The sequence below is a fragment of the Candidatus Accumulibacter propinquus genome (assembly GCF_056856495.1).
On the sequence record NZ_JBSEHC010000001.1, the window covers coordinates 516,892 to 570,619 of the forward strand.

General features: G+C 64.0%; 39 protein-coding genes and 1 pseudogene (1 of these 40 cut by a window edge). 23 read left to right on the forward strand and 17 right to left on the reverse strand.

Annotation, left to right across the window (positions count from 1 at the left end):
* Both AC15MQ_RS02320 and AC15MQ_RS02325 read left to right on the forward strand, forming a co-directional pair.
* A protein-coding gene (locus AC15MQ_RS02320) for an amino acid ABC transporter permease (protein ID WP_483079193.1) crosses the window boundary here: on the forward strand, positions 1–829 show its 3' portion. 143 nt of this gene lie to the left of the window's left edge; 829 of the gene's 972 nt are visible here — the last part of the coding sequence; its start codon lies beyond the left edge, outside the window; its stop codon occupies positions 827–829.
* Positions 829–1,905 carry an amino acid ABC transporter permease gene (locus tag AC15MQ_RS02325; protein ID WP_483079194.1) on the forward strand — a complete coding sequence of 359 codons (1,077 nt, stop codon included), beginning with the start codon at positions 829–831 and terminating at the stop codon, positions 1,903–1,905. The genes AC15MQ_RS02320 and AC15MQ_RS02325 overlap by 1 nt, the downstream gene beginning before the upstream one ends.
* A 555-nt stretch (positions 1,906–2,460) precedes the next feature.
* On the opposite strand, the gene AC15MQ_RS02330 is transcribed toward AC15MQ_RS02325, so the two are convergent.
* Entirely contained in the window at positions 2,461–2,808 is a 348-nt protein-coding gene (locus tag AC15MQ_RS02330; protein ID WP_483079195.1) for a YlcI/YnfO family protein, read from the reverse strand.
* Positions 2,809–3,504: 696 nt separating this feature from the next.
* Here AC15MQ_RS02330 and AC15MQ_RS02335 point away from each other — a divergent pair.
* The 4 genes and pseudogenes from AC15MQ_RS02335 to AC15MQ_RS02350 all read left to right on the forward strand — a co-directional run bounded on the left by AC15MQ_RS02335 (position 3,505) and on the right by AC15MQ_RS02350 (position 9,602).
* On the forward strand, positions 3,505–5,427 hold the full coding sequence (locus AC15MQ_RS02335) for a PrkA family serine protein kinase (protein WP_287655427.1): 1,923 nt from the start codon (positions 3,505–3,507) through the stop codon (positions 5,425–5,427).
* Positions 5,428–5,459: 32 nt separating this feature from the next.
* Positions 5,460–6,735: pseudogene (locus AC15MQ_RS02340) on the forward strand (YeaH/YhbH family protein).
* Positions 6,736–6,761: 26 nt separating this feature from the next.
* On the forward strand, positions 6,762–8,294 hold the full coding sequence (locus AC15MQ_RS02345; RefSeq protein WP_287655432.1) for a SpoVR family protein: 1,533 nt from the start codon (positions 6,762–6,764) through the stop codon (positions 8,292–8,294).
* Positions 8,295–8,528: 234 nt separating this feature from the next.
* The gene (locus AC15MQ_RS02350) at positions 8,529–9,602 is read left to right on the forward strand and encodes a protein-glutamate methylesterase/protein-glutamine glutaminase (protein WP_483079196.1); all 1,074 of its coding nucleotides are present in this window, start codon (positions 8,529–8,531) and stop codon (positions 9,600–9,602) included.
* A 117-nt stretch (positions 9,603–9,719) separates the two neighbouring features.
* Here AC15MQ_RS02350 and AC15MQ_RS02355 read toward each other — a convergent pair whose 3' ends face one another.
* The 3 genes from AC15MQ_RS02355 to AC15MQ_RS02365 form a co-directional block, all read right to left on the reverse strand.
* Positions 9,720–10,088, reverse strand: a complete 369-nt coding sequence (locus AC15MQ_RS02355; protein ID WP_287655186.1) for a VOC family protein — start codon at positions 10,086–10,088, stop codon at positions 9,720–9,722.
* 223 nt (positions 10,089–10,311) lie between these two features.
* A complete protein-coding gene (locus AC15MQ_RS02360) occupies positions 10,312–14,688 on the reverse strand; it encodes a PAS domain S-box protein (RefSeq protein WP_483079197.1) in 4,377 nt (1,458 codons plus the stop codon).
* A 56-nt stretch (positions 14,689–14,744) separates the two neighbouring features.
* On the reverse strand, positions 14,745–15,233 hold the full coding sequence (locus tag AC15MQ_RS02365; RefSeq protein ID WP_483079198.1) for a DUF1499 domain-containing protein: 489 nt from the start codon (positions 15,231–15,233) through the stop codon (positions 14,745–14,747).
* A gap of 287 nt (positions 15,234–15,520) precedes the next feature.
* On the opposite strand from AC15MQ_RS02365, the gene AC15MQ_RS02370 reads away from it, so the two are divergent.
* The 5 genes from AC15MQ_RS02370 to AC15MQ_RS02390 all read left to right on the forward strand — a co-directional run bounded on the left by AC15MQ_RS02370 (position 15,521) and on the right by AC15MQ_RS02390 (position 23,128).
* The gene (locus AC15MQ_RS02370; protein ID WP_287655181.1) at positions 15,521–16,303 is read left to right on the forward strand and encodes a DeoR/GlpR family DNA-binding transcription regulator; all 783 of its coding nucleotides are present in this window, start codon (positions 15,521–15,523) and stop codon (positions 16,301–16,303) included.
* Between the two features lie 91 nt (positions 16,304–16,394).
* Positions 16,395–18,857, forward strand: coding sequence for a phosphoenolpyruvate--protein phosphotransferase (gene ptsP, locus AC15MQ_RS02375; RefSeq protein WP_483079199.1), 2,463 nt, complete (start codon positions 16,395–16,397; stop codon positions 18,855–18,857).
* 14 nt (positions 18,858–18,871) lie between these two features.
* Positions 18,872–19,867 (forward strand): 1-phosphofructokinase, encoded by a 996-nt coding sequence (gene pfkB / locus AC15MQ_RS02380; protein WP_483079200.1) that lies wholly within the window; start codon positions 18,872–18,874, stop codon positions 19,865–19,867.
* 2 nt (positions 19,868–19,869) lie between these two features.
* Complete coding sequence (locus tag AC15MQ_RS02385) at positions 19,870–21,666, forward strand: PTS fructose-like transporter subunit IIB (RefSeq protein WP_483079201.1); 1,797 nt, start codon at positions 19,870–19,872, stop codon at positions 21,664–21,666.
* 124 nt (positions 21,667–21,790) lie between these two features.
* Positions 21,791–23,128: a carbohydrate porin gene (locus tag AC15MQ_RS02390; protein ID WP_483079202.1), complete on the forward strand. Its 1,338-nt coding sequence runs from the start codon at positions 21,791–21,793 to the stop codon at positions 23,126–23,128.
* Positions 23,129–23,190: 62 nt separating this feature from the next.
* On the opposite strand, the gene AC15MQ_RS02395 is transcribed toward AC15MQ_RS02390, so the two are convergent.
* A complete protein-coding gene (locus AC15MQ_RS02395) occupies positions 23,191–24,105 on the reverse strand; it encodes a DMT family transporter (RefSeq protein WP_483079203.1) in 915 nt (304 codons plus the stop codon).
* A gap of 326 nt (positions 24,106–24,431) precedes the next feature.
* Between AC15MQ_RS02395 and AC15MQ_RS02400 the strand changes: the two genes are divergently transcribed.
* Complete coding sequence (locus AC15MQ_RS02400; protein ID WP_350495778.1) at positions 24,432–26,069, forward strand: methyl-accepting chemotaxis protein; 1,638 nt, start codon at positions 24,432–24,434, stop codon at positions 26,067–26,069.
* A 14-nt stretch (positions 26,070–26,083) separates the two neighbouring features.
* Positions 26,084–27,316 (forward strand): hypothetical protein, encoded by a 1,233-nt coding sequence (locus AC15MQ_RS02405; RefSeq protein WP_483079204.1) that lies wholly within the window; start codon positions 26,084–26,086, stop codon positions 27,314–27,316.
* 266 nt (positions 27,317–27,582) lie between these two features.
* Here AC15MQ_RS02405 and AC15MQ_RS02410 read toward each other — a convergent pair whose 3' ends face one another.
* From AC15MQ_RS02410 to AC15MQ_RS02425, 4 genes are all read right to left on the reverse strand, one after another.
* Positions 27,583–28,176: a peroxiredoxin gene (locus AC15MQ_RS02410; protein ID WP_483079205.1), complete on the reverse strand. Its 594-nt coding sequence runs from the start codon at positions 28,174–28,176 to the stop codon at positions 27,583–27,585.
* 4 nt (positions 28,177–28,180) lie between these two features.
* The gene (locus tag AC15MQ_RS02415; RefSeq protein ID WP_483079206.1) at positions 28,181–28,402 is read right to left on the reverse strand and encodes a hypothetical protein; all 222 of its coding nucleotides are present in this window, start codon (positions 28,400–28,402) and stop codon (positions 28,181–28,183) included.
* Complete coding sequence (locus tag AC15MQ_RS02420) at positions 28,399–28,578, reverse strand: BrnT family toxin (RefSeq protein ID WP_483079207.1); 180 nt, start codon at positions 28,576–28,578, stop codon at positions 28,399–28,401. Before AC15MQ_RS02420 ends, AC15MQ_RS02415 begins: the two co-directional genes overlap by 4 nt.
* 160 nt (positions 28,579–28,738) lie before the next feature.
* Positions 28,739–29,092, reverse strand: a complete 354-nt coding sequence (locus AC15MQ_RS02425; protein WP_287655170.1) for a hypothetical protein — start codon at positions 29,090–29,092, stop codon at positions 28,739–28,741.
* 258 nt (positions 29,093–29,350) lie between these two features.
* On the opposite strand from AC15MQ_RS02425, the gene yqhD reads away from it, so the two are divergent.
* A complete protein-coding gene (gene yqhD / locus AC15MQ_RS02430; protein WP_287670831.1) occupies positions 29,351–30,505 on the forward strand; it encodes an alcohol dehydrogenase in 1,155 nt (384 codons plus the stop codon).
* Between the two features lie 48 nt (positions 30,506–30,553).
* On the opposite strand, the gene AC15MQ_RS02435 is transcribed toward yqhD, so the two are convergent.
* Both AC15MQ_RS02435 and AC15MQ_RS02440 read right to left on the reverse strand, forming a co-directional pair.
* Complete coding sequence (locus tag AC15MQ_RS02435) at positions 30,554–31,198, reverse strand: ankyrin repeat domain-containing protein (protein ID WP_483079208.1); 645 nt, start codon at positions 31,196–31,198, stop codon at positions 30,554–30,556.
* Positions 31,199–31,750: 552 nt separating this feature from the next.
* Positions 31,751–32,218, reverse strand: coding sequence for a hypothetical protein (locus AC15MQ_RS02440; protein ID WP_287655165.1), 468 nt, complete (start codon positions 32,216–32,218; stop codon positions 31,751–31,753).
* A gap of 401 nt (positions 32,219–32,619) precedes the next feature.
* Here AC15MQ_RS02440 and AC15MQ_RS02445 point away from each other — a divergent pair, with 401 nt between their 5' ends.
* Genes AC15MQ_RS02445 through AC15MQ_RS02455 form a run of 3 tightly spaced genes read left to right on the forward strand, consistent with a single transcriptional unit; the run spans position 32,620 to position 37,923 of the window.
* Complete coding sequence (locus AC15MQ_RS02445; protein WP_483079209.1) at positions 32,620–34,662, forward strand: hypothetical protein; 2,043 nt, start codon at positions 32,620–32,622, stop codon at positions 34,660–34,662.
* Between the two features lie 46 nt (positions 34,663–34,708).
* A complete protein-coding gene (locus AC15MQ_RS02450) occupies positions 34,709–36,160 on the forward strand; it encodes a transglycosylase SLT domain-containing protein (RefSeq protein ID WP_483079210.1) in 1,452 nt (483 codons plus the stop codon).
* A 2-nt stretch (positions 36,161–36,162) separates the two neighbouring features.
* Positions 36,163–37,923 (forward strand): hypothetical protein, encoded by a 1,761-nt coding sequence (locus tag AC15MQ_RS02455; RefSeq protein ID WP_483079211.1) that lies wholly within the window; start codon positions 36,163–36,165, stop codon positions 37,921–37,923.
* Positions 37,924–37,938: 15 nt separating this feature from the next.
* On the opposite strand, the gene AC15MQ_RS02460 is transcribed toward AC15MQ_RS02455, so the two are convergent.
* The 4 genes from AC15MQ_RS02460 to AC15MQ_RS02475 are packed head-to-tail and all read right to left on the reverse strand — an operon-like array spanning position 37,939 to position 44,691.
* Positions 37,939–38,520, reverse strand: coding sequence for a plasmid pRiA4b ORF-3 family protein (locus tag AC15MQ_RS02460; RefSeq protein ID WP_332336238.1), 582 nt, complete (start codon positions 38,518–38,520; stop codon positions 37,939–37,941).
* Entirely contained in the window at positions 38,517–41,117 is a 2,601-nt protein-coding gene (locus AC15MQ_RS02465; RefSeq protein WP_483079212.1) for a site-specific DNA-methyltransferase, read from the reverse strand. The genes AC15MQ_RS02460 and AC15MQ_RS02465 overlap by 4 nt, the downstream gene beginning before the upstream one ends.
* Positions 41,114–41,524: a type II toxin-antitoxin system VapC family toxin gene (locus tag AC15MQ_RS02470; RefSeq protein ID WP_483079213.1), complete on the reverse strand. Its 411-nt coding sequence runs from the start codon at positions 41,522–41,524 to the stop codon at positions 41,114–41,116. The genes AC15MQ_RS02465 and AC15MQ_RS02470 overlap by 4 nt, the downstream gene beginning before the upstream one ends.
* Positions 41,521–44,691 (reverse strand): BPTD_3080 family restriction endonuclease, encoded by a 3,171-nt coding sequence (locus tag AC15MQ_RS02475; RefSeq protein ID WP_483079214.1) that lies wholly within the window; start codon positions 44,689–44,691, stop codon positions 41,521–41,523. Before AC15MQ_RS02475 ends, AC15MQ_RS02470 begins: the two co-directional genes overlap by 4 nt.
* 280 nt (positions 44,692–44,971) lie before the next feature.
* Between AC15MQ_RS02475 and AC15MQ_RS02480 the strand changes: the two genes are divergently transcribed.
* Both AC15MQ_RS02480 and fumC read left to right on the forward strand, forming a co-directional pair.
* Positions 44,972–46,582 carry a methyl-accepting chemotaxis protein gene (locus tag AC15MQ_RS02480; RefSeq protein WP_483079215.1) on the forward strand — a complete coding sequence of 537 codons (1,611 nt, stop codon included), beginning with the start codon at positions 44,972–44,974 and terminating at the stop codon, positions 46,580–46,582.
* Between the two features lie 63 nt (positions 46,583–46,645).
* The gene (gene fumC, locus AC15MQ_RS02485; RefSeq protein WP_483079216.1) at positions 46,646–48,049 is read left to right on the forward strand and encodes a class II fumarate hydratase; all 1,404 of its coding nucleotides are present in this window, start codon (positions 46,646–46,648) and stop codon (positions 48,047–48,049) included.
* Between the two features lie 20 nt (positions 48,050–48,069).
* On the opposite strand, the gene AC15MQ_RS02490 is transcribed toward fumC, so the two are convergent.
* Both AC15MQ_RS02490 and AC15MQ_RS02495 read right to left on the reverse strand, forming a co-directional pair.
* Positions 48,070–49,905, reverse strand: a complete 1,836-nt coding sequence (locus tag AC15MQ_RS02490; protein ID WP_483079217.1) for a cadherin-like domain-containing protein — start codon at positions 49,903–49,905, stop codon at positions 48,070–48,072.
* A complete protein-coding gene (locus AC15MQ_RS02495) occupies positions 49,902–50,204 on the reverse strand; it encodes a cadherin-like domain-containing protein (RefSeq protein WP_483079230.1) in 303 nt (100 codons plus the stop codon). The genes AC15MQ_RS02490 and AC15MQ_RS02495 overlap by 4 nt, the downstream gene beginning before the upstream one ends.
* On the opposite strand from AC15MQ_RS02495, the gene AC15MQ_RS02500 reads away from it, so the two are divergent.
* The 4 genes from AC15MQ_RS02500 to AC15MQ_RS02515 all read left to right on the forward strand — a co-directional run bounded on the left by AC15MQ_RS02500 (position 50,203) and on the right by AC15MQ_RS02515 (position 53,538).
* On the forward strand, positions 50,203–50,988 hold the full coding sequence (locus tag AC15MQ_RS02500; RefSeq protein WP_483079231.1) for an LPD38 domain-containing protein: 786 nt from the start codon (positions 50,203–50,205) through the stop codon (positions 50,986–50,988). The two genes, AC15MQ_RS02495 and AC15MQ_RS02500, sit on opposite strands and share 2 nt — an antisense overlap.
* A gap of 30 nt (positions 50,989–51,018) precedes the next feature.
* Positions 51,019–51,393 carry a hypothetical protein gene (locus tag AC15MQ_RS02505; RefSeq protein WP_483079218.1) on the forward strand — a complete coding sequence of 125 codons (375 nt, stop codon included), beginning with the start codon at positions 51,019–51,021 and terminating at the stop codon, positions 51,391–51,393.
* The gene (locus AC15MQ_RS02510) at positions 51,390–51,674 is read left to right on the forward strand and encodes a hypothetical protein (protein ID WP_483079219.1); all 285 of its coding nucleotides are present in this window, start codon (positions 51,390–51,392) and stop codon (positions 51,672–51,674) included. Before AC15MQ_RS02505 ends, AC15MQ_RS02510 begins: the two co-directional genes overlap by 4 nt.
* Before the next feature lie 586 nt (positions 51,675–52,260).
* On the forward strand, positions 52,261–53,538 hold the full coding sequence (locus AC15MQ_RS02515; RefSeq protein ID WP_483079220.1) for an IS701 family transposase: 1,278 nt from the start codon (positions 52,261–52,263) through the stop codon (positions 53,536–53,538).
* Positions 53,539–53,728 lie beyond the last annotated feature (190 nt).

Below are 53,728 nucleotides of genomic sequence, written 5' to 3' on the forward strand. Positions count from 1 at the left end.
CAGCGGTTTTGCCTTTCTCTTCGAGCCGGCCGGCTTCTCGATCGGCGAGAGCGTGCTCGACTTCGACGCCGCGCAACCGTATTGGCGTGCCTTTCTCGTCGGCGTACTCAACACCCTGCGGGTGGCGCTGGCGGCCATCGTCCTGGCGACCGTCCTGGGCCTGTGCCTCGGCGCCTGCAGCCTGACGAGGAATGTCCTGCTGCGAGGACTGTGCCGAGCCTACGTCGAAGTCTTCCGCAACATCCCCTTGCTGTTGCAACTGCTCACCTGGTATTTCCTGCTGGCCGAGAAACTGCCGTCGGCGGACGCTGCGCTGAACCCGCTGCCGGGGGTTTTCCTGAGCAAGAGCGGGCTCGCCTTTCCCTGGGGTGGGGAAGTGCCGGCCGCGGGCGATTTCGGCATCGCCGGCGGTGGCGCCGTGACGCCGGAGTTTCTCGCCCTGCTGCTCGGACTGAGTGGCTATGGCGCGGCCTACCTGGCTGAGATCGTCCGCGCCGGCATCCTTTCGGTGCCGCGCGGCCAGGTCGATGCGGCCGCGGCACTCGGCATGACGCCGCTGCAGGGCCTGCGCGCGGTGGTCCTGCCGCAGGCCCTGCGTCTGATGATTCCACCGGCGACCAACCAGTTTCTCAACCTGACCAAGAACTCCTCGCTCGCCGTTGCCGTGGGTTATCCGGACCTGGTGTCGATTGCCAACACCAGCCTCAACCAGACCGGGCAGGCCGCCGAGTGCATCAGCATCCTGATGGCGGTCTATCTCGCATTGTCGCTGCTGACCGCCGCGGCGACCGGCTGGTATAACCGGCGGCAGTTGCGCAGGGGACACTGATGGCCAGCCGGCGATCAGCGCTCACGGCGATCGGCCGCCAGTTCCGACCACTCCTGGATGGCTGGGGAAACGCGCTGGCGACGCTGGTCATTCTCGTTACCGCCTGCGTGCTGCTCCCGGACGTCTTCGAGTGGAGCATCCTGCGTGCCGACTGGCAGCCGGATGCGGAGCGCTGCCGTGCACTGCTGGGAACCGGCGCCTGCTGGGGGGTGATCGTCGAGAAGTATCCGCTGATCCTCTTCGGGCGCTATCCCTTCGACCAGCACTGGCGGCCGGCGCTGGCCTGCGGACTCTTGCTCGCTGCGCTGTGGCTGGCCGGCAGCGGTCGGCTGCGGGTCCGCCCGGCGCTGGCCTTGCTGAGCGGAGCGCTGCTCGGTTTTCTTGCCCTGCTGCACGGCGGCGGCCTCGGTTTGCCGATCGTCGACAGCCAGCTCTGGGGCGGCCTGCCGCTGACCTTGTTGCTGGCAACGGGCGGCATGGCCGGCGCCCTGCCTCTGGGGATCCTGCTGGCCCTCGGCCGGCGCTCAAGGTTGCCGCTGCTGCGGAGCTGCTGTGCCTTCTATATCGAACTGGTCCGCGGCGTGCCGATGATTTCGGTACTGTTCGTGGCGGCCTTCCTGTTCCCGCTGTTCCTGCCCGACAGGGCCGGCGGCAGCGCCTTGTGGCGGGTGTTGCCGGCGATCGTCGGCTTTGCCGCCGCCTACCTCGCCGAAGTGGTGCGCGGCGGACTGCAGTCGGTTCCGGCGGGGCAGGGCGATGCCGCGGCAGCCCTGGGCCTGAGCCGCTGGCAGTGTCTGCGCCATGTCATCCTGCCGCAAGCCTTGCGGGCGGCCCTGCCGGCGCTGGTGAACACCTTTATCGGCCTGTTCAAGGACGTCTCGCTGGTGACGGTGGTCAGCCTCTACGAACTGACTGGCGCGCTGACCCTCGCGCTATCCGGGGATGCCCAGTGGCGGGCGTTTTACCTGGAGGGCTACCTGTTCATCGGCCTGATCTACTGGCTCGGCTGTCTCGCCCTGTCGAACTTCGGACGGCGCCTCGAAAGGCGCCTTCAATATTCATCCGGGGACTGCTGAGCAACGACGGATCCGCTGTTCTGCCCATGTGCTGTCTTGCTCGAATCGGCCTTGAAACGCAGAAAACGAAGCCTGCCCTCGCACGCACCGCGCCTGATCCGGGCGATTCGCGGTTAGTTGCGGTTGCCAGTGAATTCATCTGGATGACTTCCGACTTTGTCCGGGTCACTCCTGGCTGACGACGGTCGAGATCAAGTTCACTTCCGGCGATTGCCAGCGTCAAGGCAGCGCTTCCCCGCCTCTGTCCGCCAATGCAAGGCGTTGCGCGCGCATCGAGGCCCGATCCGCAACCGTGGAAGCTTCATGCCGGGCACTCGATGCCCGTTGGCGGTGCGCGGAAGCTCCTTATGGGTCATTCGCAACATCGAATCGCTTTCCGAAATTTGATTCTGGTGATTGCAGGCATCATCCGGCAAGCAAGCGGGCGGGCGGGAATCCGGGCGTCGATCATCAGCGTTCCCGGTAATCTCAAGACCAGCCTTTCGGGTAGCGATATGTCCCCTGAGCAGGTCAGCTTCCGCATCCTGGGTGAAGCGAACCCGATACGCCACCTTGTTATCCGCTTGTCTTCGACGACGCCTTTGCCTGGGCCAGCATTTTTTCAAGTCGTCCGACAACGGCATCGGATGAAACGTATTTTCCCGATTGCTTTGCCTTGTCACGTGACGCCAGACCGCGAGCGATGAATTCGCGTTGGGCCAGACGACGCTCGATGCTTTCGCGAATCGATTGCTCGACAAAATTCGACAGGCTCTCGCTTTCGCCCAGCACTTCTTCGGCCGCCTGGCGCAGGGCGGGGGCAACCCGCAGGGAAGGAATCGAAGCTGTTTTCATGGGGCACCCTTGTTTTTCGACTGCGTTGCAATTGCGATGCATTCTGGCGCAAGCCTTGTTGTCTTGCAAGAACGCCGCCCAAGGACAGATGGAGTTCGCCTGGCGGCTGGAGGAGAGTCCGCTGGTAGTGGGCTTCCGGCAACCCACCGGATCGGAGCGATTGCCAGGCGGTCCTGATCGAATCGAATGGTCGAGTGCATTCTGCCGGTCTGCATCGGCCCCTATCGACATGTTTCCATTAGCCAACAGGCAATAGTTCCTTCTGCCGGCCTGCCAGCGACGACTAGACTGAGCCGCAGGCGAACTGGCGGAGGGTACTACCGGTGGTGCCGGCAGGTCGGCCGGAGCCTGCGGTTTCTCCGGCGCGGAGGCAAAGTGCGTGCAATTCGACGGCCCATTCGGCGCTCGTTTTCCGGCGTTGCACCCGAGGCTCCGTAATGCGGCACGGTGAGTCCTGGTATGCACCTGATTGGTGCACCAATCCCGGGAAAGCCACTTGTCCGGGAGGTTTCCAACCGGCCGCATGGAGCCGAAAGTTCCGTTGCCGGGCCTCGGTACCTTTCGCCGGGTTGGGGCGAACAAGCCGTCAGGCAGAACCGAGTGCTTGCGCAGCGGATGCTGGAGCAAGGTGGCAATTGTGGCTCGCTATTTGCTTTGCCCTGATGGAGACACGCTTTGCTGGCGTGGCAGTTTCGGAGTGGTGGCGGAACGGTATCGCCCGCCGATTGTCAGGATTGGGAAGTCAACGGATTCTTGGAGAACAGTATGGACATCGTCAGTCATTTTGCCGCCCGCTTTGACCGCACCCGCGAAGAGGAACTCTCGCTGGAGGATTACCTGGCGCAGTGCAAGCGGGACCCGTTGAGCTACGCCAGCGCCGCCGAGCGCATGTTGCGCGCGATCGGCGAGCCGCAGACGGTGGACACCCGCAACGACCCGCGGCTGTCGCGCCTGTTCGCCAACAAGGTGATCAAGATCTACCCGGCTTTTGCCGAGTTCTACGGCCTCGAAGACGCCATCGAGCAAGTGGTGAGCTACTTCCGCCACGCGGCGCAGGGGCTGGAGGAAAAGAAGCAGATCCTCTACCTGCTCGGTCCGGTCGGCGGCGGCAAGAGTTCGATCGCCGAGCGTTTGAAGTCGCTGATGCAGGAGGTGCCTTTCTACGCGATCAAGGGTTCTCCGGTGAATGAATCGCCGCTGGGCCTGTTCGATCCGGACGAGGATGGCGCCATCCTCGACAAGGAATACGGCATCCCACGCCGCTACCTCAATCGCATCCTCTCGCCGTGGGCAGTCAAGCGGCTGGAAGAGTTCGGCGGTGACATTCGCCGCTTCCGGGTCGTCCGGCGCTACCCGAGCGTGCTCAAACAGATCGGCATCGCCAAGACCGAGCCCGGCGACGAAAACAACCAGGACATTTCCAGCCTGGTCGGCAAGGTCGACATCCGCAAGCTCGAGACTTATGCCCAGGACGACCCCGATGCCTACAGCTTCTCCGGCGGTCTTTGCCTCGCCAACCAGGGGCTGCTCGAATTCGTCGAGATGTTCAAGGCGCCGATCAAGGTGCTGCACCCGCTGCTGACCGCGACGCAGGAAGGCAATTTCAAGGGCACCGAAGGCTTCGGCGCGATCCCCTTCGACGGCGTCGTGCTCGCGCACTCGAACGAGAGCGAATGGAAGGCTTTCCGGAACAACAAGAACAACGAGGCTTTCCTCGACCGGATCTACATCGTCAAGGTGCCTTATTGCCTGCGGGTTTCCGAGGAAGTGAAGATCTACGAAAAACTGCTGCGCGGTTCTTCGCTGGCCGAAGCGACTTGCGCGCCCGGTACCCTGCGGATCATGGCGCAGTTCGCGGCGCTGACGCGCCTGAAGGAGCCGGAAAACTCCAGCCTGTATTCCAAGATGCTGGTCTACGATGGCGAAAACCTGAAGGACACCGATCCACGCGCCAAGAGCTATCAGGAATACCGCGACTACGCGGGCGTCGACGAAGGCATGAGCGGCATCTCGACGCGCTTTGCGTTCAAGATCCTCAGCAAGGTGTTCAACTTCGACTCGACCGAGGTCGCCGCCAACCCTGTGCACCTGATGTATGTGCTCGAACAGCAGATCGAGCGCGAACAGTTCCCGGCCGAAACCGAGTCGAAGTATCTGTCGTTCATCAAGGAACACCTGTCGGTGCGCTACGCCGAATTCATCGGCAAGGAAATTCAGACCGCCTACCTGGAAAGCTACAGTGAATACGGCCAGAACATCTTCGACCGCTACGTCACCTACGCCGACTACTGGATTCAGGATCAGGAGTACCGCGATACCGACACCGGTGAAGTGTTCGACCGCAGCTCGCTGAACGCCGAACTCGAGAAGATCGAAAAGCCGGCAGGCATTGCCAACCCGAAGGATTTCCGCAACGAGATCGTCAATTTCGTGCTGCGCGCGCGGGCCAACAATCAGGGCAAGAATCCGTTGTGGACCAGCTACGAGAAGCTGCGCACGGTGATCGAGAAGAAGATGTTCTCGAACACCGAGGAACTGCTGCCGGTGATCAGCTTCAACGCCAAGGCCAGCGCCGACGATGTCAAGAAGCATGAGGATTTCGTCAACCGGATGGTCAACAAGGGCTACACGGCGAAGCAGGTGCGGCTGTTGTGCGAGTGGTATCTGCGCGTTCGCAAGAATTCGTGACCCGGCAACGATAACGGCTCGGAGGACTTCCCTTGCAACAGATCATCGATCGCAGGCTGGCCGGCAAGAACAAGTCGATCGGCAACCGTGAGCGCTTCCTGCGCCGCCACAAGGCGCAGATCCAGGAAGCGGTGAAGCGCGCGGTCGCCGGGCGCGGCATCCGCGACATTGCCCAGGGCGAGGACATCCACATCCCGCGCCGCGACATCAGCGAGCCGGTGTTCGGCCACGGGCCGGGCGGCCGACGCGAAATGGTGCATCCGGGCAATCGGGATTTCGTCCGCGGCGATCGCATCGACCGCCCGCAGGGCGGTGGAGGAGGGCGGGGTGCCGGGCAGGCCGGCGACGCCGGCGAAGGGGAGGATGATTTCGTCTTCCACCTGAGCAAGGAAGAGTTCATGCAGGTCTTCTTCGACGACCTGGCGCTGCCCAATCTGATCCGCACCACGCTTGCCGATGCGCCCGAGTACAAGACGCACCGCGCCGGATTTTCGAGCGACGGGACGCCGAACAACCTGCATATCGTGCGTTCGATGCGCGGCGCCATCGGCCGGCGCATCGCGCTGGGCAGCGAATCGCGGCGCGAACTGACGCGTCTCGAAGGATTGCTCGTAGTGCTGCGTGCACAGGCCGCGACGCCGTCGCGCCGGCATGAGATCGAAGCCCTGGAGCGTGATATCGAAGCGCTGCGCGCGCACCTGCTGCGCATTCCCTACCTCGACCCGATCGACCTGCGCTATCGCAGCCGCGTGCGCACGCCGGTGCCTACGGCGAGGGCGGTGATGTTCTGTCTGATGGATGTCTCGGGTTCGATGGACGAGGCACGCAAGGACCTGGCGAAGCGCTTCTTCATCCTGCTCTATCTTTTCCTGACCCGGCATTACGAAAGGATCGACCTGGTCTTCATCCGCCATCACACGCAGGCACAGGAGGTGAACGAGCATGATTTCTTCCATGCCACGGAAACCGGCGGTACCGTGGTGTCGAGCGCGCTGGTGCTGATGGAAGAAATCATCCGTGCCCGCTACCCGAGCGGGGAATGGAACATCTACGGCGCACACGCCAGTGACGGCGACAACTGGCATAACGACAGCACGCTTTGCCGCAAACTGCTGGCGGAGAGACTGCTGCCCCTTTGCCGTTACTTCGCCTACATTCAGGTCGTCGAGCAGGAGCAGAATCTGTGGCAGGAGTATGTGCTGCTGGCGGAGTCGTCCGCAAGCCTTCGCGATGCGCAAGGCGAGCACCGCCGACCAGATCTACCCGGTGTTTCGCGACTTGTTCAGCAAGGAAGGGGCGAGCAAATGAGCGACTCCTTGAACCCCAGGCGTGGCATGCAGGGGGCAGCGTCGCTGCCGCAGCGGGCGGCGTCGCCCCTGCCGGCGCCGAGCGACTGGACCTTCGAACTGCTCGACGAGTACCACGCGGTGATCCGCAGCACCGCCAGACGCTTCGCACTCGACACCTATCCGAACCAGCTCGAAATCATCACCGCCGAACAGATGATGGACGCCTATGCGTCGGTCGGCATGCCGGTCAACTACCGCCACTGGAGCTACGGCAAGGAATTCATTGCCACCGAAAAGAACTATCGCCGCGGCCAGATGGGCCTGGCTTACGAAATCGTCATCAACGCCAATCCCTGCATCAGCTACCTGATGGAGGAAAACACGATGGCCATGCAGGCGCTGGTGATCGCGCACGCGGCCTACGGTCACAACAGCTTCTTCAAGGGCAACTACCTGTTCCGGATGTGGACCGACGCGGCGTCGATCATCGACTATCTGGTTTACGCGAAGGACTACGTGGCCACCTGTGAAGAGCGGCATGGCGTCGACGCGGTCGAGCTGTTGCTCGACAGTTGCCACGCCTTGATGAACTACGGCGTTGACCGTTATCGTCGTCCAAACCGGCTGAGCCTGGCCGAGGAGATGGCGCGCGCAGAGGAGCGCGAAGCGCACGCGCAGCAGCAGGTGAATGATATCTGGCGGACGCTGCCGAAGCGGCGGGGCAAAGAGGCGGCGGAAAAGGAAGCGGCCCGTTTCCCGGCCGAACCACAGGAAAACCTGCTCTACTTCATCGAGAAGAACGCGCCCTTGCTCGAACCGTGGCAACGCGAAATCGTCCGCATCGTGCGCAAGGTGGCGCAGTACTTCTACCCGCAGCGGCAGACGCAGGTGATGAACGAAGGCTGGGCGACCTTCTGGCACCACCATCTGCTGAACACCATGTACGACGACGGCCACCTCGCCGACGGCCTGATGATCGAGTGGCTCAAGGCGCACACCAATGTGGTTTTCCAGCCACCGGTGGGCCATCCGGGCTACAACGGCATGAATCCCTATGCCCTGGGTTTCGCCATGTACTCCGATATCAAGCGCATCTGCGAAGCCCCGACCGACGAAGACCGCGACTGGTTTCCGGACATCGCCGGCAGCGACTGGCTGGCCACGCTGGATCATGCGATGCGCAACTTCAAGGACGAGAGCTTCATCGGGCAATTCCTGTCGCCGCGGGTGATGCGCGCCTTCCGTCTGTTTGCCGTCGTCGACGACGAGAAGGCGCCCACGCTCGAGGTCGCGGCGATCCACGACGAGGCCGGCTATCGGGGCCTGCGCGAGGCGATGTCGCGTCAGTACGACCTGGGGTCGCGCGAACCCAACATCCAGGTCTGGAGCGTCAACCTGCGCGGCGACCGCTCGCTTTGCCTGCGCCACACGCAGCACAACGATCGCCCGCTGCACGACGGCGCTGACGAAGTGCTCAAGCACGTCGCACGCTTGTGGGGCTTCCCGGTGCAACTCGAAAGCGTCGGCAGCAACGGCGAGATCTCCAGTAGTCGGGTAGTCGCGCCCGCGAATGGCTGACGCGGCAGGGGCAGGAGTACCTCCGCCACTTGCTGAGGCGCCCCGTGGCCGGCTGCCGGCCATGTGGTGAGCGAGGCCCTCGTGCTTGACGCGACAGCCGGCATGCGCCAGACTGCCCCGGCAAGAAAAACGATGCTGAGGCACGACCCAGATCCTGGGATGGATGGCCGATGGCGTCACACGGCGGTGTCGGCCGAAGCATGACGGCCCGCGGGCCTGGAGGGTAAGTCAGCGATGGGACGAGAAATCAAGGTCATGATCGTTGACGACTCGGCGGTGGTGCGCAAGGTGATGAGCGCCATTCTCGACCGCGATCCCGGGATCCGGGTCATCGGCACCGCCCACGATCCGATCTTCGCGATCGAGAAGATGCGCCGCGAATGGCCGGACGTGTTGACGCTGGATATCGAGATGCCGCGCATGGACGGCATCACGTTTCTTGGTCAGTTGATGCAGGAACGCCCGACGCCGGTGGTCATCTGCTCGTCACTGACCACCGCGGGGGCGGAAACGACGCTGCAGGCCCTGGCCGCCGGCGCGGTGTCGATCATCACCAAGCCCGGCCTCGGCGTCGGGAACTTTCTGCAGGATTCGAGCGATAACCTGGTTGCCGCCGTCAAGGCGGCGGCGCGGGCCAATATGGGTGCCGTGCAACGCGGCGCGCGCGCGCCGACGCTGGCGACTGCGCCACCGGCGCCACGTCTGGCGATGGCGCAGACCACCGAGCGCCTGGTGGCGATCGGCACTTCGACCGGCGGCACGGTGGCCCTCGAAGCCTTGCTGACCGTATTGCCGCGGGTCTCGCCGGGAATCGTCATCGTCCAGCACATGCCGGAGATGTTTACCGCCGCCTTTGCCGCGCGTCTCGATGGTCTCTGCGAGATCTCGGTGCAGGAAGCGAAGCACGGGCAACGCGTGCTACCCGGTCTGGCGCTGATTGCCCCCGGAGGCAAGCACATGCAACTGGCGCGCAGCGGTGCGCAGTATGTCGTCGAGGTGAAGGAGGGCCCGCCGGTCAATCGCCATCGCCCGTCGGTCGATGTGCTGTTTCGATCGGTAGCGAAGTATGCCGGCAAGAATGCGATGGGGGTGATCATGACCGGCATGGGCGACGATGGCGCGCGCGGCCTGAAGGAGATGCACGACGCCGGGGCTTACACCCTGGCCCAGGACGAGGCGACCTGCGTCGTCTACGGCATGCCCAAGGAAGCTGTCAAACTCGGCGCCGTCGACCGCAGCCTGCCGCTGCAGGCTCTCGCCGCAGCCATCCTGAATGGCGCCGGAAATTCTCGACCACGTCAGGAATAGCCACGGGCGAGCCACGCTCAAGCTGCCGGAAACCCCGCGCTGGTCGTCGTGGCGCCGGCTCTCGGCGGCGCAGCGTTCGCGGTGAGGGAGGAGGGGAACGCCATCGCCGCGCGCACGCTAGCCATGGCAGAAGACGTTCAGCTTGTTGCCATCCAGGTCGCGAAAGTAACCGGCGTAGAAACCTTCGCCGCGTGCGCCGACCGGGCCTTCATCCTTGCCGCCGAGTTCGAGCGCCCTGGCATGAACGCGATCGACCTTCTCGTGCGAGTCGACCACCAGGGCCACCATCACGCCGTTGCCCACCGTGGCGGCGTTGCCGTCGAAAGGCGTCATGACGGCAAGACTCGGTTTGTCCGGAGCCACTCCCCAGGCGACGCCGCGCGGAAATTCCCACACGCGTCTGGCTCCTGTTTCCGCCAGCAAGGCGTCATAGAAGGCGGTGGCAGCGGAGAGGTCGTTGGTTCCAAGCGTGACGTAGCCGATCATCTGATTCTCCTTTGGTGGTCAAGAGCTGCCAGTTTAAGTCACTTGTCGTCGCTGCGGTATCGTCTCCCGGCGTGAATCGTCGCTGGCCGTGGCTTGCACGATCCGGTGTGTGCGCCGCGGCGCTAGACCACCCCGTCCTGGCCTTTCAAGGCATGTCGGCCGGGCATCGACGCCATGCCGGGCGCAGATCTTCTGCGCCGAGGTTCATCACGGGACTGGTGGCTTACGGCGGCGGCAAGGCGCCGGCCAGGCTGTCGATCGCCTGTTTGATGGCCGTCATTGCCGGCAGGATTTGCTCGTCGGCAATGGACACTTCCGGGTTTGTCCGCAGGATCTCCTCCAGGTGGGCAGCCATCACGGCCAGGTGATCGGCCCCCAGTGTGGCCGACGCACCCTTGAGGGTGTGCAGCAGGCGCTCCGCCGCTGCGTGGTCGTCCTCGGCGAGGTTCGCCGCCAGGCGTGTCATGTCGTCGGCGTGCAATCCGACAAACCGGCGGAGTACGCCAAGGTACCTGTCGGCCTTGCCATTCAACGCTGCGAGTCCGCGTACCACGTCCATCCCCGGCAGGGTGGCCAGGCGCGTCAATGCCGCTTCGTCTGGCGTAGCCGCCTGTGCCGGCGAGGGCGGCGCAATCGACTTCGGGTCGGGCGCGCGACTGCGCAAGTCGCTGACTGCCTCGGTCGGCAGCCATTTCAGCAGGGTTGCGGCGAGCAGGTCGGGTTGCACGGGCTTGGCGACAAAGTCATTCATGCCGGCCTCCCGGCAGGCACGCCGATCTTCATCGAAGGCGTTGGCGGTCATGGCCACGATCGGAGTGTTCTCCCGGTGCGGCAGCGCCCGAATGGCGCGGGTGGCGTCGAGTCCGTCCATGATCGGCATCTGCATGTCCATCAGGATCAGGTCGTAGGCCGTGCGGCGTGCCATGTCCACTGCCACACGACCATCGCAGGCCGCGTCTACGGCCAGACCGAAGCCATGCAGCAGTTCCAGCGCGACTTCCCGGTTGATGGCATTGTCTTCTACCAGCAGCAGTCGCGCGTTAGCGTGGCAGCGGCGCAACTGGGCCTCGACATCGATCTGCTCCGTGGTCCTCGCCATGGTCGGCATCACACCCTGTCCACGTTGCAGGCGGGCGGTGAACCAGAAGGTACTACCCACTCCGGGCGTGCTGTCGGCGCCGACTTCGCCGCCCATCAGTTGTCCTATACGCTGGGTGATGGCGAGCCCGAGACCGGTGCCGCCGTACCTGCGGGTGATCGAGGTATCCGCCTGTTCGAAAGCAAGGAACAGCCGGGACATCTGCTCGGGCGTGATGCCACAACCACTGTCGGCAACCTCGAAGCGCACCAGCAGTTCACTGGGGCGCTCGTCCAGAAGTCTGGCGCGCAGGGCGATGCTGCCGCGGTCGGCGAACTTGACGGCGTTGCCGGCATAGTTGAGCAGGGCCTGTCGCAATCGCGTCGGGTCGCCTCGCAGCCACATCGGAACGGCATCGTAGTCGAGTTCGATCTGCAGCCCCTTGGCCTGTGCCGCGTCGCCGATGATCGAAGCGACATTGTCGAGGATGGCGGAGAGATGGAAGTCGGTGCTTTCGAGTTGTACCCGGCCGGCCTCGATCTTGGACAGATCGAGAATGTCGTTGATCAGTGACAGCAGATGCCGTCCAGCGGCGTCGATGTTGTCCAGGCGAACCGACTGCTCAGTAGTGACTCCGCCGCGCCGCAAGAGGTGGGTCAGGCCGATGATGGCGTTCAATGGGGTGCGGATCTCGTGGCTCATGTTCGCCAGGAACGCTGTCTTGGCCTGATTGGCTGTTTCGGCCTGCTGCCGCGCAGCAACGAGTTCGGTCGTTCGCTGTTCCACCAGGTCTTCGAGATGCAGTCGGTGGCGCTCGAGTTCTTCGGCGAGTCGCTTTCTTTCGCTGATGTCTTCCTTGACCGCGACGTAGTGGCTGATGGCTCCGTCGGGCTGCCGCAGTGGCGAGATGATCGCAAACTCGATGAATTCTCGACCATCCTTGCGTTGATTGCAGAACTCGCCTTTCCACACCCGACCGTGCGTCAGCGCGTCCCACATGGCCTCAGAGGTCTGCCGCGGGGCCTTGCTGGCGCCCAGCATGCGTGGATTTCTGCCCATCAGTTCGTCGCGAGTGTAGCCGGTGCTGCGCAGGCAGCTCTCGTTGACGTACTCGATCCGGGCATCGAGATCGGTGATCAGAATGCTCTCCGGGCTTTGCTCCACCGCCAGGGACAGCTTGCGCAACTGCAGTTCGGCCTGCTTGCGCTCGGTGATGTCCTGCACGATTCCGGCCATACGCCGCGCGCTGCCGTGCGCGTCATGCTGGTGCTTGCCCGCCGCCCAGATCCAGCGCAACGCTCCGTCGGTGCGCCGTATGCGGCACTCGAAGTCCCAGTCGGACTGCGTCGAAAGCGCTTCCCGGAACAGCCGGTCGACCTCCGGGCGGTCCTCGGGCAGCACGTGTTCAAGGAAGGTTTCGTAGCTCCACTCGGGCGGTGGCGAGGCGTAGCCGAAGATACGATCATGTTCCGGCGTGCGATAGGCGGTGTGATCGACCAGGTCGAGATCCCATCCGCCCGTATGGCTGGCCTGCAACGCGAAGCGCAACCTTTCTTCGCTTTCGCGCAGGGCCGCGTTGGCGGCCTGGCGAGCCGCCTCGCGGGCAAAGCCATCCAGCGCGAAGCTGACATCCCTCGCCATTTCCAGCAGCAGTTGGCGAGTGTCTTCGTCGAACGCGTTCACTGTCGGGGCGTAGAGGGTCAAGGCGCCAGTTACCACGCCATTGCGCTGCAGCGGCAGCGAGGCGGAGGCGGCCCAGCCAAAGCGGGTGGCGCGTGCATGCCAGGGGGCGGTGTGTGGGTCGGCGAGAAAGTCCTGACACCACACCGCCGTAGTCTCGCGTATTGCGGTGCCGGTTGGCCCCATGCCCAGTGGGTCGTCGGCGGCGATGGAAATCTGGATGTCGTCGAGGTACTCCTGGCCATCGCCATACGCGTAGGCCGGGATGACTCGTCGGCTCGCCGGATCGAGCACCGCCACCCAGGCCATTTTCATGCCCCCGAAGGTCACCGCGTTGCGGCAGATTTGCGGCAACAATTCTTCCTCGCTCGCGGAATGAACGATGGCCTGGTTGCACTGGCTGAGGGCAGCATAAAGCTGAGCGAGGCGATGAATCTCGCCTTCGGCGCGCTTGCGCTCGGTAATGTCCTGAACGGTGCCGATAGTGCGCAAAGGCTGGCCGTCCGGCCGGTCTTCCAGACCACCGAAGACCAGCAGCCAACGAATGTCCCCGCGCTGCGGGCAGGTTCTCATTTCCAGGCCGGGCATGCGATCGCCCGCCAGGCAGGCGGCAAACCAGTCCTGCATGGGCCGTCGGTCATCAGGGTGCAAGGCCTCGAGCCATTGCTCGAACGGCCAGGGGTCACTGCTTGCGGGCGGCAAGCCATGCAGGCGGCTGGCTTCCTCGCTCCATGTCACCTTGCCGGCATCGACCTGCCAACTACCGATATGCGCCATCGCCTGCGAATCGGCAAACAAGCGCGCCTGCTCCCGGAGCGTCTGTTCCGCACGCTTGCGCTCGGCCTCGCGACTCGCTACCAGACGCTCGTAAGCGCCACGGCGTTGCTGCTGGAAATACAGCCCGAGTGCGGCGACCAGGGACAACAGGCAGAAAAGTCCGATCTGTGCGAGCGCATCGCTGCGCCAGGCTGCGAACAGCGCCGGCACTTCGCGGCTGACAGCGATCACCAATGATTTGTCCATCGTCACGTCAACCGGCCGGATGGTGCGCAGAACCGTCAGACGGTCCTCGCCGGTCGCGGCGGTGATCCCCGCATACACGTTGACCGGTTGGCCGCTCCTGATGTGCTCGTTGAAGATCGCGCTTGACTTGGCCACGAGGTCGATGCCGACGATGCCCTGCGGGTCGGGAACCCTGAACACCACTTTGCCATCGCTATGGATCAGCGACGAGCGCATGTCATCCGCGTAGAGAATCGAACTCAGGAGGGTTCTGAAATAGTCCGGGTCGAGGATGGCCAGGATGACTCCGGCGAACCCGCCGTGATCATCGCTGAGCATCTTCGCCGCGCTGACGGCGTAGACCCCGAGGGGCGTCCTGAAGGGTGGTGAGACGTACAGCATGGCCGGGTTCCCGTCCCGGCGGACGACCTGAAAGCGCTCGCCGTCGCTGAAGTCGCGCCCGACCAGCTCTGCACGGTTGCTGGCCACCGCGGTGCCGTCGGCGTGCATGATCACGATCGTGCGTACCCCCGGCATGGCGTTGCTCATTGCCTGCAGGCGCCGAGCGAGCATTGCCCCGCGGTCGTCCGGCTTCGTCAGGTCGGGTAGATCAAGGCGAATCGAATCGAGCACGCGACTGGTCACCAGGAGTTGCGAAGCCAGATTCTCCTCGACGACGATGGCTTGCGTGCCCAGTCGCTCGCGCTCGCGGGCGTCGATGGACTGGCGTTGCGAGTAGAGACTGCTGCCGATGACCGTGCCAAGCAGCAGCAGGGCTGTGGCAAGGAGCAGCCATTGCGCGAAAGGTGAGCCGTCTCGTAGCCGTCGCCACACGATCATGTCAGGTCTCCTGTCGGCCATTCCGTCCCTTGTCGTCGATCACGATGACGCCTCGATCACGAGGTTGCGAGTTTGTCGCGCAATTGTTCGATGCGGCGGCGATTGACCCCGAAATCGTTGCGCCCGACGCGCGACGCCGAGCGTACCTGTACCACACCCTGCACGGGGTCGAACCAGAACTCGACATCGTCGACGAACTTCATGAGTCGGGTCGTGTATTGCACGCGCAGATAGTCGACGCGGCTGTCCACAATGGTCGCGCCCGGTTCGGCCTGCAGCAGTGCGTTCAGCCTCGCCATCGTGGTGGGCCCATCGCCCCGCAGCGCCAGCGGTGCGATCTGTGCAGCTTCGCGCTGGCGATGGCCAGGCCACAACAGCGCCTGGCTGCTCACACTGTTGTCTGTATCCGACGGTCGCTTCAGTTTGCCTGCGTGCACGCCAAGGTCGCCGGGAGGCTGGCCGGCGAACAGGCCCAGCTGCCCGGCCAGCAATGCCAGTGTGGCGGTCGCCACGATAGCCGTGGCGACCCACTTGATGATCTGCATGCCAACGCCTCCCCGGGTCTCTGCGTCACGCGTCGAATATGGGGCCAATGATATCCCCACCACGGGAGGACTCGCGATCTGTGGAATCGTTCGCTTGCTTCGCGCGACTTCCAAGCAGGGCAAGAAAGTGCTTGCAAATGTTAGATATTGTGCGATACTGATTACTAACCAAACACAAACACACATTTATAACCGTAACCGAACACCATCAGAAAGGGCCGCCATGTCTCTCAGACTCGATTTTCCTGCCAGCGTAACGAACGACTCTCACCGGAGGCGACCCGCGCATGGCTGAGCATCTCGCCGACCATCGGCTGGAATTGATCATGTCCGAACTGTCGGCGCGCGGTGAGTGCCGCACGCGGCAACTGGCGCAACAGTTCGCCTTGTCCGAGATGACGGTGCGCCGCGATCTGGCTGAACTCGAGGCGCGCGGCCTCCTGCGCCGGGTCCATGGTGGAGCGGTCCTGCTCAATCGCGACGTCGAATACACGCAACGCCTGGAACTGGCGTCGCTGCAGAAGCAACAGGTCGGCCACACCGCGACAAGACTGCTGAAAAGCGGCCAAACGGTGTACCTGGATGCAGGCACGACGGCCTTCGAAATGGCACGGGCGATCGGCCAGGGCCTGCCGCAAGTCACCCATCTCCATATCGTCAGCCACGGCATCAGCATCATCAGCGAACTCGCCGGGCGTACGCCCTATCACCTGCAGTTGATCGGCGGCGAGGTCTATCAGAATGCGCTCAGCACCGTCGGTCCGATCGCCCTGGCACAGATCGCCAACCTTGATATCGATCTCTTCTTCATGGGTGCCGGCGGCGTTACCGGCGCACAGGGCTGGACCAATTCCAACCACGTCGAGGCGGTGATCAAGCGCGCGGTCATCACCCGCAGCAAGAGCGTTTGCGCGATTTGCGACAGCGCCAAGTGGGGCCAGCAGTCCTTCGCGCCCATCGTGCCCTTCGCCGCCCTCAGCCGCTGGATCGTCGATCGCGGCCTGGCCGGCGAGGGGCTCGCCGCCGCCCGCACCGCCGGCATCAGCATCACTTACGCGGAGCCGTCGTGAACGACCGCGATGGCGCCAGATGCGCTTCCGACCACCACCCCAGCCCGCATCCCCGGGATCTCCGGAGCAGGGCGACACAAGGAATGCAATGATGATCAAGTTGACCCAGGGGAACATTCTCCTGAACGCCCGGGCACAAGACAAGACCGAGGCGATCCGCATCGCCGGCAACCTCCTGGTCGATGCCGGCAACATGCAGCCGGGTTACATCGACAGCATGCTGTTGCGCGAAAAGGTGGCCAACACCTATCTGGGCAACGGGATTGCCATCCCGCACGGACTGCCCAGGGATCGCGACCTGATCCTGCGGACCGGTATCTCGGTCAGCCAGTTTCCCGACGGCGTGCAGTGGCATCAGGGCGAAACGGTGCATCTGGTGGTGGCCATCGCCGCCCGCTCTGACGAACACATCGAACTGCTCGCCAACCTCACCGATGTGCTCGATGACCCACAGACCGTGCACCGCCTGGCCACCACCAGTGATCCGCTGGACATCATCGCGCGCCTGACCCAGCCACGCGACGGCGGATCGGTTGCCGTCGCGCCGGTCGAGGCCGACGACGGTTTCGCCAAATGGGTCGATGTCGAGCTGTCCGGCCCCGCCGGGCTGCATGCCCGGCCGGCAGCGGCGTTTGTCGACATCGCCAGGCAGTTCGAGTCGGAGGTGCGTGTGCGCCACATCGGCAAGGTGGCCAACGGCAAGAGCCTGCTCTCGCTGCTGAAGCTCGGCGCCGGCACGCGGGCCGGCATCCGCATCATGGCGCGTGGCAGCGATGCCGACGCCGCGCTCGAGGCGCTGGCGGCGGCGGTCAGGCACGGCCTGGAGGACGCCGCGGAAGCGAGCCCCTCGTCAGACCTTGTCGCCCCGTCCCTGAGCCTGCAGGCGCGCGCGATCGCCGGCATCGCCGCCTCGCCGGGCGTGGCGATCGGGCCGCTGCGGCATTTTCGACGCGAGAGGATCGTCGTCGCGGCGACCGCCGACGACGCGGTGCATGAGGAGACGCGCCTGCGTCAGGCGATCGCCGCGGCCCGGCTGCAATTACGCGAACTGCACGACGAGGTCAAGGCGCGCAGCGGCGCCGCGCGTGCCGCCATCTTCCGCGCCCATCAGGAGTTCCTCGACGACCCCGATCTGGTCGAGGCGACGCAACGGCTGATCGAGGCCGGGCACAGCGCCGGCTGGGCCTGGCGTCAGAGCATCGACGAGCGGGCGCAGGAGGTGGCGTCGCTCGACGACGCGCTGCTCAAGGAGCGCGCCGTCGATCTCCAGGATGTCGGGCGCCGGGTGCTGCGCCTGCTCGCCGACACGCTGGAAGAAGAGCCTGGCACCTTCACCATGCCGGTGATCCTGGTCGCCGAGGACTTGTCGCCGTCGGACACCGCTCGCCTTGACCCGGCGATGATTCTCGGCATCTGCACCGCCGGCGGCGGCCCGACCTCGCATACCGCGATCATCGCCCGCTCGCTCGACATCCCGGCCATCGTCGGCGCCGGCCCCGCAGTGCTGCATCAGCCCGAGGACAGCCTGTGCATACTCGATGGCGACGCCGGTAATCTCTATCTGGAACCGGGCGACGGCGATCTGCACCTGGCCCACCAGGTGCAGCAGCAGTGGCAGGCGCTGCGCGAAGCCGAGCGGCTGGCCTGCTATCAACCGGCGATCACCACCGACGGCCAGCGCATCGAGGTGGTCGCCAACATCGGCGGCGCCAGCGAAGCCGAACAGGCGGTGGCCGCCGGCGCCGAAGGAATTGGTCTGCTGCGCAGCGAATTCCTCTTCCTGCAGCGCGCCGAGCCGCCGAGCGAAGACGAGCAGTTCATCGCCTACAGCGCGATGACCCGTGCCCTCAACGGCTTGCCGCTGATCATCCGCACGCTCGACATCGGCGGCGACAAGGAAGTGCCGTACCTGTCGCTGCCCGCCGAAGACAACCCTTTTCTCGGCGTGCGCGGCATCCGACTGTGTCTCGCCCGCTCCGACCTTTTTCGGCCGCAGTTGCGTGCCATCTACCGCGCCGCCGCGACCGGCCCGGTAAAGATCATGTTCCCGATGATCGCCACCGTCGAAGAGTTGCTTGCCGCGCGCGCCATTGCCGAAGACGTTCGCCGCGAACTCGGCGCCGCCGCGGTGGACATCGGCATCATGATCGAGGTGCCTTCGGCGGTACTGATGGCGCCGGAACTCGCCGCACACGCCGACTTCTTCTCGGTCGGCACCAACGACCTGACACAGTACGTGCTGGCCATGGACCGCGGGCATCCGAGCCTGGCGCGCCAGGCCGACGCCCTGCACCCGGCGGTGCTGCGCATGATCGACATGACCGTCAGGGCGGCCAGCGCCGCCGGAAAATGGGTCGGGGTATGCGGCGGCGTGGCCGGTGATCCGAAGGGCGCGATGATCCTTGCCGGCCTCGGCGTTTCTGAACTGAGCATGAGCATTCCCAGCGTCGCGGCGATCAAGGCCCGCCTGCGCACCCAATCCCTGACCGACCTGCGAGCGCTCGCGCAGCGCGCGCTCGCCTGCCGGACCGCCGCTGAAGTGCGCGCCCTGTGAAGGAGAACACGACCATGAATCCAATGCCCGGCATTGCCACCATCACCCTCAACCCGGCCATCGACCAGAGCGTCGCCATTCCCGGCTTCGCCGCCGGGAGCGTCAACCGCGTGGCCTGGGAACAGTCCGATCCCGGCGGCAAGGGAGTGAACGTCGCTTCCTTTCTCGCCGACCTGGGTTGCCGTGTCGCCGTCACCGGTCTGCTCGGTCGCGACAACGCCGGCGTCTTCGAACAACTGTTTTCCGGCAAGGCGATGAGCGATGCCTTCGTGCGCATCCCGGGCAACAACCGCGTCAACATCAAGATCATCGACGAGGTGACGCCCTCGATCACCGACATCAACTTTCCCGGCCCCGCGGCGACGCCCGAACACCTCGCCGAGCTGGCACGGCGGATCGACGCGCTGCTCGCCGACCACGACTGCTTCGTGATCTCCGGCAGCGTACCCGTCGGTGTTCCCGCCACCTACTACCCGGACCTGATCCGCCGACTCAAGATGGCGGGCAAGCGCGTGCTGCTTGACAGCAGCGGTGAAGCGCTGCGCGCGGGTATCACCGCGGCACCCTGGGCGATCAAGCCGAACCTCGCCGAACTCGAGGAACTCGTCGATGCGCGGCTGCCGGACCAGGCGGCGGTGATCCATGCGGCGCGCGCGCTGCTAGTGCGCGGTCTCGCTTGCGTGCTGGTGTCGATGGGCCGCGACGGCGCGCTTTTCGTCACCGCCGATGCGTGCCTGCACGCCATGCCGCCCGAGGTGACGGTCAAGACCACGGTCGGGGCCGGCGACGCAATGCTGGCCGGCTTCATTGCCGGCAGCCTGCGCGGCTGGTCGCTGGCTGACTGCGCGCGTCTGGCCACGGCCAGCGCCCTCGGTGCGCTGACCCAGATCGGGCCGCGACTGCCGGCGGCGACAATCATCGAGTCATTCATGGCCCAGGTCACGGTACGCCAGATCGCCGCTACGGCAGACCGGTCGCCGGCATCGAGCCAATCAACAGGGAGTTTCTAGTCATGGCAAGGATCATCGCAGTCACCGCATGCCCCACCGGCATCGCACACACCTACATGGCCGCCGAGGCCCTCAAGAAAACCGCCGCGCTGATGGGCCACAGCATTCGCGTCGAGACCCAGGGCGCTGCCGGAGCCAAAGATATCCTCGACGAGGCCGATCTCGCCCAGGCAACCTTGCTCATCCTCGCCGCCGACACGCACGTCGAAATGACCCGCTTTGCCGGCAAGACGGTGTATGAAACCAGTACCAGCACGGCGATCCGCGAACCACAAGCGGTGCTCGACGCCGCCCTGGCCCTGATCGGCATCCGCGCCGAGCACCGGCCCGAACCCGGGGCGACGGCTGCGGCACCGCCGGTCGCCGCCACCGCCCAAGTCGATGCGCAGGCCGAAGCCAGTGGCGACGTCAGGAAGATCGTTGCCATCACCGCCTGCCCGACCGGCATCGCGCACACCTTCATGGCCGCCGAAGCGCTGAAGAAGGCCGCCGCCAGGCACGGCTACACGATCAAGGTGGAAACGCAGGGCTCGGTGGGCGCCAGGAACACGCTCAGCGCCGTGGAAATCGCCGCCGCCGACGTGGTCATCATCGGCGCCGACACGCACGTCGATACCAGCCGCTTCGCCGGCAAGCGGGTGTATGAAACCTCGGTCGGCCGCGCGCTGAAGGAAACCGACAGGGTCCTGCAGGAGGCCTTCGCGCTGCCCGCGCCAAGTGGAGCGGCACTGCAGCGCGCGGCGGAGCACACCGAGGCGCGCACGCCGGAGAAGCCGGCTGGGGCCTACAAGCATCTGCTGACCGGGGTTTCCTACATGCTGCCGATCGTCGTCGCCGGCGGGCTGGTGATCGCGCTGTCCTTCGTCTTCGGCATCGAGGCCTTCAAGGAAAAGGGCAGCCTGGCGGCCAGTCTGATGGACATCGGCGGGGGCGCGGCCTTCGCGCTGATGATTCCGGTACTCGCCGGATTCATCGCCTTCTCCATCGCCGACCGGCCCGGCCTCGCGCCGGGTCTGGTCGGCGGCATGCTGGCCAGCCAGTTGCAGGCCGGTTTTCTGGGGGGCATCGTCGCCGGCTTCATCGCCGGCTACGTCGCCCGCTATCTGCGCGACCACATCCACCTGCCGGTACATTTCGAAGGCCTCAAGCCGGTGCTGCTGATTCCGCTGCTCGCCACGCTGGTGGTCGGTCTGCTGATGATTTATGTCGTCGGCAGTCCGGCACGCGCGATCATGGAGGGGCTCACCCGCTTCCTGCAGGGCCTCAGCGGCACCAACGCGGTGTTGCTCGGCCTGCTGCTCGGCGGCATGATGGCGGTGGATATGGGCGGACCGATCAACAAGGCGGCCTACACCTTCGGCGTCGGCCTGCTGGCGAGCAACAGTTTCATGCCCATGGCCGCGGTCATGGCCGCCGGAATGGTGCCGCCGCTGGGCATCGCGCTCGCCACCTTCCTGGCCAGGAACCGCTTCTCGGCCGACGAACAGATTGCCGGCAAGGCCGCCGCGGTACTCGGCATCTCGTTCATCACCGAAGGTGCGATCCCGTTCGCGGCCAAGGATCCGCTGCGCGTGATTCCTGCCTGTGTCGCCGGCGCGGCGATCACCGGCGCATTGTCGATGATTTTCGGCTGCACCCTGCACGCACCGCACGGCGGCATCTTCGTGCTGGCGATTCCCAACGCCGTCGGGCAGTTGCTGCCTTACGTCGGCGCCATCGCCGCCGGCACGCTGCTCACCGCGCTGGTCCTGATCGTGCTCAAGAAACCCCTGCCCGCGAACGGGGCCGTAGCCGCCTAGCCCGACGCAGCGGGCGAGGGGAGAACCTCCCCCTCACGCCTCCCACAAGCAGCACCCCCATGACGATGCCGGGCACGGCAGGGGGCATCGCACGCCCGAATTTCGTAGAAGGAAGGATCCGACCATGCGCCAAACATCCCTGCGCCACCGCTCTTCGCTCGCCTTGCTCAGCGTCCTTCTGGCCGCTCTGCCGTGCGGCCAGTCAACCGCCGCCGAAGCGAGTGGCGCGAAGGTCACCGAAACCGACGTCGGCGGCGTCGAGGCTCCGGAAATCCCGCTCGAGCTGGCGCCAGAAATTGCCAGGGATCTTGTGGTTGCCGGCTATCTGCGTGCACTCAGCGGACTCAATTCCGAAGGAAGCCGGGCCGCCTGTTTCCAGTTGGCCGGTTCGCAAGCCAAGTACCGCCTCGGCAACGAGTGCGAGATCTACGGCGAACTGTTTGTCGGCAAACAACTGGCGAGTTTTGCCGACGGCAGCACGCTCAGTGCGAACGTCATGTTCAGCCTGAACCACGCAACGGCCTACAACGCCGGCGACCACGGCACCGATACCCGTGTCGCCCAGGCCTACGCTGCCGCCGAGAAACTCTCCCTGCTCAACGGCGGGGCGGTGTGGGCCGGGCGGCGCTATTACAAGCGCGAAGACATCCACATCAATGACTTTTTCTACTGGAATCCGCAGGGTCTCGGCGGCGGTATCGAGGATGTCGCCATCGGCGGCGTCAAGGTCAGCCTGGCTTATTTTCGTGAGGACAACCAGGACCAGCCGATCAAGGCCGACCGCTACGATTTCCAGGTGCGCGGTCTCAAGACCAATCCCCATGGCGAGCTCGAATTCGGGCTGAGCGTGATTCCCGTGTCCGGCCATGTCGCTACCGGTGGCGACTCCGGCTGGTCGCTGACCGTGCAGCATCGCCAGAGCAACCTTCTCGGCGACGGCTGGAACAAGTTCGCCGTGCAGTACGGGGTCGGACCGGGAACCGGGCTCGGCAGCACCGGACCACTCGCCAATACCACCGCCGACAAGCGCTGGCGCGTCGTCGAAGGCATCTACGCCCAGTTGACGCCGCAGCTCGGCGGCATGTTGACCGGCGTATACCAGAAGGACGAGTCACCCACGGGCGACCAGAGCTGGATCTCGGCGGGCGGCCGCCTGACCTACGGCCTCACCGAGCACTGGAAGCTGCAGGGCGAACTGGGGCATGACCGGGTCAAGCCGAGCGCCGGCGCGACGCGCAACCTGACCAAGCTGACCATCGCGCCGACGCTGGCCATGGCCCGCGGCTTCTGGTCGCGCCCCGAGTTGCGCTTCTTCTACACCTACGCGCGCTGGAACGACGCCGCGGCGCTGGCGGCCAACAGTTCGACGAATACCGCCGTCGCCTCGACCGCCGCGAACGGCATCTTCGCCGGCGGCAACCAGGGTTCGACGATCGGCCTGCAATTCGAAGGCTGGTGGTGAGCCCGGCCGGAGCAGGTCGATCCGGCAAGCGATGCCCGCAGGAAAACCACCTGCCGCCGTGGCTACTCCGGCGATTCCGCCGCCGCTGGCCGGCTGGCAGGCAGATTGACCAGCACGATCCCCAGCGTGACACACACTGCCGCGACAATGAAGCTGGGGGTCAACCTCTCGCCCAGGAACAGCACGCCGAAAGCGACGCCGAAGAGCGGGGTCAGGAAGGAAAAGACCATCAGCCGCCCGGCGAGGTGGCGGGTGAGCAGCCAGAACCAGGTGAGATAGCTGGCGAAGGCGACGATCACGCCCTGGTAGGCGAGCGCCAGAACGATCGGCACGGAGAGCGTCGTGACGCCGCTCTCCCCGAGCAGCGGCGAGAGCGGCAGCAGCAGCGCCGCCGAAGCGGCGAGCTGGTAGAACAGCACCTTGGTGGCACTGATCGTCGCCAGGCGGCTGGCGCGGATCAGCACCGTCGTCGCCGCCCAGCCGAGCGCCGCGAGCAGGCCCAGCCCGTCACCGATCCAGGCGTCCGGCCGGACACCGCTCGCGCCGGCAAAACCGAACACGATGCCGGCGAAGGCCAGCGCGACGCCAGCCAGATGCCGCCAGCGCAACTGCTCGCCGGCAACGCAGCAGTGCAGCCCGAGCACCGTCAGGCACGGAGCGGTGTAGAGAAAGACGATCATCCGCGAGGCGGTGGTGTAGGACAGGCCGACGTAGATGAAGACGAACTCGATCCCGAACAGCAGCCCGGCGAGCAGGCCCGGACGCAGGCTGCCGTCGTCGCCGCGCAGCGGCAGTCGCCGCCAGTACGCCCAGGCGGTGAGCAGCCCCAGGGCGATCGCCGAGCGTAGCCCGGCCTGCAGGATCGGGCTGATGCCTTCGCCGGCGACCTTGATCGTCACCTGCTGAAAAGCCCAGGTCGCGCAGAGCAGGACCATCACGGCAAAAGCGGTGAAACCGGGCGGGGTGCGTGCTTGCATGAATATGGGCGAAGGGCACAGCAGCGTTGGGGGCGAACGGCGCAGTATCCGGGCTTCTCGCCGGCGGGTCAAACGCCTGGCCTGTCTCGATCGCCGGAATCGTGCGCATGGTGCTTCCGTCGGCGGTGCGCGCAGCATGTGAGCGGCATCGCCGGACAGCGCGGGACCCAGGGCTTCCGGTGTTTCCGAAAAGCGGCGCGCAGCAGCAATTTCCGATTGCCGCGCTGTGCGGAAGGGCAGATACTGAGGACATCAGAAGGGATAACCATGACCGCCGGTGGGTGGGCACCGACGGATGGGCCCGCTACCGGCTCCGGAGGGAAACCATGAGCACCAATAACACACCGATCGGCGTGCGGGTCCGGATGACGGCCCTCTCGTTGCTCACCCTGATCGGCCTGGCGGTGCTGTGCATCGTCGCCCTGGTCAATCTGAAGGGCAATCTGCTCGAGGACCGCAAGCTGAAGACGCGCAATCTCGTCGAGGTCGCGCTGGGCATCGTCAGCCACTATCACCAGCTTTCGACGCGCGGCGTGCTGCCGGAAGCCGATGCCCGGCTGGCGGCGATCGCCACGCTGCGCGACCTGCGCTATGCCGGCACCGACTACTTTTTCGGCTTCGATACCAACCACGTCTACTTCCTGCTGCCGACCAAACCGGAGTTCGAGGGTCAGAACAAGAAGGAGATGAAGGATGCCAAAGGCACCTTCCTGATCCAGGAACTGGTCGCCGCTGCTCAGGCCGGCGGCGGCTACGTCAACTACTGGTTCCCCCGCTCCGGTTCGGACATCCCCGAGCCGAAACTCTCCTATGCCGCGCTTTTTGCGCCGTGGAACTGGGTGGTCGGCACCGGCATCTACATCGACGACGTCGACGCCACGTTCCGTCGCGAAACGCTGATCCTCGGCGGCATTGCCATGGCCCTGCTGGCGCTGATCGCGGTGATTTCCTGGCGGCTCGCCCGCGGTGTACTGCGCCAGCTCGGTGGTGAACCGGCGTACGCCGCGGCGGCGACGGCACGCATCGCTGCCGGCGATCTGGCCACGCCGGTGGTCGCCGACACGCGCTTTTCCGACAGCCTGTTGATGGCCATGCAGCGCATGCAGGGTCGGCTGAGCGAAGTCTTCCGCAGCATCGACGCCGCCGCGCAGTTGCTCTCGAACAATGCCGAAGCCTTGTCCACCACCGCCGCTGAAGTCAGTCGGGCGGCCGGCGCGCAGGCCGAGGCGACCGCCGCGACGGCTGCGTCGATCGAGGAAATGACGGTCAGCATCAACGAGGTCTCCGCGCAGGCACAGCAGACCGAGGTCAATTCGAAGCGCACCGCCGGCCTGGCCGACGAGAGCGTTACCGTCATCCAGCGCGCGGCCGGCGAGATCGAGTCGATGGTGACGACGGTGGGGGGCTCGGCGACGCAGGTGCAGGGGCTGCTGCGGCGCTCGCGGGAGATCGGCGGCATCGCGCAGGTGATCAAGGAGATCGCCGACCAGACCAACCTGTTGGCGCTCAACGCGGCGATCGAAGCGGCACGTGCCGGCGAACAGGGGCGTGGTTTTGCCGTCGTTGCCGACGAGGTGCGCAAACTCGCCGAACGGACGACGCAGGCGACGATCCAGATCGCGAACACGATCGAGCAGATTCAGACGGAGACCAGCCTCGCCGTCACCGGCATCGAGGCCGCCGTGCCGCAGGCCGGCCGCAGCCTCGAACTGGTCCGCGAGGCGGCCTCGATGCTCGATCTGATCGACGTCCAGGCGGCCGACTCGCTGGCGCGTGCGCGCGAGGTGGCCAACGCCGCGCGTGAGCAGGCCGCGGCCGCCGGCGACATTGCCCGGCATGTCGAGCAGATTGCCCGGATGGCCGAGGCAACGACCGCGACGATGAGCGGCAACGCCGACAACGCCCACCAGCTCGAAGTCATGGCCGGACAACTGCGCCAGCAAACGGGCTATTTCCGGACCTGATTCAGCCGCCGTCGATGCCGGCCCTGCGGAAGAAACCGGCGGCCCGCGACCCTGCCGTGCGCATGGCCCGCTTCGCTGCGCTGCGGGCGCTGGCGAACCGACTTTACGGAACGGCGACCGGCAGGCTTCGCTGGTTGCTCATCACCTTGATCGTCGGCCTGGCGGGATGCGCCACCTCAGGTCGCACCCCCGACCCGATGCCGCCGGTATACGTCTCGGAGCGTACCTGGTGGCAGGTCGATAGCGACATTCTCGCCGCCTCGCGAGCGGCGATGATACCGGCCGGGAACGACGCGCGCCGCTTCATGGAAAACTGGCGAAGCCGCGTCCACAAGCGCGGCGAGGCCGACTTCATCCCGTGGTTTACCGGCTACTGGACGCAGCAATGGCTGGCCATCAAGGTCGCCTGGTACAAGCTCGGCGCCGGCGAAGGGAAGGATCCGGCCGCGCAACGACTGGCGGCGTATCTGCAGGAGCAATACCGAGAACGTGTGCTCGAACCCGTTGCCCGGGAGATCAATCCCGAAGTGATCCGGGCGAAAGCGACGCAACGCTACGTCCGGCTCCTCGGCGAACAACTGCAGGCCATCCCGCGGCGTTACGGCGTGCCTCCGGAGCAATTCGACCGCCGGCTCGAGGACATTCCGGCGATTGCACTGGCGCCGCCGGCAGCGCACAACGCCTCGCTCTACCAGGTCGTGCATGCCGATCCGCTCGACACGCTCCCCGCGGTTGTGGCGCTGACCGCCCACATCCGCAAGGCCGCGGGTGGCGCCGGCGGCGGGCCTTCGGATGCCCGGATATCGCCAGTAGCGAAACGGGCCAGCGAGAGACTGGTGGCCAGGCTCGCCACCAGCGGTGGCGCCAGCGCTGCCGCGGCGGCGGTCGGCGGTGTCGCCGGCGTGGTGATCTCGCTGGGCGCTGCCGGCTTCGGCGCCATCCGGCACGAGCAGGAACGGCCGGAAATGGAAGCGCAGCTTCGCGAAAGCCTGGACGCCGCGCTGGACGACCTGTGGCACAGCCTGATGGAGGATCCCGCGACCGGCGTCATGGCCGGCGTCCATCACCTGTCGGAACAGCTCGAAGGCCGTCTCGCCCAGACACTTGCGCAACCGGTCGAACTGCATCCGGCACCGCAGGAAATTCCCCTGGCGAGCGAGCCGCCCGTGCAGGAGGAAGAAGAAGGCGTCGAAGAGGACGACATCGAAGAGGAAGCCTTGCCCGACGAAGGGCTGGCGGCGGAATGATCCTGGAAACTTCTGTCGATGACACGCAGGCCCTTCGACATGCCCGCGGCGCGGGCTGCGCAGGGCGAGCTCACCCCCGCGGTGAGCCGAAAAAATCCTCCTTGTTTCGCCTTGTATTGTGCCCGTCTCAGGTTTCAGCGCAACATCTCCAGCCGCTACGGCGGGGATGAGCACTGCAGACCGATCCATGATCATGCTCCTGCAAAAGTGCTGATGGTCGCGCAAACCGGCGAGGGATGCCCACGGTTGGCGCCGGTGAGCGCGCTTCAACGCCGCTGCCCTTTCCTGGCAGCACCGGGTGGAACGTCTGACCGCAACCAGGTGAGGACATCGTCGACATGGCGATCGGGAGGGAACACCGGATAGAAAACCTTCCTGATCTTCCCGTCCTCGGCGATCATCGTCAGTCGCTTGAACAGCGTCATGCCGGCGACGGAAAACGTGGGCAGCCGCAGCGCCGTTTTCAGTTGCAGCGCGCTGTCGCTCAACAACTGGAACGGAAGGTGCAGACGGTCGCGGGCTTCGCGCTGCTCTTCGGAGGGCTGCGCGCTCAGTCCGAAGACCCCCGTACCCAGGGCGTCGAGCTCGCGATAGTGATCCCGAAAACTGCAGGACTCGGGGGTACACCCGCGCGCACCGGGAATGTCATTCCATCCCTCGGGCAAGGGCACATCGGGTCGCCCGGTCATCGGATAGAGGTAGAGGACCCATAGACCCCGCAGCTCGCTCAGCTTGACGGCGCTGCCGTCGGTGCTCGGGAGCACCACCTCCGGCAGCAAGGCGCCTTCCAGATGCGCCGCCGCACCATCATCAACGGGTTTCGGCAAGTCGGGTGGCAACAGCGATAGATCGGTGCGCATGCTTTCAATTACCCTGGAATGGTCGGGTCGGCGTCATGTGATGCTCTTCCGCACAAGTGCGCAGGGCACGATTAACGGCCTCGGCATCCGGGAACAGGCTCTGCAAGTCAGCTTCGATGAGGACCAGCTTGGTGCCCTCCTGAATGCGCCGGGCGTATTTCCCGCGCTCGCCGGATGTGATCAGATCAGCCGGGTACTCCGGCCGCAACGTGTCTTCATCGTTCATAGGCTTGACGCTCCTGGCGGGTCATGCGACGTGCGGAAATGATACGAATGGTCCGGGTCGCGGACGCACGGAGAATGGGTGTCGGCAAAGACATCAGCGGCTTCGACGAATGAAACCCCATGCTTCTTTTCGTTGCTGCGTGCCTTTGCTTCATCCCATTGAAAATCCATGGCCATGCCGCCTCATGAGGATGGTGGTTGCCGAATGCCGTCCAATGTCCGATTTGCAGGCCGGCCCGGCGATCCCTTCCATGGGCATGGCCCCAACAAGCGGCATCGGAAGGCTGCGCGGTGTCTTTTCCTGCGCGTGTGTGGGAAAACAGCATGCACGCTATGATCAGGGAGGGCAGGCGAAAGCCTGTACTTTACATGATCGGTTTTTCCCAGTATGTCTCTGTTTTTCCCAACAGGCTTGCAATGCCGCCAGAATTTTCTCTTTTGTGGCTTTAAATTCATCTTCCGAATGGTCATTCACGAATCCACAGACAGGGCTGATGCTTTCCATCGAAACAAGGAAGTGCAGCATCAACACGTTCTCTGGAAATCCCGACAACCGCGTCGATGCCGACAGCCTTGCGCGGACTTCCAACGCCTCCCGGACCCCTTCACCAACAGTATCCGTCCCAAGAACTATAGCATGCCGACCGAGCCGGTTTGGCGTGACCGGGGGCGAGGTGACCGCGTTTTCCACGCGTAGCGCCACTCTCGGGAGATCGGCGCGCGGGAGGTCGCAGCGTTACTCTTTCACGCCGTCGCTGCCGATCGGCGCCAGTCCACAGGCGGTGACCTTTCTACTTGAGCTATGGGAGAATGGCCGCTGCCGCCTGCCACCGGAATGGCGCGATCCTCGCCGACGACGGGCAGGCGGCGCCGGCCTATTCCCGCTCGCACGCCGGCTTCGCGTGCGCCTCTATCCCGACACCACCGCAACCGCTTCAAGGAGCCTGCCATGCAAAACTTCACTTTCCACAATCCGACGCGCATCCTCTTCGGCAAGGGACGTATCGCCGATATTGCCCGCGAGATTCCCGCCGGCGCGCGCGTCCTGATCACCTACGGGGGCGGCAGCGTGGTCAGCACCGGCACGCTCGACGAAGTGACCGCGGCGCTCCAGGGCTTCACGCTGTTCGAGTTTGCCGGCATCGAACCGAACCCGACCTACGAGACGCTGATGCAGGCGGTGGACCTCGCGCGTCGCGAGAAGATCGACTTCCTGCTCGCCGTCGGCGGCGGCTCGGTGATCGACGGCACGAAATTCATCGCCGCCGCCATACCCTTCGTCGGCGACCCCTGGGACATCCTCGCCAGGCGCGCCCGGGTGAAGAGCGCGATCGCCTTCGGCAGTGTCTTGACGCTGCCGGCGACCGGATCGGAGATGAACAGCGGCGCGGTGGTGACGCGGCGCGCGGGCAATGACAAGCTGGCCTTCCTCAACCCGCTGCTCTTCCCGCGCTTCTCGGTTCTCGACCCGAGCAAGACCTTCACGCTGCCGCCGCGGCAGGTCGCCAACGGCGTCGTCGACGCCTTCGTGCACATCGCCGAGCAATACCTCACCTATCCGGTCGACGCCAGGGTGCAGGACCGCTTTGCCGAAGGGCTGCTACTGACGCTGATCGAGGAAGGTCCGCGCGCGCTGCACGAGCCCGCGGACTACGACGTGCGCGCCAACCTGATGTGGACCGCGACGCTGGCGCTCAACGGCCTGATCGGCGCCGGCGTGCCGCAGGACTGGGCGACGCACATGCTCGGTCACGAACTGACGGCGCTGCATGGCCTCGACCACGCCCAGACGCTGGCCGTGGTGCTGCCGGCGATGCTGCAGGTCCGGCGTGCCGAAAAGCGGCAGAAGCTGCTGCAGTACGCCGAGCGGGTCTGGGGCCTGCGCGCCGGCGACGACGACATGCGCATCGACCAGGCGATCGCGCATACCCGCAGCTTCTTCGAATCCCTGCAGGTGCCGACCCGTCTGTCGGCCTACGGCATCGGCGTCGAGGCGATCCCGGCGCTGCTGGCCCAACTCGAACGGCATGGCATGGTCGCGCTCGGCGAACACCAGAACGTCGACCTCGCGCAATCGCGGCAGGTCTATGAGCTGGCCGTCTAGGCTTCTCGCCGGGTAGCGCCGCCGGCGGCCAGATCAGGCCAGCGCCGCTCACAGACTCTTGCGTGCCTGCGATTGATGAGCTGCCCGCCGATGTGATCTGTTGCGGGCGTCCGCGTGCAACTCGAACATCGACAGCGCGCCGCGTTCGCGCAGCAACTGCAGGTGCTCCGGGCGTGCCTTGTCGTAGTGGTGGGCCAGTTCAGACAGGTGGCGAAGCCAGGCGTCCTCGTCTTCGCCTTCCGCCGGTTTCACCTCGCCGAACGGGTGACCCTGCCAGACTTCGTCATGGTAAACGGCGTGCGCCCAGTCGTAGAGCGATTCGCGGTCACCGTCGTTGCGGATGCGTACGACGTTAGGATCGGCGCCGGCGTCGAGCAGCAGGCGCAACATTACGGTGTCCATGTTCAGGGCGGCGGCGAACAAGGGGCTGGAGCCGTCCTGGCTGGGACCATTCGGATCAGCGCCAAGCCGCAGCATTTCCTGGACGACCGCGTACTTCGGCGCTTGCGGGTAGAGATCGAGCGTGCTGATCGTGTATTCGAGGATCGTATCGCCGAATTGATTCCTGCCATTCAAGTCGAATCCATCGGCCACCAGATTACGCAGGGCCTTGATGTCTCCGGCACATGCATGCGCCATGAAGCTCTTGATCCGGCTTTCGACGTCAGCGGTCTGTCGTTGATGATGGTTCATCGCAACTCCCTCGTTATCAAGAATTCTCGGGGCAGGGAAGGGCCATCTATGAAGCATCTTTCGCAGACGCCATGGCCAGCCCGCTGAAGCGCACTGGATCCACCCGACCCCTCGCTTCCGCACCTCGGACAACAGCAAATCCTGAGGCTTTCGCCAGAGGGTACAGGACTGTTTTTCCGCAGCGGCAATGTTGCAGCGCAATGAAACAATAACGCGCCCGGTCACCGAACGATGTCAGCTACTCTGTAAGCGCGTGTGTCGACGTGTAACAACATCGTCTCCCAAAGGGATGGCTTCGTCTCCCGGAAAGACGACATTGTTTCCTGGAGAGATGGCGTCGTTGCTTGGAGGGACGAGATCGTTTCTCTGAGGGATGAGATCGTCTCTCGGAAGGTCGAGATCGTTTCCCGGAAGGACGAGATCGTTTCTCGGAAGGACGGCATCGTCTCTCGGAAGGACGACATCGTTTCCCGGAGGGACGGCATCGTCTTTCAGAACGACGACGTCGAGCCTCCAGGACTTGACGGCAAGGCGCGGCGGCTGGCGACGGCGTCAGGCCGGCGGGCGCTTCGCCGTCGCATGCCTGCCGGTGAAGCGGGCAGCCATGGTTTCCTTCAACGCATCGAGCCCGGCGCCCTTGCCGAAGGCCTTGGCGATCGCATAGCCTTCGAGCGCGGCACAGAGGATGTCGCTGCCGAGCGCCATCTCGGTATCGTCGGCCTTGGCGGCGAGTTGCCGCAGGCGGCTGAATCGCCGGCGCAGCAGATCGAGGTTGGCCAGGTCGTTCTCGGCTTCGCGCAGGTCGAAGCCCGGCGGAATCATCTGGCTGTTCTGCGCCAGAACCAACAGCGTTTGCCGGCACACCCCTTCGGTTTTCTCACCCATCTTGGCGAGGGTGCGCCGTTGCTCGACCGAAAGCTCGATCAGATGCGAAAACTTTTCTTCGAGCGTGCTCAAGGCGGAGTCTATCGCGGCGATGTCTTCGGCGCTGAAGTTCAGGGATATCAGGTTCTGGCTCATCGGAACTCTCCTCGGGGTGGACAGGAAACTCAAGAATTTCAAGCAAAAGTATGGACGAACATTATGACGCTGGTCAAGCCTGGTTGCGCTATTCGAGCATTATCATATAAAGATGGCTAATGCCGTAATGTGAATGCATCAATAATATAAATCATTGATATCGTGTAATCTATTGACTGTATCGCAGATATGCCCTAGCATGCGTCCGATTCCATACACTGACGCAGGTCGATTGATGAGTTGAACCGGCAGGAAGTCGTATCAGCAAACATGATCCATGAACTATCGTGTTGATTTTCGGGCAGCGCAGGTATCAGGACTTAAAGGATAGGAACAGTGTCACTCAGTACGTATCGGAATTGTCCCAAAACCGGATAGCCATTTTCTTGGGAACCTTCGCCATGCGTTTCATGACAGGAATGCTAGTAATTTCCGCAATGGCCATCTCGGGTTGTGCCAGCAATCCCTATATTACCGACCCGAGGCCAAGCTACTCCGAGATGAACGGGGCAAGTTGCCGGTCAGGGTCGGCGTGCGCTGCTTCGGGCAGTATTGAATATGCCTGGCGCTACGCCGACAACACCTATGAGAGCTACGAAGCCAAGCTTTCACAGGAATTCGCACGTCAGCAATTTCTCAGTGGCGGGCTCTTGACCCTGGGTGCGGCGATCATCGGCATGGCGGTTGGCCATGCCAACAACTACTGGATGGCGGGTACGGCGCTCACTGCGGGAACGATTTATCAACTCGGCACATGGAACTCCAGCAAGGATCGGCTCGGCATCTACATCGAAGGCATGAAAGCGGTCTCCTGTGCGCAATCCGCGGTTGAACCGCTGCGCATTGGTGCAGGTGGAATTGCGAATATCCAGAACGATGAGGCCAGGGTCAGGGAGGACATCGAACAGGCAGCCAAGGCGGCGGGGAAGGTAATGACCTGGCTTGCGATCGTCGGCGACCAGAACAGGCAGAATCCTTCGAGCCTGGAGCGCAAGGCCGAAAGCGAACTGGCCAGCATGGGCGTCCTGTTCAAGAAGGGGAATGACGCCATCAGCCATACTGCCAGGCTGGAGCAAGGCGTGCAGGAAGCAGGAGGCTTGCTGGAGAATACGGTGAGAGACATCCGAACGTCGGTCGATGCGGCCCTTAACGGAACGCTTGCCGATCTTTCGAACCTGCCGAAGTTCATCAGTAATCTCAGCGCCTCAGCGAGTATGTTTGCACCGGGCCTCGATCTGGATTCTGTCTTCAAAGGCGCCGTGGCAGCGACCAACGTGGCTTCCAAAAAAGGAGGCATACTTATGGGGAGTCCCGAGTCCGGCTCTCCTCTGGATGCCGTGCGGGAAGCGCCGATCGATCCGGTACTCAAGCTGGCCGGCGCACTAGGCGATCTGAGCAGCCGGCATACCTTGCTCGCTGCCAGCATTTCCAGATTGAAAGGGACGCTGGGAAAGGCTGCGCCCTCTCAATCCAGAGTCAGGAACAGCCTTGCGGGTTGCGGTATCGACCTCGAAAAACTCAATCTCGGCTTGCAACTTGACCGCAGCGCGGTGGCCTTCAAGGCCGGCATCGCTGGGATCTCAATGGTAACGCTCAGTGGTGGCACGTTATCCTATACGGCGAATTTCGTCGATCTACCGGCTCCGAAAGGGATCAGTTTTTCCCTGAGCAGAGAAGTGTTGATGGTGAGTGCGACTGGCGATACCGAGGCCGGCAATTCGACTAAGGTCAAGGTCGCGGATAGCGCGGGGTCCACCGCCTTTCTGACGATCAGCGTCGAAGACAAAACGGCGAGCGCGACGACCGGAACGACCAACAAATCAACCTCAGCCAAAAAGGAATCATCCTCGTTGGATGCCGTTTGTATTGGCCAGCAAAATCGATCGGCGGAAGAGCTATGCCTGATCCAGAGTGTGATCGGCGTCAAGGTTACCGGTTGGTTCAAAGAACAGTCTTGTCGGGCTTTCCTGTCGAATCCCCTTACCCAGAAATTCGGCGGACGGATCAATGACGGCACCATGGAAGCGGTCTATGGCGCGGCTGGTTTTTCCAGTGCCCCCGACAGCAAGCAGATTCGCGCAAAATTGAGCGAAAGAGGCGTGAAGCTCTGTCGAGGCCAGCCGACTGGCAGCGAAGCAGGGAATGCGACGCTTCCGGCCGCTGGGGCTGCGGCGGCGACGGTATTGTCGCGGACATGTGAAGTCGAGGGGTCTCGGACCGATTTCGAATGCAGACAATCCAAATCGGATGTTCGGGAATTGCGGCGCGAACTGGGCGTCAGCCCGACCCCGGAGAAATTCGACGTCGATTTACGCAATGCGCTGTCCCGCTTTCAGGAGACGGAAAAACTTGATCAGCGGAAAGGCGATTACACCCAGGAAACGGCCATCAGGTTGCAAACGAATGCACGCAAAGCCAAAGGCCTCGGGCCTTCGCCCGGCTAGCTGGCTAGCAGCGGGAGGGAAGGTCAATGACTGACGAGGAGAGGCCATGGCACAGGTGAAGGGCGGAGCATTACTGAGGAACGCTCGCGATCGCAGCAACAACTACGGCACTTTCGGTTGCCTGGTGCAATCGAGGCACGACCCGAGGACGCGCTACATTCTCACCGCTGGGCACGTCATCGGGATGAATGGTTACGCGCGCCACGGCGACGCCATTGAAGTTCGTCCGCAAGGGGGAGACTGGACGAAGGTGGCCGAATTCGAGACCGCCGTCAAATGGCGACTTGTCGAGGGGGCGACCCAGGTGTGCGATGCGGCGATCGCCAGGGTGACCAACGATAGCCTGGTGAGCGCCGAGATCGAGGGTATCGGGATGCCGGGCGAAGTGTCCACCGGGATGTTCGAAGGCCAGATCGTCCAGTTTCATGGCGCAGGCACGGGCCGGGTGGCGGAAGCCTCGGTGCATTCGACCGGCAATGTCGTGCCGATCGCCTATCCCGACATCACCAGCAATGCAACCTTCACGCTTCTTTTCGGCAACCAGATCCTGTATGGCCTCGGCGGTGGTGGCGCCTGGAGAAGCGCGACAACACCCATGGACAGTGGCGCACTGGTCGTCGACCGGCACAATCAGGCTGTGGGCTTGCATATTGCCCGGGCGTCCGACGGCTATTTACTGGAGGTCAGCGTTTGCACGCCGCTGCGCGTGATACTGGACGCGCTCGAGGTCGATCTGGTGGTCGCGCCGGTGACCGGCGACGACGGTGCCGCGGTCCCGGCGATATCCGGGCAGAGCCCGGATGCGCTCGGTAAGCGAAGCTCAGCGGTGTTTAAAGTAAGCATTCGCTCCCTGCTGGAACCTCACAATAGTAACTTCGGCGGAGTCAAGTGGCAACTGTCGAGGGATGGCCTCATCGTCAATGGCAAGCTCGACCGTTCCCCGGGTGAATTGGTGACCGTGCCGCGGGTCTGGCAGACATACGACACGCTGATCGCCGATGCAGCGACGAAGTACAAGGTCCCGCTGGAACTTATCGTGGCGACCATTTGCACCGAGAGCTCGGGCCGTGCTGACGTGCCGCCCCGAATCGAGCCGGGCTGGAAGAGCGATGAACGAACGCCACATCGAGTTTCCGTCGGTCTGATGCAGACCCTGATCAGTACGGCGCGCGAGGCATTGTCGGATCCGACGATCACACGCGACAGCCTCTTCAAACCCGAGACATCCATTGCGGCTGGCACGGCGTATATCAGCAGCCAGCAGACCATGACCCGCTTCGATCCGCCCCTGGTTGCCTGCGCCTACAATGCCGGTGGCGTATACGAGAACACGGGTGCCGCCAACCGCTGGAAGATGAGGCAATATCCAAAAGGAACCGGCGCGCATGCGGACCGCTTCGTGCAATGGTTCAACGATAGCTTCGCTTATTTTCTCGCCCAACCGGACCAACTTCCGCAGAGCGCGCCCAGTTTTTCTCGTCTGTTCGTGGAGGCATAGCCATGGCCAGAGCCGCCGCGTTGAAATATCTTGGCCTGACGGCGGGCCTGTTGTTCTGCACTTTTGTTTGGGCGGCCGACGCGTGTCGGCCACTGGTGGTGATGCCGATCAACAGCATCCTGCAGTTCGACCGCAGAAATCTGGAAGTCGATCCCCGTCTTGAGGCGACGCTGGAACACGACCTGACACTCGTTCTGGACCCGGGAACCCTGGGCCTTGAACCCAAAGCGGGAGTCACGGAGCTTGATCATCCGGTTCTGGTGAAGGATCAGATATTGGGTCGAGGGGTGCTGACCGGCGACAAGGGGGTGCTGACTTTTGATTTCCCTGAGAAGAGCGGAGCAACCATGGTCGGCAGTGGCGACCGACGCTTCTCCCTTGGAATACGTGATCGCCAACCGGTGGCGGCGGATGGTCGCGAACTCGAGGTATCGCCGGTTCTGACGCTCGCGAGTTCATTCATTTTGCCCGCCAAAACGAAAGTCACCACGGCCGGAGTAGGCAAGGTCGTCGTCACCAAAGGGACGAAGCTCATCTGGACCCTCGACAGCGACCCATCGCTGGCCTTTTCGCTGTTGCGTTCGGTCTATCTTGAGGAAATCAGCGCGCTGACCCCGGCCCCGCGCCTCACCGTCGTCAAACCGGTGCGTGTTCCCCCGGGCAGCCCGCTGACTGTCCAGGTCAGCGCGGCCGGATTCGACTTCCGGACCAAGCCGGTGACCTTTTGCTTCGAGGGGCTCACGCGGGACGGCACGAAAACGACCGTCGCGAGTGGAAACGGAAAATTCCTCAGCCAAAGCGGCGATATCGCGACCTTCGAGGTCAGTGTGCCGACCGAGGCGTTTTTCTCTTCGATGCCGCAAGGGCTGCAAGGCGATGCGATGGGGTTGACCTGGCGGGATCGTCTTATTGGGACTTCATTGAGCGTACGGGCGATCGGTTTCGATGCTGGCAAAGTGGTGGTGGATGCCGCGGGAAGCTTCACGCTTTCAAATGCCATGGGCGCGGTACTGGCCGGCTTGCTGGTGCTGCTCATGACTTTCGCCATCAGTGGATGGATGATGAAAGCGTTGAACCCTGCGGACGTCATCCGCAACCTGGTTATCAATGCCTCGTCCGGACGATATAGTCTGTCGAATCTCCAGATTCTGCTCTGGACCTTGCTGGTCATCTTTGCCCTGTCCTACGCATGGTTCAGTACGGGAGTGTTGTTGCCTCTCTCCTCAGGCATTCTTGTACTGCTGGGGATCTCCGGTGCGACGAGTATCTTGGCTCGGATGGCAGAGGGAACCGATAACTCCTCTGCAGAACCAGCAACCAAGCCCATGCTATGGTCGGAAAAAGAAGGATTCGACCTGCTGCGTTTTCAGATGCTTGGCTTCACCTTGTTTACATGGTCGTATTCCCTGGTGTCGGTGCTGCGCAACGAGGGACTACCCGAAATTCCGGAAAATTTGTATACGCTGATGGGCATCAGCAACGCCGCCTACATCGGCGGCAAACTTCCCAACAAGCCGCTGGCCGAGGTCACGTCACCGACGCAACCCAGCGACGTGCTGACCGATGCCGAGCGCAGTCTGGGAGAAGCGGACATCCGCACCCTGCAAAGCCTGCTGGGGATACCCGCATCGGGAAAGATCGATTCGGCTACGCGTGAATCAGTCAGCAAATTCAAACTCGAGCATGGCGTCGCACCGGTCAATGGTCTTGTCGATCGTTTGCTGATCGAAAAAGTCGCGGCTGAGGCAACTCCGGCGATTTGAAACACGGACTCCTGATCACCCGTCCACCACCGCGACCACGCGGGCGGCGTGTTGCGCCAGATCGAAATGATTGGGGTCGAAATCCTCGCCGAGCCATTCCCGGGCGTCCTCGTACCCTTCGGAGGCCGGATCCTGCAGGTCCGATAGCAGATTGCTATAGCCGTAGACACCGCCGCAATCCTCCGGCGGACACGCACCCTCACCGGCGACGAGCACGGCGCGCGGCGCGGCGGGGTCGGGCGGCAGACGCGTCTCGATGGTGATGGTGTGCCACCAGTCGTCACCAAAGTCGTACCAGTAACGAAACTTGCGCTGTCTGATCAGCAACTCGCCGAGCGTGGTGGTGTCTTCGGGAAGTGCCGGCTCCCTGCCGAAGAGTTCGTCTTCGAGGCCGGGCATGCCCACCACCCGGTTGGCCGCCCGGAACTCGTGCAGGTGATCATCCTCCCAGCCCATCGCTTCCTGGATCACCCGGTGAAACTCCCAGAAGGTGAGATCCTTGTTGACCTCGACCCGCCGCCAGATCGGCGGCTCCCAGTCTTCGAGGCTGATCCGCAGGCGCAGGCGGCCACCGGACTTGTTCGATGCTGTACTCATGGCTTCAATACCTTGGTCGATTCCTCGCCGAACTGGCTGACCACGCGCACCGCCACGCGCCGGCCGGCCCGGAAGGGAATGGGATGGGAAACGAAGCCATAGAGGCGGTCGAAGGCTTCGGCGTCGATTTCAATTTTGAGCGTGTTTTCCAGTTTCTTGCGCGTGCGCGTCTTCGCCACGTCGGACAGACCGCGCTTCCATTTGTCGAATTCGTCCTGGTCGCCGCCGCAGAAGAACACCTGCCGGACCATGAAGCTGGAGCCATCGTAGTCGTCGTCGACCATCCAGTAGGCGATGTCGGCCACCGAGCGGGCCTTGACCTCGTCGCGGATCGGATCATATAGGTCGAGGCCGCGGATTTCGACGCGCAGCGTGTCGCCATCGCGCAGGAGGGCGATGTCCGGCTCGCCGATGGTGACGAAGGTCGCGGCCTTCCTGTCCTTCTTGGTCAGGCCGGCCTGCAGCAGGTCGTCGTGCATGCGCACCTTATCGACGCGGAAGCTGCCGGCGCGCTGCCTCTGCACTGAATTCTCGACATCGGATTCGAAGGCGAAGCCGAGAATCAGCAGCCACTGTGCGTCGCCGCGCGCGCGGCAGGCTTTGACCGCGTCGTTCACCGCCTGCCGGCTGACCGGCGCGAACTGCGGTCCGAGATGGAGGTAGGCCTTCTGTTCGCCTTCGGCGGTGTCGTAATAGCCTTCGGCGTGCAGCGCGCTGTCGGGCAGCGCGTCGACGCGGGCGAAGACCGCCATCTCGTCGCGCGCGCCGTTCTTCACGCCGGCAGTCTTCAGGTGCTCGAAAACGCGCTCCTGGAAAGCTTCCATGCGCTCGTGGTCGAGGCTGGCTTCCGCGACGTCCTCGGGCGCCAGCGGCTCGTAGCTCTGCAGCGTCTCGACGGTGAACGGGCCGGCGACGCGCAGCTTGCCGCGATCGACCGCCGGCTGGTCGTAGAGCGTGACGTCCTCGGGCGGTTCGTCGTTGGCCAGCGAACCCAGGGTGATGCGCTGCACGCTCTTGTAGACGAAGCCGTGCCGCAAGTCCCAGTGCTCGCGCGGCAGCGCCTTCTTTTCGTCCTGCAGGGTGTACCACGGGTAGCTGGCGGTCATCAGCCGCGTCTTGGCGATGTTCAGCGCGACACGCGACGTGTCGGTGGTGATCCAGCGGCGGCCCCATTGCTCGGCGACGTGCGCGGTGGTGCCGGAACCGCAGGTCGGATCGAGAACGAGGTCGCCGGGGTCGGTGGTCATCAGGAGGCAGCGCTGGATGACCTTAGTGCTGGTTTCAACGACGTATGCCTTTTCAGATGCAAAACCGGCAATGACGGTATCACCCCACAGGTTGGCGAGCGGCTGGAAAGGAAAATCGCGGGCATAACGCACGTAGTACAAACCACCCGATGTCGCCTCAAGGCGTTTGGCTGAAAGGAGCTTCCCCATCCCTTCTTCGTTCGTTTTCCAGCGGTTCTTTTCGTTCGGGCGATAAGTCTTGCCGTTGAACTCAACGGGAAACCAGCAAGCTGCACCTTCGCCTTTTTGACGCCCAACACTCTGGCTTTGAAGATTGTCTATGCGAAAGACACGAGCACCTTCCGGGAGTAGTTCCGGATTCTGCCGTTCCTCAGCGTTCATGCGGCGACGTTCTCCGGAGGGTAACTCAATCATAGAGTAAGGCCCGCTGGTATCAGTCTTGCGCTCAAAAAACAATTGTCGAAACTTGAGGACTGAGCGCCTTTTTGCATAGAACAGCAAGTAATCGCATACGCTCGACAAATAATCTTCAGTCGATCCCGTCGTCTTCACAAACGGAATCAACGCCACAAAATTCTCACTCCCAAACACCTCATCCATCACACAGCGCACCAGATGCACATTCTCGTCGCTGATCTGCACGAAGCACGAACCGCTCTCGGTCAGCAACGCCTTGGCCACCAGCAGCCGGTCGCGCAAATAACTGAGGTACGAATGAATCCCGAGTTCCCAGGTGTCGCGGAAAGCCTTGATCACTTCGGGCTCGCCGGAGAGGCTGGCGTCGTCGCCGTCCTTGACGTTGCGGTCGTTGAGGCGGATCTGCCAGTTGGAGTTGTACTTGATGCCGTAGGGCGGGTCGATGTAGATCATCTGCACCTGGCCCTGCATCCCTTCGCGTTCGAGCAGGCTGGCCATGACCATCAGGCTGTCGCCCTGGATCAGGCGGTTGGCCCAGCGATCGGCGTGTTTGTAGTAGCTCTGCGGCTTGTCGAGTTCGTCGATGTCCTTGTAGTTGGCGAACAGTTCGTCGACGAAGAAATCGGCCTGGTGGTCGGCTTCGCGCCGCAGCGTATACAGCCGCTGGATCAGCTTTTCCGGGGCGATGTGCTCGGTGCGGTAGAGCGAGCGGATGTCGACTTCCAGATTTTCGTCGCGGTCGTCGGCGCCGTACTTCTCCAACCAGAACAGTTCAGGATCCTGGCCGCGCTGGGTTACCGGGTTGAGCGGCCAGTTGGCTTCGGTCTGGCGCGCCTCGGGGCTTTCCTGCTCGCAGCCGGCTTCTTCCTGGCTCGGAATGCGCGTACGTCTGGCGTTGGCGTGCTTGAGGCTGTCGATCTTCTTGTCGGTCATGGCGTGGTCCAGTCTTCGAGCGTCAGCCCGCCGACGCGGGCAAACTCGCCGGTATTGTTGGTGACCAGAGCAATGCCCAGGGTTTGCGCGTGCGCGGCGATCCACAGGTCGTTCGGACCGATGGTGCAACCGGCACTTTCCAGTTCGCCACGGATGGCGCCGTAGCGGTCGCCGACGGCTGCGCTGAGCTCCAGCACCGGTACAAGTGTTCGCAATTTCGTGATTTTCGCCAAGGTCTGGCTGCGTTCACGGGACTTTTCAGCGCCCAGCACCAGTTCTCCCCAGGTCACTACGGACATGGCGACGTCGCCCGGCTGGAGACCGGCCAGCTTCCTGGCCACGTTGGGATGCCGGTTGTTTTTAAGGAAGATGCAAATATTGGTGTCGAGCAAATAGCGCGGCGTCACTCAAATGGCTCCCTTTGTTCAAAGGCGGCGGAATCGTGCCGACCGTCCGGGTAGAAGTCGTCTGGCAAGCTGGCGAGCAGATCGAGAATCTCCACGAGACTATCTGGCGCGGCATCGATTTCGTCGACGATGCGTCGGATGGCCTGGGTCAACGCCGGCTTGATGTCTTCGATGTCCGCAATTTCCTCGAAGTACCACGCTGGCAGCCCGAGCTTGTCGCGCGCGTTGTTCACTGCCGGCAGCCAGCGTTCGCGCACTGCCCAGCGCTTGAGTTCCTTGTCCTGGTTGAAGCCGGTGATTTCGAGGATGAGCTGGGCGGTGCGCAGCTTCGGCGTGCGCAGACGAATGAGATAGTCGGGCAGGTAGCTTCGCTCCTTGCCGCCGCTGATGTAGGGAATGTGGAAGCCGAGGAAGGCGTTCTTGATGTAGCTTTCGACCGCCGGGATCTTTTCCAGCGTCTTGGCGGCGATCTGCTCCCAGGTGCCGGTGTCGGCGACGACCAGATTGACGTGGCTTTTCCGGGTGGGCCAGGTGTTGCGGCTGGTGTGGCCGAAGACGTGCCGTGTGCTGCCCTGTGGGTTGTAGTGGTTGAGGATCGGCAGCACGCGCTCGCGTTCGGCGGCGTGCGCGACGATGCCGCGGTTGATGCTCTCGACCACCGGCTGCGGGTCTTCGTAGATCACCAGGCGCTTGTAGATCGGGTCGTCTTCGCCGACGAGCTTGAGCTTTTCCGCGTACCAGCGCTCGACGATCTGCCTGACCTGCTGGAAGAGACGCAGGTCGGCCCGCTGCGCTTCATCACCGTGGATACGCCGCAGGTAGTCGCGGGTCAGCTTGTAGATGACCGTCTGGTCGCGCAGTTCGTCGAGCCTGAGGCGCATCGTCTGGCGGTCTTCGGAGACGGCGGTGCCGAGCGTGGTTTCGACCGGCAGACGGGTGGTGTCGAGGCGATAGTCGGGGGTGCCGCTGAACTCGGCGGCGAGACGATCGCTGTCGGTCTGCAGGCGGTAGCCGACCAGATTGGGGAAGCGGATTTCGAGGTGGTCGCGTTCGCGCAGTGCGCGCAGCGTGGCGTATTCGGGCGGGTCGACGGGACTGCTCTGGCCGGCCTTGAACAGCTTGAAGGGGATGCCGATGATGTGCGCGTATTCGGGAGGGAACTTGCCGGTCTTCGGGTCGGTGAAGTAATAGCGGCGGCGCAGCGCCCGGCCGGCGACCTGTTCGCAGAGCAGTTGCGAGCCGAAGGCGCGCAGGCCCATGACGTGCGTGACGGTGTTGGCGTCCCAGCCTTCGCTGAGCATGGCGACGGACACCACGCAACGGACGTGCGCTCCGAGGGTGTCGGGTTTGCCGACGGTGTTGACCACCTCGCGCAGCAGTTCGGCGTCGGTGAGGCTGTCGACACCGCGCTCGGGGTGGCGGAGACGGTAGGCGCGCTTGAAGCGCTCGATCTCGGGCGCGAAAACCTTCTTGAAGCCCTCGTCGATCTGGCCGGAGTGTTCGAGGGCGTCGCTGTCGATCAGCAAGGTCGGCGGGCGGGCGAGGGCGCGGCCGCTGTCGCGGTCGAAGTTGGAGAACAGCGGGAAACGACCGGCAACGACGGTCGCCTGACCGCTCTCGTCCACGCGTTCGTAACCGGCGATTTCCTTGAACACTTCGCGCGAAACGGTGGTGTTGCCGCAGACGACGATGAACACCGGCGGCGCGGTGAACAGGTCGGCTTTCAGTTCGCCACGCCGCCGCAAGCCGCGCTCGTATTCTTCGTAGTGGGTATAGAACTGGTCGAGCGCCTGCCGCACCAGCGCCGGCAGGTTGGGGGCGGCTTCGCCGAAGGGGGTTTCCTGCGCCGCGCGCCGCTGCGTGCGCTGTCCCTTGCGGGGCAGTTCGGCCTTGCAGTTCTCGTAAAGGTTTTTCAGGACCGGCTCGTCGATCGCCTGGCTGCTGTCGTCGATCGGCAGGAAGGGAATCTTGACCAGGCCGGCTTCGATCGCTTCGATCAGGCCGAAGTCGCTGACCACCCAGGGAAACAGCGAGTACGCCGGGAAACCCGATCCGGAGAGGTAGTAGGGCGTCGCCGACAGATCGTAGACCACACGCACTTGAAAGCGCCGGGTGCAGGCGCGCAGGCCGGAAAACCAGACCGCGGCGCGCTCGTTTTCGGTTTCCGAATTGTCGAGTTCGGTATCCCTGCCCCTGGCGCGCGGCAGATAGCAGTGATGGGCTTCGTCATTGATCACCAGCAGCCGGCGTCCGGCCTTGAAGCTGCCGAGCACGCGGCGCAGCATCTGGTTTTCGTCCTCGCGGCTTTCGACCTTGTGGCCGTCGGCGCCGAGCTTGCCGTCGAAGGGCGTGCGCTTGTTGCCGCCAAGCAGGCGCGGCAGGAACTCGTGATAGTTGGTGATGATCAGCCGGTGCGCGAGTTCGTCGAGGGCGTGCTGGTGGGCCGGCGGTACCAGCGTGCGCTGCTGGTAGTAGTCGCGGGCGGTGGCGGGCGGCGTGTTGCGCTGGTCCGGCAGGAGGACATTGAGGCGGTCGCGGATGGTGATGCCGGGGGCGAGGATCAGGAAGTAATCGACGTAGCGGGTATCGTTGCGGTATTCGCGCCGGTTGAGATAGTGGTAGAGGATCAGGCAGGCCATGACCACGGTCTTGCCGCTGCCGGTGGCCATCTTGAAGGCCACCCGCGGCAACTGGCTGGCGGTGTCGTCGCCGGCGCTGGCCTGCCGCTGCCGCAACTGGTTCTGGAGATGCGTGCCGGTGTTCGACTTCTCGGCGACCTCGTTCAACCAGATCGCCGCCTCGACGGCTTCCTGCTGCGCAAAGAACAGTTTCTGGTGCGCGGCCCGTTCGGGGTTGGCGAACCAGTAGTCGAGCAGATCGCGGGTGACGCGGCTGGTGACCCCCCGATAGCCTGATTGCCGCCAGGCGCGCAGCTCGTCCCTGAGCCGGTTGATCAGGTGTTCACCGTATTCCGCCCGGAAGTCATTCACGTCGAACATGCTGCCCTGGTTTTGCTGGCCGATCGGTACCTGCGGCACATCCGGGGTAAAGATGCGGCGGCCGGGGCGAATGTCGCGATAGTTCAGATTCCCCTGCGCGTCGGTGGCGTAGTGCCGCGCCGGCTCGTCGTAAGGAGAGTTCAGGATGGGATTGTCGGCGGAGGCCATGGGCAGTGACGCCGGTTGCAGGGTGGGCGCATTCTAACAGTCTCTGCTTGCTCTTGACTGCGCCAGGACCGCATCGGGAACGGCGGAATCGCTCCGGAAAATGTGCTGAAAGGCGCTCGAATGGTGTCCGCCGGGTGGCTTGCAGCGGCGGAAAATGTGAGGGTTGACAAGCGCTTGTGGCATGACGCAAAGTACGTGCCAATTTCTGCCGGGCGCCTGCGCCGGCCCGCCGATTCCGTTCTGCTTGCAACCTGACGTTCTTTGACAAGAGGCTCTAAAAATGAAAATCAAAACGCTTCTCTGGAGTGGATTTGCCGCGATCTGTGCGGTGATGGCGGTGCTGGTGAGCATCGGCATCTGGCAGTTGAACGTGATCGACAAGGCGGTCGACAATATCGTCCGGGCGAGTCGCAACGAATCGATGGCGCGGGAAATTGCCGAGCGGGTAAATGGCATGCGGCGTTATCAACTCAGTGCGCTGGTCGCCGCCGACGAGCGCGACCAGCAACTGGAACGTGCAACCAAGGCCGGCAAGGAAAACACCCAGTTGGCGGAAGAACTCGAGAAGTTCCAGCGCGGCCCCGAAACCCGGCAGATTGCGGGCAACATGCGCACGCTGAACGAGCGCTACCTGCGCGGCCACGAGCAGGTGGTCGCGCTGGGCAAGGAAGGCAAGCTCGATGCGATGCGTGATCTGATCCAGGGAGAGGCGCGCAACGCGCAGCGCGAGCTCGCGGCGGAAAGCGAGAAATTCATCAAGATTCAGCAGGAGCGCAAATCAAAGGCCGAGCAGGAGACCGAAGCGGCGCACGTACTGGCGCAAAACCTGATGCTCGGGCTGCTGGTCGCGGGAGTGGCGTTGGCGATCGGTATCGCATTCCTGGTCACGCGGCGGATCACCGGCCAGCTTGGCGGTGAGCCCGAATACGCCCGGCAACTGGTGCAGCGCATCGCCGACGGCGACCTGAGCCAGGATCTCGCGCTGCAGAGCGGCGACACGCAGAGCCTGATGGCCTACCAGCAGCAGATGCAGTCGCGGCTGCGGACGATGTTGAAGAACATCGGCAGTACCGTCGTCAGCACCGAGGGCGCGGCGCAGACGCTGGCCGGATCGTCGCAGCAGGTGGCCGCTGCTTCGCGCTCGGCCAGTGATTCGGCGGCGTCGATGGCGGCGGTGGTCGAGGAGATGTCGGTGAGCATCAGCCAGGTGGCGGACAATGCCCGTGATGCGCTGAAAACGGCAAGCCATGCCGCCGAGCTGTCGGACAGCGGCGGCGGCGTGATCGAGCAGGCGACCAGCGCCATCAACCGCATCGCCGACACTGTCCGCCAGACTTCCGGCGCGATGCGCGCCCTAGACGAAAGCGCGACGCGCATCTCGACGGTGGTGCAGGTGATCAAGGAGGTTGCAGATCAGACCAATCTGCTGGCGCTGAACGCGGCGATCGAGGCGGCGCGCGCCGGCGAGTCGGGGCGTGGCTTCGCGGTCGTCGCCGACGAGGTGCGCAAGCTCGCCGAGCGCACCGGCAAGGCCACCAATGAGATCAACAGCATGGTTCTGCAGATCCAGCACGAAACCCGCAACTCGCTCGACTCGATGACGACCGCCGTGCAGCAGGTCGATCACGGTGTCGACCTGGCCGGTTCCGCGGGTGATGCGATCCGCGACATCCGCAGCAGCGTCGAGCAGGTGGTCGCCGTGGTCAACGACATCGGCAATGCGATCAGCGAGCAATCGATCGCCAGCCAGCAGATCGCGCAACGGGTCGAACAGGTCGCGCAGGCTTCCGAGGAGAACAATGCCGCGGCCGAGGAGACCGCCAGCGCGGCGCGCACGCTCAGCCAACTCGCGGGTGGCTTGCGCAATACCGTCGCGCAGTTCCGGACCTGAGTGCACACCGATCACCAGCTCGCGCGCAGTGCGCCTGCGACGATGCCACCGGGAGTGTGAGCCGTGCGCAACAGCGACCCGACCGGCGGCGAGGTCCGCGCCGAGCACGACAGCCTCGGCGCGATCGACGTCGCGGCCGCGCATCTCTGGGGAGCGCAGACGCAACGCTCCCTCAAGTATTTTGCGATTGGCCGCGAGCGCATGCCGACGGAGATCATCCGCGCGCTGTTGCTGATCAAACGCGCCGCGGCGCAGGCCAATAGCGCGCTTGGCGAGATCGATGCGGCGATCGCCGTGGCCATCGTGCAGGCCGCCGACGAAATCCTCGCCGGCCAGTGGCCCGATGAATTTCCGCTGTCGGTCTGGCAGACCGGCTCCGGTACGCAGACCCACATGAACGTCAATGAAGTGCTGGCCAACCGTGCCTCGGAGTTGCTCGGCGGGCCGCGCGGCGTCGGCCGGCTGGTGCATCCCAACGACCACGTCAATTGCGGGCAGTCCTCCAACGACGTCTTCCCGACGGCGATGCACATCGCCGGTGTGCTGCTCGTCGAACAGCGCGTGCTGCCGGCGCTCGACATGCTGGCGGCGACGCTGCGGGTGAAGGCGGAAGCGTTCAGCGGCATCGTCAAGATCGGCCGCACGCATCTGCAGGATGCCACGCCGCTCACCCTCGGGCAGGAGTTTTCCGGTTACGTCGAGCAATTGCGCATCGCGCGCGCGGCCATGGCGATGACCCTGCCCGGCCTGTATGCCCTGGCGCTCGGCGGCACGGCGGTGGGCACGGGTCTCAATGCGCATCCGGATTTTGCCGCGCGCGCGATCGCCGAAATGGCCCGTCACAGCGGTCTGCCCTTCGTTGCCGCCGGCAACTATTTCGCGGCGCTGGCCGGGCACGAGCCGCTGGTCATGGCGCACGGCGCTCTGAAGACGCTGGCTACGGCGCTGAGCAAGATTGCCAACGACCTGCGCTGGCTGGGCAGCGGTCCGCGTTGCGGCATCGGCGAGTTGCGTCTGCCGGAGAATGAGCCGGGCAGTTCGATCATGCCCGGCAAGGTCAACCCGACACAATGCGAGGCGCTGCTGATGGTCTGCGCGCAGGTTTTCGGGAACGACGTGGCGATCAGCTTCGGCGGTGCCGCGGGCAACTTCGAGTTGAACGTGATGAAGCCGCTGATCGCCCGCAACTTCCTGGACAGCGCCCGCCTGCTGGCCGACGCCATGCGCAGTTTCGAGAGCCATTGCGTGTGCGACCTGCAGGCGAATACGGCGCGCATCGATGAACTGCTGCACGGCAGCCTGATGCTGGTCACCGCCTTGGCGCCGCACATCGGCTACGACCGCGCCGCGCAGATCGCCAGGCGCGCGCATGCCGAGGGGACGACGCTGCGCGCGGCGGCCATCGCCTCCGGCCTGCTGAGCGCCGAAGCGTTCGACCAGTGGGTGGTGCCGGAAGACCTGGTCTGAAGTGCGCGTCCCGGATCACCTCAAGGCGTGATCCGGATCTGCAGGGCGGCACGATCCGTGCTCTGCGCATGGCCCGCGGCGCCGAGGAACTCCGGCAGCCAGGGGCTTTGCGCCAGGCGTGCGCCGGCAAAGCAGGCGGGTTGCGCGCCGCCCGAGTCGATGCGCGACGGGGTAGTGTTCTGCGGGCCTAGCTTGCGAGGGCTTTGCTCGTTCGCCCGACTGGAATTCGTGGCTACGCTGGCCGGGTGTAGCCGGGCAGGGGGCTTGCCGCGCGTGCCGGTACGCTGCGCGCTGCCGAACTGCACGGTGAACCGCTGCTCGACGCGGTTGCCCTTGCCGTCGTCCGCCTCCAGCCGGAAGAACTGTTCGCCGGCCTGCGGTGATTCCCAGAGCAGGAGTCCGCTGGCCGCGTCGATGCGAGCACCGGCGGGTCCGTCCAGGAGACGATAGCTGAGCGCGTCGCCGTCGGTATCGCGAGCCATGGCCTGGTATCTGAAAACCTGCGGCGGCATGTCGAGGCGCCCGCCGGGGGCATCCGGCCGGTGAGGGCCGATATCGTTGACGGTCGGCATTGCGGTGATCGGCTGCGTCATGACCGTCACGCCTACGCCTGTCGATGTCGTGCTCGGCTGCAGGCGCATTTCGGCGGCGGCCGCCTGCCATTCGAAGCTGGCGGGAGGGGCGCTGGTCCACGTTGGCGCATCGTCCACCGGCAGCACCAGAACCTCGAAGCTGGCCGTCGTGCTGGCCTGGCTGCCATTCGACTGCTCGGAGGCAGTAGCGACGATGGTCAGCGTGAAGCGGCCAGTCCTGTCGGGCGGTGGTGTGATCGACAGTTTGCCGAGATCCCAGTCGCTGATCGTCAGCCGTTGCGCCAGGCTCGTGGCGGTAAATGAGTGTTCGCCGTCGCTGAGCGTCGCGCCGACAGGGAGGCCGGCGATGTCGATCGACAGGGCTTCCGAGCCGTCGTCGTCGCGCAGCGTGGCGGCGATCGTCGGCAGTGGCATCGGCGCATCCTCGAAGCCGACGTTGGCCGGCAGCGTTTCACTGAGCACGATGTCGTCGATCATCGTGCCGCTGCTCCAGGCGTCGAAGCGTGTGGCTTCCGAGGCAATGCGCAAGGTCTGCCGGCCGCCCGTGCCGACGAAGTGGAAACGTCGCGTTTGCCAGGCGAGCGCTTCGAGCGGGCTGGTGCTCGCCTCGCTACCGATGTTCCGGCCATCGAGGGTGATGCCGATGCGCGTGTATTCGGCAGCGTAACCCGGCGCGCCGGCGAGGGTCAGGGAGAGGGTGTAGGTGGCGCCGGCGATGGTGTCGATGCCACGCTCGATGGCCCGTGTCGGAATCAGCGTGCTGCCCAAGATGTTGAGTTCGAGCCAGTTCTGGCCGCTGCCGGCAGCCGGGTACGCGCTCAGGCTGCCGCCGAGGGCATTGCGCATGCGGTCGCCACCGCTCCAGATCTGGAAACTGCCGCCGGGCATGCTGGGTCCGCCACTCAGCCGTTGCCAGCCTTCGAGCCCGTCTCCCTTGACCGGCGTTGGCGTAGCGCCGGCGTTGGCGACGCTTTCCCAGCCGCTGCGGAAAATTTCCCGCGTTGTTCCTGTGCCATCAGTGAGGGTCAGCGTCGGTGCATCGGCCTGCGCGCTGATCGTCAGGCGCAGCGTGCCTTCGGTGGCCACTTGCCCGTCGCTGATCGTGAAGGCGAGCTCATCCTCGCCGTGATAGTCGATCGCCGGGCGGTAGGTGTAGCTGCCATCGCCATTGCTGCTCAAGGTGCCGTGCCGGGGCGAGCCGGCAGATACGGCCAGCGCATCGCCGTCCGGGTCGGTCGCGCCAGACAGCAGATCGAGGGTCACGCTGCCATCCTCGGGCAGCGTGGCGGTGAGCGGACTGAGCAGCGGCCATCATTCACCGGCATTACCGTGAGGGTCACCGTGGCGACTCCGGATGCGACCTGGCCATCGCTGAGTTGGTAGGTGAAGCGATCCTCGCCGTGCCAATCCTTCGCCGGCGTGTAGCGGAAGCTCGCATCGGCGTTGACCACCAATTCGCCGTGTGCCGGGCCGTCGACGACTACCGGCGCGAAACCTGGCTGTCGCGCGTTGCGGTCGTTGGCCAGCGCGTCGATGAGCAGCGGGTGGTCTTCGTCGGTGATGTTGGCCGTCTACAGGGACAAGACGCTCGGGAAGCAAAAGTCGAGCGTCTTAATGACCCTGATCAGTGCGTTCAATCCATTAGGTGGTTTGGCGCTGCTCACTCAGGTCGCATCGATAACGATTATTGACCCGGTGTCAGCACTGCTGCAGAACAAGGACTGGGCGGGGCGGCCGATCTACATCGAGAAAGTCAATGCACTGGACCAGGAGCCCGGGTTCAAACGCTCGAAGGATTCGGCGACACCCTGGGCGAAGGGGTTTGCGGGGGCGATCAACGCCATTGCCGGCGGTACCGAGTACACGCCTGGCGGATGGTCACCGACGCCCGATCAGATCGACTACGTGATCGGCCAGTTGACAGGCGGTCTCGGGCGCGAGGCGGGGAAGGTGGCGTCTACGGCATCGGCGCCGTTCACCGGCGAAGAGTTGCCGCCCTACAAGATTCCGCTGGTTGGCCGGTTGTACGGGAACACCGGTGGCGCGTCCGGCCAGTCGGAGCGGTTCTACGAGCGAATCCGGGAGGCGAACGCGGCGGAGAACGAGATCAAGGGGCGGGTGAGGGCAGGGATCGCCGTGGCCGACTACCTTGCCGACCACCCGGGCGCCATCGAGCTCGCCGCGCGCGGGAACGTGGCCGAGCGGCAGGTGGCCGCGCTACGAAAGGCGCGGAATGACGTCGTGAAAGCGGACGGGCCCGACACGGCGGGCCGGGTGCGCGACGTGAATGAGCGCATGGCGGCGGTGATGCGCGGGTTCAATAGAGAAGCGGAGGGGGTCCAATGATCTGGCCGATCGAAAGGAGAATACAAAGAGATGGTTGAGCCCACCAGCAGCGCCGCCGCGTTGACCATCACTGCTGCCGGCCTGACGATCTTTGGGATTTCCACCGGCTTGCACCCGCACATCCTGCTGGCCGGGCTTGCCGGCGGCCTGTGGTCGCTGTCATACCAGCACCCGCTGCCGGCGTGGAAGCGCCTGGCCGTCGCCACGTTGGCGTCGGTTATCGCGGGGTACCTGACACCGGCAGTGGCGGTCGGCGTGACGTCGATAGCCGTGTGGCCTCAGGCGATGTCGAACGACCTGATGCAACTGCCGATCGCGGTGACCATCGGCCTGTTGGCACATCGGGTGCTTGGCCCTGCCGTCATGCGGTTCGCGGCCAAGAAAGCGGAGGAGGTTCAGAAATGACGGACACGCTACTGACTGCCATCGTGCTGATGGCGTCGATCATCATCGCGTTGAGATCTGAACCCGAGTTGAATCGGATGAGCCCGTGCGCACCGCTGCTCGTGCGTATGGCGTTTCACATGCTGACGCTGGGGGCTGTCGCTCAGATCGCAGCGATTCTTGCGTGGAACGACAAGCCGAACTGGCCCGAGGCGATCACTGCCGCTGGAATCGCGGCGCTTCTGGTTTCGGACCGGCTGGCTAAGCTCAGGGCGAGGGTTGCGGGTAAGCATGCTGGATAGCGTAGATCACGCTTTGCTGCCCATCAACTGGTGATGGTCAGTGCCGAGCTTGGACGGGTTGTTGAAGCTCGGAACTCGCGAATGGTCAGATCCACCTTCGTTACAGAGTTGCTGACTCCTTGTTGACATAGACAGGTCGGAGTTCAATGGCCGCTGACGACCCATTGCAGCCCGATGACATTTTCATGGGCAATGTCGGCTTAATGATCACCAAGCTGACGTACACTGTGACCTGGGCGCCGGCTGCAGTTCTACCAAAACGGTTGTAGCCCTGATGGCATCGCTGAGTCTGCTCTCCGCTTCTAACCCGACTTGCCCTACCATATATAGGGAAACACTGAATCAGTCCGCAACGCTGCCTGCAGATCCTCATGGTTACGTTTGTGTTTCTAACTGAAGTTTAGACACTCGCGATTGCCGGCTGCGGCCGCAGGCATTCCGGGGCCGATAAAATTTTCGAGAATGCAAAAAAGGCTTGACATGGCGAAGGAATCGTGAGGTCGCCGCGCGCTGCTTGCGCAGGGTTCTCGCGCAAGCAGCGCGCGGCGACCAATGAGGGATCGTTTTCGATCCCGGACTTTCCCTCATGTCTCTCGCTGCCAACGTTTGCTTGCTGCTCTCGGAATGGATTTCCTTTCTTCTGGTGGCCGTGCCACCGCGTTCCCGCCGGACCTTCGTCGAACTCCTGATCGGCTGCCTGCTCAACCCGGAAGGCTGGGTCACGCGCGCCATCGGGGCGATTCGCCGAGAGGCGCACTGGACCACCTATTACAAGCTCATCGAACGGGCGCAGGTGCCGGTCACCGAACTGTCGCTGCGTTTGTTGCAGCTGATACTGCTGGTGTGCCCGGCCGAACGGGTGACCCTGATCCTCGACGATACGCTGGTTCCGCGCTGCGCGAAGCTCGGGCCGGGGATCAGCATCAAACACGATCACAGCCACAAGGCCAATCGGCCGACGTTTTTGAACAGCCAGTGCTGGGTCACGCTGGCCTTGGTCGTGCGCGTCCGGCTGGGTTCGGCGCTGTCGGTACCAATTCGCTCCTGGCTGCTCGAAGAATCGGGGCAGCGCGGCAAGCTCTGGGTGGCACGGCAATTGATGGATTCGATCCGGGGGCACGTGAAGGGGGTGCGCTTGCTGATCGATGCCTGGTTCATGCGCCGCAGCCTGATTCTGCCCTTGCTCGAACAGCAGGTCCGCATCATCGGGCAGGTGCGGCGAGATACCGCCTTGTTTCTCCCGCCCCAACCCGAACCGAAACGCCGAGGGCGGAAGCGCAAATACGGCCAGCGGGTCGATGCGGCAATGCTCGAAACCTTGCCGATACAAGAGATGGAACTGATGCTGTACGGCAAGGTGCAGCCGGTTCGGGTGCGCTCGGTCTTCGCCGTGGCGCGATTCCTGAAGGGGCTCCCGGTTCGCGCGGTGTGGTGCGAGATGTTCATGCCCGACCACACGTGGTCGCGCCCACGCCTGATTCTGGCCACCGAGACCGACCTCTCGGCCCAACAGATCGTCGAGATCTACGCCGAGCGCTGGGGGATCGAGCCCTTGTTTCACAATCTGAAGCGCTGGTGGGGCGTGGCCAATCTGTGGCAGCAGTCGAAGGCCGCGCTGGAACTGTGGATGCAGATTCGTGCCACGGCCTATGCCTTGACGCAATTGCTCGCCCTGCAGTTGTGGCAGTCCTTTCCGCTGATGGCCATCGCGCCTTGGCGGAAGGGCGCCATGATTACCGGAGGGCTTTTCGCCCAGTGGTTGCGGATGCAATTTATCGGACTTCCCGTGCGCGGCGCCTACGACCCGAAGTCCGGTCAATTCGTGATGCCTTTCCCGGGTCAGGATCAGCGTTTGCAGTGCTGAGCCCGTCTCTCCCTGCCTCGACCAGCGTCGAGGCACGCCTTTGTCCTGTTGGTCAGCCATCGCCACCCGGGAAATCGCGGCCGGTGGGAGAGGCGTGTGTCTAAACTTCAGTGGTTCTAAGAAGTCGAGACTTATTCAGTCGTTTCCTAGGCAAAAGGTGCATCTCAACTTCTAGTGAAACCTCTTCCCG

Excerpts from the sequence above, each read along its gene's own strand:
- AC15MQ_RS02475 (WP_483079214.1), bottom strand. The coding sequence starts at position 44,691 with ATGGCCTCCGCCGACAATCCCATCCTGAACTCTCCTTACGACGAGCCG.
- AC15MQ_RS02505 (WP_483079218.1), top strand. The coding sequence starts at position 51,019 with ATGGTTGAGCCCACCAGCAGCGCCGCCGCGTTGACCATCACTGCTGCC.
- AC15MQ_RS02440 (WP_287655165.1), bottom strand. The coding sequence starts at position 32,218 with ATGAGCCAGAACCTGATATCCCTGAACTTCAGCGCCGAAGACATCGCC.
- AC15MQ_RS02345 (WP_287655432.1), top strand. The coding sequence starts at position 6,762 with ATGCAGGGGGCAGCGTCGCTGCCGCAGCGGGCGGCGTCGCCCCTGCCG.
- AC15MQ_RS02450 (WP_483079210.1), top strand. The coding sequence starts at position 34,709 with ATGGCACAGGTGAAGGGCGGAGCATTACTGAGGAACGCTCGCGATCGC.
- ptsP (WP_483079199.1), top strand. The coding sequence starts at position 16,395 with ATGATCAAGTTGACCCAGGGGAACATTCTCCTGAACGCCCGGGCACAA.
- AC15MQ_RS02510 (WP_483079219.1), top strand. The coding sequence starts at position 51,390 with ATGACGGACACGCTACTGACTGCCATCGTGCTGATGGCGTCGATCATC.
- pfkB (WP_483079200.1), top strand. The coding sequence starts at position 18,872 with ATGAATCCAATGCCCGGCATTGCCACCATCACCCTCAACCCGGCCATC.
- AC15MQ_RS02370 (WP_287655181.1), top strand. The coding sequence starts at position 15,521 with ATGGCTGAGCATCTCGCCGACCATCGGCTGGAATTGATCATGTCCGAA.
- AC15MQ_RS02500 (WP_483079231.1), top strand. The coding sequence starts at position 50,203 with ATGTTGGCCGTCTACAGGGACAAGACGCTCGGGAAGCAAAAGTCGAGC.
- AC15MQ_RS02350 (WP_483079196.1), top strand. The coding sequence starts at position 8,529 with ATGGGACGAGAAATCAAGGTCATGATCGTTGACGACTCGGCGGTGGTG.
- AC15MQ_RS02325 (WP_483079194.1), top strand. The coding sequence starts at position 829 with ATGGCCAGCCGGCGATCAGCGCTCACGGCGATCGGCCGCCAGTTCCGA.
- AC15MQ_RS02355 (WP_287655186.1), bottom strand. The coding sequence starts at position 10,088 with ATGATCGGCTACGTCACGCTTGGAACCAACGACCTCTCCGCTGCCACC.
- AC15MQ_RS02365 (WP_483079198.1), bottom strand. The coding sequence starts at position 15,233 with ATGCAGATCATCAAGTGGGTCGCCACGGCTATCGTGGCGACCGCCACA.
- AC15MQ_RS02480 (WP_483079215.1), top strand. The coding sequence starts at position 44,972 with ATGAAAATCAAAACGCTTCTCTGGAGTGGATTTGCCGCGATCTGTGCG.
- AC15MQ_RS02460 (WP_332336238.1), bottom strand. The coding sequence starts at position 38,520 with ATGAGTACAGCATCGAACAAGTCCGGTGGCCGCCTGCGCCTGCGGATC.
- AC15MQ_RS02435 (WP_483079208.1), bottom strand. The coding sequence starts at position 31,198 with ATGAACCATCATCAACGACAGACCGCTGACGTCGAAAGCCGGATCAAG.
- AC15MQ_RS02455 (WP_483079211.1), top strand. The coding sequence starts at position 36,163 with ATGGCCAGAGCCGCCGCGTTGAAATATCTTGGCCTGACGGCGGGCCTG.
- AC15MQ_RS02395 (WP_483079203.1), bottom strand. The coding sequence starts at position 24,105 with ATGCAAGCACGCACCCCGCCCGGTTTCACCGCTTTTGCCGTGATGGTC.
- AC15MQ_RS02335 (WP_287655427.1), top strand. The coding sequence starts at position 3,505 with ATGGACATCGTCAGTCATTTTGCCGCCCGCTTTGACCGCACCCGCGAA.
- yqhD (WP_287670831.1), top strand. The coding sequence starts at position 29,351 with ATGCAAAACTTCACTTTCCACAATCCGACGCGCATCCTCTTCGGCAAG.
- AC15MQ_RS02400 (WP_350495778.1), top strand. The coding sequence starts at position 24,432 with ATGAGCACCAATAACACACCGATCGGCGTGCGGGTCCGGATGACGGCC.
- AC15MQ_RS02390 (WP_483079202.1), top strand. The coding sequence starts at position 21,791 with ATGCGCCAAACATCCCTGCGCCACCGCTCTTCGCTCGCCTTGCTCAGC.
- AC15MQ_RS02410 (WP_483079205.1), bottom strand. The coding sequence starts at position 28,176 with ATGCGCACCGATCTATCGCTGTTGCCACCCGACTTGCCGAAACCCGTT.
- AC15MQ_RS02385 (WP_483079201.1), top strand. The coding sequence starts at position 19,870 with ATGGCAAGGATCATCGCAGTCACCGCATGCCCCACCGGCATCGCACAC.
- AC15MQ_RS02415 (WP_483079206.1), bottom strand. The coding sequence starts at position 28,402 with ATGAACGATGAAGACACGTTGCGGCCGGAGTACCCGGCTGATCTGATC.
- AC15MQ_RS02360 (WP_483079197.1), bottom strand. The coding sequence starts at position 14,688 with ATGATCGTGTGGCGACGGCTACGAGACGGCTCACCTTTCGCGCAATGG.
- AC15MQ_RS02405 (WP_483079204.1), top strand. The coding sequence starts at position 26,084 with ATGCCGGCCCTGCGGAAGAAACCGGCGGCCCGCGACCCTGCCGTGCGC.
- AC15MQ_RS02445 (WP_483079209.1), top strand. The coding sequence starts at position 32,620 with ATGCGTTTCATGACAGGAATGCTAGTAATTTCCGCAATGGCCATCTCG.
- AC15MQ_RS02420 (WP_483079207.1), bottom strand. The coding sequence starts at position 28,578 with ATGGCCATGGATTTTCAATGGGATGAAGCAAAGGCACGCAGCAACGAA.
- AC15MQ_RS02465 (WP_483079212.1), bottom strand. The coding sequence starts at position 41,117 with ATGACCGACAAGAAGATCGACAGCCTCAAGCACGCCAACGCCAGACGT.
- AC15MQ_RS02515 (WP_483079220.1), top strand. The coding sequence starts at position 52,261 with ATGTCTCTCGCTGCCAACGTTTGCTTGCTGCTCTCGGAATGGATTTCC.